Below are 57,671 nucleotides of genomic sequence, written 5' to 3'. Positions count from 1 at the left end.
CTAAGCTTTACGCGAGCACCTTCAACATGCTGATTTAAACCACCACCTACGTAACGCTCTAAATCGGTTGAGGTAAAGTCGTGTTGGCCTATACGTTTTGCACGTACGCAAAATGTTTTACCGGCGATTGTGTGGCCAATTAATTCAAAGGTTTTTTGATAAATTTCGTCCAAAGTACTAAATTCGACTTCGGTCACTTCAATAAATTGCACTATACCTGGAATGCGTTGCAAACCATCTATAAAGTCTAACCGAGTTTGCGCATCAGTTAATTTGGTAACAACTGAAATGTTATCCCAGTTGTTTCTTACTTGTACTTTTTCGTCAATACGACGCAATACAATTTTAATGTTATTTTCTAACACTTTAGTAAAGCGTTTACGAACCGAGCGGCTTTTGATAGCTATTTCGGGGTGTAGTTTGACGATAAATTTAAGCATAGTTCACTCTTAGACTGCGGGAATTCGCGCTCCCAGGCATTTGGCGCGCGATTATAGCAAAAATTTTAACGTCTAGGAAACAGCCAATAAATGAAGCGTTATGCTACTGCAGGTGCTTGCTGTGCAAGTGCCGTGTACTTTTCGCGAAGTTGGTTCATCTGTACGCTGCTTTTTTCTGTACTGTAAGCCCTAAATAAAGCCAATACTTTTAAAATACCATAATAAATATCTTGCTCAGCCAACGAACCACTGGGTCTTCGTGCTTTTATGTAAGGGGTCCAAAAGCTAACGGTTAATTTAAGTGTGTGTGCTAATTCGGTCACGTCTTGTTCGTCAATGGCGATCATGCCTTTATCTCGCAATCCCAAAATAACGTTACGAACTTGCTCTAGTAACTCAAGCTGAAAATCAATATACGCTTGTTTTAAGTCTGTATCTCTAGAGAGGATATCGCCAAGGTTGTCGTAAAAAAAGTGAAAACGCCACATAAGTTCAAATAGCGAGTCGAGATAAGCAGTTAAATGACTAAATGCATCGTCGTCTTTATCAATAGGCTTAAAATGTGTACTTAAATGATCACGGTAAAGCGCAAAAATATGGCGAATAATGTCTTCTTTATTTTTAAAATGATAATAAAGATTACCCGGGCTCATCCCTAAGCTCGATGCAATATGATTAGTTGTTATTGCACGCTCACCATTTTCATTAAACAACGAAATACTGGTGTGTATTATTTTTTCCTTGGTATTCATATGCTAATACTCAAATAGTCTACTGGCTACATTACACTCAAATTTGGATAGGCAGTATAAACAAAATTAACAATTAAAACACTCCCCTTACAACTAGATCATGTTGACCTTAATGGATTGAAAGTTATTCAACATAAAAGACGACTTAACCACAGCGCCAAGTTTGAAAGCAAAAAAGCGAGCTATAAATAACGTCATGCCTTTACGGCATATTCTCACCCTAAATAATCGCTAAAATAATACCCACTAGCTGCACCTGCTACTGGGCTGCTTTGTACTGTAAACACTGTTAAACTACGCTAAAATTATAATTTGTGAACCTTATGAACGTTACTGCAATTTACCCCGGCACTTTTGACCCACTCACTAATGGCCACACAGACCTTATACAGCGCGCTGCTAAAATGTTTGATACTGTTTTGGTTGCCGTTGCTAATAACCCAAGTAAACAGCCATGTTTTAACCTTGAAGAGCGTGTGGCGCTAGCAAACACAATATTAAGCCACCTAGATAACGTAAAAGTTATTGGTTTTTCTGGATTACTGGCCGATTTAGCACGTGATCACAATGCTCACGTACTTATTCGCGGTATAAGAGCAGTGTCTGACTTTGATTATGAATTTCAATTAGCAAACATGAATCGCCGCCTAAACCCCGATCTTGAAAGTGTATTTTTAACACCTGCTGAAAAAAATTCTTTTATTTCATCTACTTTAGTTAAAGAAGTAGCGCGTCATCAGGGTGATGTAAGCGAATTTGTAGACCCTATTATTGTAAAGGCACTTAAAGATAAAGTAGGCTGTAGTACTAATTAAGCCTAGTGAAATGCTTTACCAAAGCAAAAAATTTAGAGGTATGTAGCCTCTAGCGATACATTAACCACGTGTGGTTAGTTTTTTAGTTAACCACACCAGTTTTAATAAATCTTTATTTGTAACAATTACAACGGCCATTGTTATATCAACAAGCGGCATTACTGACCCGTAAACTCCCCATAGCCACCAATAACCGCAATATGGGTTTACTATAAAATCAACATGCATTGCCAAAAAAAGCGTTGCGTTAACAGATAACCCCCCTACCAAGTAGTAAAAGCTAACAGGGATCACTCTCCCTAGGCTGAAACGCCAAATAATAATAGCCGCGATAGTAACCGCATCAAAAATAAATAACTGTAAATGCCTAAGTGGTGTATACATATCTATGTATAAACATAAGGTGTAAGAAACCATCATAATGAATGACAGGTAAGTTCGGCTATTATCGGTTTTATTAATAGCCGCAGACAAGTTATATAAAAAAGTGAAAACAAATAGCCACGTTATAAAAATACCAAAAGGTTCAGATATTGAAACCATCATCCAAAAGTAATCTTCCAAAAAACTACTCATTGCATAGCTGCCGTTGTTTTACGACTCAACACACTATTTTTTAATTTAACCAAACCTAAAATATCTTTATTGATAATGAGTACTAAAGCCATGATTAATTCGTCAAAAGGCATCAATAGACAGTATACCCCCCATAACCACCAAAATTTGTAATTCTGATTGATTCCATTATCGATATGCATGGCCAAAAAAAGCGATGCGTTAATGCATAGCCCTAAAATTAAATAGTAAAAAGCAATGGGAGGTACTTTGACAAAGTAAAACCGCCAAATAAAAATAACGGCAATGGTAACTACATCAAAAGCTAACACCTGAAGATGAGCAGAGTATTGGCTTATATCTATATATAAACTCAAAATATAAGAAATCATCATAATTGATGAAAGTTGAGTTCGACTATTATCAGGTTTATTAATAGCCGCAGACAAATTGTATAAAAAGGTAAAAACAAATAGCCACGCAATAAAAATACCATAAAGCTCACCGATAGAGACCATAAACCAGAAGAAGTCTTCCAATCTATTCCCCATTACATAACTGCCGGTGTTTTACGATTTAGCACACTGTTTTCTAATTTAACCAAGCCTAAAATATCTTTATTAATAATTAGTACAACAGCCATTATGAAATCAACAATGAGTGTTGAAATACCGTAAACCATCCACAACCACCAATATCCACAATTTGGATTTATAATACTATCAATATGCATGGCCATAAAAAGCGATGCATTAATACACAGCCCTACAATTAAATAATAAAAGCCAATAGGGATAACTTTACCAAAGCACTTCCGCCAGATAAAAATAACGGCAATGGTGACAACATCAAAAACAAATAATTGAAGATAAGGCGCTGGTGTATAGGCGTCTATGTACAAACTCAACGTATAAGAAACCATCATAATGAATGACAGTTGAGTACGGCTATTATCAGGTTTATTAATCGCTGCAGACAGGTTATATAAAAAAGTAAAAACAAATAACCACGTAATAATTATACCTATGAGCTCACTTATTGCAGCGAGACTCCACATAAAGTCTACCAAACTACACTTTCCTTATTTCACCGGCTTTATTTTATGATTTAGTACAGTATTTTTTAATTTAACCAACCCTAAAATATCTTTATTAACAATAAGTACTACTGCCATTATGAAATCAACAATAAGTGTTGAAAAGCCATAAAACATCCACAACCACCAAAATTCGTAATTTAAGTTTACTATTATATCAATATGCATGGCCATAAAAAGCGATGCGTTAATACACAACCCCACAATTAAATAATAAAAACCAACAGGGATAGCTTTACCTAAGCAAAGCCGCCAAATAAAAATAACGGCAATAGTGACCACATCAAAGGCAAATAATTGTAGGTACAGTAATGATGTATACATGTCAATGTACAAACTCAACGTATAAGAAACCATCATAATGAATGACAGTTGAGTGCGGCTATTATCAGGTTTATTAATAGCCGCACTCAGGTTATATAAAAATGTAAAAACAAATAACCACGTAATAAGTATACCTAAAAGCTCGCTGATTTGAGCGAGACTCCAAAATAAGTCCTCCAAAAATCTACCCATTACCTAGCCACTGGTGTTTTACGATTCAACACAACATTTTTCAATTTAACCAACCCTAAAATATCTTTATTAACAATAAGTACTAAAGCCATTATGAAATCAACAATAGGTGCTGAAAAGCTATAAAGCATCCATAACCACCAAAATTCATGTGTTGGATTTACTATAGTATCGATATGCATGGCCATAAAAAGCGATGCGTTAATGCACAGCCCTACAATTAAATAATAAAAACCAACAGGGATAACTTTACCTAAGCACAGCTGCCAGAAAAAAATAACGGCAATTGTTACAACATCAAAAGCAAATAATTTTAGAAATAGGAATGATGTATACATGTCAATGTACAAACTCAACGTATAAGAAACCATCATAATGAATGACAGTTGAGTGCGGCTATTGTCACTTTTATTAATGGCCGCAGACAGGTTATATAAAAATGCAAAAACAAATAAACATGTAATAGGTATACCTAATAGATTGCTAATTGCAGCGAGACTCCAAAAAAAGTCTTCCAAACCCCCCCCCATTACCTAGCCACCGGTGCTTTTCGATTAAACACAACATTTTTCAATTTAACCAAACCCAAGAAGTCTTTTTTAATGAAGAAAACGGCAACCATGGCAAAGTCGTTAAAGTTAACTAGCCAAGAATAAACTATTGTAAAAAGCCAAGGCTCGTAGTTATTAAAAACCACGGTATCCAAATGCATTCCTAAAAATAAGATGGCATTCACTGAGAGCCCCACTAGTAAATAAACGAATATAAACCTCTCTCTAATAAATAAATTAAGTATTACAAGGGCAAAAATAGTGGCTATATCAAAATAAAAAAAATCGAGGTACAGTACTGTTTGAATATCTATAAAAAGGCTTGAGAGATATGAAACAGTCATCACTAGCGATAACCAAACACGCTTTTTGTCAGGCTTATTAATGCTAGAAACGAATGAGTACAAAAAAGCCATTAAAAAACCCCACTGCACCAATGCCCCAATATAAAAACTTACATCTGGACTTAATACTAGGTCATCTAACATGGCAATCGCTTACATAGTAAGAGCCGACAGTTCTGGCCGGTAAGTACATATTTAATTGGATGGGTTTGTATATGCTTAAAACCAAGTAGGACAAAAAAGACATTAAAAAATACCCCATTGTACTAATGCGCTAATGTACGAAGATAGTTGGAGCTGTATTTAAAGCTATTCATGATTTAGTTGTTTACCAAATTTAAGGAGTATGCTTTTATTTTTCAGTCTAAAGCTAAGACACACGTTCCTTAATATCTTTTAAAGCGTAGTAGTTGAAAATACTCATAGGAGGTATAGTAACCGCCCTTATATTTATGCTTTCACGTTTGTTCAGCGTAAAAATAAAAATGAATTTTAAGCTAGGGCACTTTTGAATTAGCACTGGGGTTTAAAAGTTTACCGATTTTATTTTTAAGTTTATGCAGCCCTAAAATATCTCTATCAACTATTAAAGCTACAATCATAGTAAAATCTATAAGATTCACAGTATAAATATATACCTCCCAAAACCACCAATACTGGGTATTTTCATAAATTTCGCTATCAACATGCATTAATAAAAATAAGATTGTGTTGATGCTTAAACCTAATACTAAATATAAAAATGATGAGGTGGTTTTTTTTACTATTTTGTAAACTAAAATAAGTGCAAAAATTGTAGCAATGTCATACAAGGCAAAATTTAAGTAAAGTGAGTTTTTAAGAGAAAGCCATGTAAGGAAATAATCTGATAAAGTGTATGAACACATCATTACAAAAGAGCTAAATAAAAGGGTGGTGCCTTTTTTTAAACCAATTGTATAAATAAACACATTAAAAAAAAAGGCCATTAAAAAACCCCACATAAAAAATGCGGAGAGAGAAAATAACCCAAATAAATCGTGTAAAAACATCTAACGCCTTAAATTATTACTTTGGTCTTGTGAAGCCAGGCTTCAAAATACCAGCACGGTTTAGGTCAGCACTTGCCGCACTTAAACCTTCTTGCGAGAAACTTACTGTATCAGATTGTAGGGTTTTAGTGCTAGTAGTTTGTTCAGCCGCAGGCTGTAATTGTTGTGTTTTGTTGTATGCTTGCATTTGCACTTGGCTATTAGCTGAAATTTGCATGTAATTGATCCTTATAAAAGTTTAAATTTAATTGGCGTAAAATTAAATCACACCATTGTGTAGGTATATGCACTACTCATGGTGGTAGTTGCTATTTATAACTACATAACTAATAGCAAGCTATGTACCAACTTTTATTTAAATTTTATTTTTAAGTAAATTACTAGGAATTGACACAATCAAAACACCTCCGACCAGATGTGCTAAGGCATAAAAAAACGCACAGGGGTAACCGTACGTTTTTTGTATCCAGGGAGTTTAAGCCACGAATTTACACGGGATCGCCGCTTTATTACTTGGCTTTAAAATATATTCCATTGCTACTTCGTCGCAGTTTTCTTTACGAAGGCACAATTCACAATCTTTCATTACTTTTTCAGGCAGGCTGTCTTTACTGCAAAAAGCAAAATCTTGTTTTTCAAAAAAGTCTGGCACGCGAGTAAGTACAATTACGCGATTAAGTGCCAATTTTTTGGCTTTTATTAGCAAATGGTCAACTAATTGCCGCCCTTGCCCAGTCACCGCACTTTGCGGGTCAATACCCAAAGAGCGTATCTCTGCAAGGCCTGTATCGTATATATACAGCGATGCACAACCCGACACTTTGCCGTCTATTTCGGTTACAGCAAATTCATTAATTGAATGCACCATATCACTTTTTGCACGCGGCAAATTTTCGCCGACGGTTGCCCAATGTTGAATAAGCTTTGCAATCGATTCAACGTCATCTAGGTTGGCATCACGAACCGTTATCTGCTGTTTTTTTTTGGCGGCTTTAATTGCGCTAGTGACTTGCTCAATAGAGGTACCGCCAATTGCTTGACGCGCCTTAATACAGGCGTCTATTTCAAGTACCGGATAAACGTCGTCTTCAAATACATCATTTACTGATTTATATTGCTCAAGTGAGAGCTCCTCAAGCGTTTTATCCTCACTTATTGCGAGCTGTACTAACACCCCCACAATATGATGGCCTTCTCTAAAAGGTACCCCTTTAGCCACTAAGTAATCAGCCAACTCGGTTGCATTTGCATGGCCACCTTTTGCCGCAGCCAATGTACGCTCACCTTTTACTTTTACGCCTTTAATACACGCTTGTGCCATATGAATACACGCAAGCCATGTTGGCATCGCATCAAAAATGCCTTCTTTGTCTTCTTGCATATCTTTATTGTATGCAAGTGGTAATGCTTTAAGAGTCATCATCATGGCGCTAAAAGCACCAAATACACGGCCTGTTTTACCACGAATAAGCTCAAGTGCATCTGGGTTCTTTTTTTGCGGCATTAAAGACGAGCCAGATGTTACATTATCAGCAAGTTCAATAAAGCCCGCTTCACCTGAGTTATAAAAAATTAAATCTTCAGACATACGTGATAAATGAATCATTGAAATTGAAGCGCAACTTAATAGCTCAACAACAAAGTCACGGTCAGATACACCATCAAGGCTGTTTTTAGTTGCACCTGTAAAGCCTAAGCCTTGTGCAAGTGTTTGGCGGTCAATTGGATAAGCAGTGCCAGCCAACGCGCCACTGCCTAGCGGACAATAGTTCATACGGGCTTTAGCGTCTTGCAAACGGCTTTCGTCGCGTTCTAGCATTTCAACATATGCCATACACCAGTGGCTAAATAATACAGGTTGTGCGCGTTGTAAATGAGTATAACCAGGTAAAATAGTCCCCAGTTCACGTTCGGCTAACGCAACAAATTCTGCTTTTAATTGCGCAATGGCTTTTAAAATATGATCGGCAGTATCACGGCACCATAATCTAAAGTCGGTGGCTACTTGGTCATTTCGACTTCGGCCTGTGTGTAACTTTTTAGCTAGATCACCCACTTTCTCAATTAGAGCCGCTTCAACATGTGAATGAATATCTTCAGCACCTGAGGTAGCTACAGCGGTTGGATCTGCTTTTACCTCTTCGAGTAACTCGTATAATGCCGATACTAACTCTTTGTGCTCATCGCTTGATAACACGTTAACTTGTTCAAGTGCGCCAGCCCATGCCACAGAGCCAATAATATCTTGCTCTGCTAATTGGTAGTCAAATGGAAGAGAGTCGTTAAATTGCTTAAACGCCTCGTCTGGACCCGTAGAAAAACGTCCGCCCCATAATGCCATGAAATATCTCCAAACCCTGTAATGCCCCTTTTACAAGGGGCGTAAAATTTACTTTTTAGACAACGCCGAAATTCTGCTTGAAAGCGAGAACAAACGAATAAAGCCTTCAGCATGTGATTGGTCATACACATCATCTTCGCCAAAGGTTGCAAAGTCTTCGCTGTATAGGCTGTTAGGTGATTTTTTCTGAACCGCAGTCACTTGGCCTTTATAAAGCTTAAGTACCACTTCGCCCGTTGCTAGTGTAGACAGCGCTTCTGCACCGGCTAAAATAGAATCTTTAAGTGGCGTAAACCAACGTCCGTCGTACACTAAGTGCGAAAATTCGCCGCCTAATACTTCTTTCCACTTACGGCTTGATTTATCAAGTACCAGCTCGTCTATTGCTTGAAGCGCCGCCATGATCACAGTACCACCAGGGGTTTCGTAACAACCGCGAGATTTCATACCGACTAAACGGTTTTCTACTATATCTACACGGCCAACACCATGCGGTGATGCAATGTCGTTTAATTTAACTAAACAATCATAAGGTTTAAGCTCTTCGCCATTTACAGCAACCACTTCACCTTCAACTACTTTTAATGTTACAAGTTCGGCTTTATCTGGGGCTTGCTCTGGAGAGTTTGTCCAGGTCCATACTTGATCGCTAGGCTCACACCATGGATCTTCAAGCTCGCCACCTTCGTGCGAAATATGCCATGCGTTTGCATCACGGCTGTAAATTTTTGTTGCAGAGGCAGAGCACGGAATATCACGCTCGGCTAAGTAATCTAATAGTGATTCACGGCTTGATAAGTCCCACTCACGCCATGGCGCAATAACTTTTAGCTCAGGTGCAAGCGCTGCAAAACACGACTCAAAACGTACTTGGTCGTTACCTTTACCCGTACAACCATGTGAAAGTGCATCAGCCCCTACTTTACGTGCAATCTCTACTTGCGCCTTAGCAATAATTGGGCGCGCCATAGACGTACCAAGTAAATACGTACCTTCGTAAATAGAACCCGTTTTAAGCGTTGGGTAAATGTAGTCACTTACCATTTCGTCTTTTAAGTCAACTACGTAACACTCAGATGCGCCCGAAGCAATCGCTTTTGCCTCTACACCTTCAAGCTCTTCTGCGCCTTGGCCTACATCGGCAACAAACGCGATTACTTCACAACCGTAGTTTTCTTTTAACCATGGCACGATAGCCGATGTATCTAGACCACCTGAATAGGCTAAAACGACTTTTTTAATTGAACTCATAGGTGTTCCTTAACAAAATTTGGATTTAGTAATGTAACTAGCAGAGCATTTTGCGCATGCATGCGATTTTCTGCTTGTTGAATAATTTTAGATGCTGGGCCATCCATTACCTCAGAGGTAATTTCAAACTCACGGTGTGCCGGTTGGCAATGTAATACCGTAGTCGCCCCTGTTTGATCTAGCAATGCTTGGTTTAGCTGATAAGGCATGTATTTTTCTTTAACTTGCTCAAGCGGGGTATCGTCCCCCATTGAAACCCATGTATCGGCGTAAACAACGTTTGCGCCAACCGCCGCTTCTACACGGTCACTTACCATGACAGATGCACCATTCATTGCTGCGATTTGCTCAGCCTTTTTAAGAATTTGCGAATCAGGCGAACACCCTTTTGGCGTTACCGCTACAAAATCGGTGCCCAGTGTTGCCGCTAATAGCATTAATGAATGGGTAACGTTATTACCCTCACCAAGGTAAGCCACTTTAAGTTCGCTCACATCGCCATGTACTTCTTGAAGTGTTAAAAAGTCAGCCAATGCTTGGCACGGGTGGTACAAGTCACATAAGCTATTAACAACAGGCACAGAGGAGTATTCACCTAACGTTGTTAATGTGCTGTGCTGATTAACACGCGCTACAATACCATCTGCCCATGTAGAAATATTTAGTGCAAAATCTTTTACCGATTCGCGAGCGCCCATAGCGCCATTTTGCTGATCTAAATAAACAGCGTGGCCACCTAAACGATTAATACCAATATCAAACGATAAACGTGTACGTAAGCTTTGCTTTTCAAATAGTGTAACAACTGACTTACCCGCTAGTACTTGGCTGTATTTCTCGGGATTTGCTTTTAAATCACGCGCTAGCTTTAATAAATTAAGTACGCCTTGTTGGTCTAATTCTAGACCCGTTAAAAAATTCTCTAACATGGTAACCCTATGGTGTAATCTTTGTTCCGACATGCTCGCCTTGCAGCAAAGCAGTTAAATTTTCTGGCTTTTGCCAGCTGGAAATATACACACCGCGTCGTAAGTGTAGGGCAGCGTGAAGACTGGTCTTAACTTTGACCTCCATCCCGCCCACAATTACTCCCTCTGCAATTAAAGTCTCAATGTGATTTGTGTCAAGGTGATGTAACGGCTGCTTATTAGCGTCAAGTACGGCCTCTACATCGGTCATAAAAATAAATTCTGCATTTAAATTATTGGCGATAGCTGCCGCCGCCTCGTCAGCATTTACGTTGTACCAAAGCCCTTGTTCATCAAATCCTATTGAGCTAACAATAGGTAGGCGCCCGACGTTTAGTAAATCGTTAATAATAGAGTCATCGTTGCTTTCGCACTTACCTACTAAACACAATGCTTTGAGCTTTTGCGATGCGGTTACGCCTGCTTCATAAAGGCTTAAGCCAACAGGCTTGTGGCCAGCAGAAATAGCTTGAGCCATTAGCTGCTTGTTTGCACAACCTGCAAGTGCACCAACTATATGCGGCATTTGTTCAGCAGGGCTAATACGTAAACCTTGATGTTTAGCACTAACAAAACCTGCCTCTTTTAACCATGTATCGACTAATGCCCCACCACCATGCACAATTACAAAGTTATGGTTTGGCTGATTAGATAACACTTCAAATAACGCGTGAGCTGCATTTTCAGTATTAAGTACAGCACCGCCAAGCTTAATAACCCACGTTTTTTTACTCATTACAACGCTCCTTTTAAGCCTGTGGTATGGTTTAAACCCATAGATAAATTAATACATTGCAGAGCTTGCCCCGCTGCACCTTTAAGTAGGTTATCGATTGCCGCAACAACAATTAATTGCGAGCCTTGCTGCTGCCATCCAATATCAACGTATGGCTGCTTTGCAACCCCTTTGATTGATGGAATTTTATTGCCTAACAAACGAATTAAAGGCTCTTTTGAAAGCACATCATAAGCCGTTGCTACTTGCTCACTTGTCACCTCAGGTTTTAGTTGCACGTAAATCGTTTCTAAAATACCGCGAGCAAAGTTACCTAAATGAGGTGTAAATAAAACCTTATGGCCCAGGTGCTGTTCTATTTCTGGTCCGTGACGGTGGTTAAATAAACCATATGGCGCTAGCGATACTTCACAAAAATGAGTACCTACACTGGCTTTACGCCCTGCGCCGGTAACACCCGATACTGCATTAATAATAATAGGTTGTTCGCTCAGTAAGCCTGCGAGCTGTAGTGGCTTTAACGCATTCAGTGCCGCTGTAGGGTAACAACCCGCAACAGCCACTAACTTTGCATTTGCAATTGCATTGCTATTCCACTCTGCTAAACCGTATGCAGATTCATTTAGCAGCTCAGGGTGCTTATGTTCAAAGCCATAATAAGTAACGTAATCGTCATTACTTGCTAGGCGGTAACCACCCGATAGGTCAAACACCTTTTTGCCCATCGCTAAAAATTGCGGCGCTAAATCTACACTGACTTTATGGTCGGTACACAGGCATACGTAATCTGCATTCGCGTTAATATCGTCAAACGCTGATTTTGTAAGAGGAAGTAAAGGAATATCAAGTAAGCCTAAGTGTTCTGGGTATAAATCACTCAGTAATTTATGTTTGTCTAGGCTACCTTCAGATACATAACAACCTGATAAAGTTAAATTTGGGTGTTTAGCAATAAAGCTTGCTAGTTCTGCGCCGCTGTAACCACTTGCGCCAATAATCACTACATTCATTATTTACTCGTTATCTTAAAATTTATTACTACTTACTTATGTGTTCGCTTACACTAGCTTAGGTGCTAATTAAGTCTTATTTATTAATGAATTTTGATTATCGTCGCATTATCTTCATGGTGTTACTTAATATATTTATGCTTAAAAAGTGAATTGATATTCATCATAAATACTTTTATATTGTTATGCAATTAAATTGAATAATTATTTTGGGAATTTTTATGTCTCTGCCTTCGTTTATTTCTATGTATCAGCAATTAATTGCAGCCCCTTCTATTAGTGCGATTGAAGACAGCCAATGTATGAGCAATAAAAGTGTTATCGAGTTACTTGCACAATGGTGTGAAACTCTTGGCTTTACGTGTGAAATAATAGAACTTGAAGGTAAAAAAGGGCGTTATAACTTATTAGCAAAACGCGGCGTTGGCGATGGCGGTTTAATGCTTGCTGGGCATACCGATACAGTACCGTTTGATGATAGCCGCTGGAATCACAACCCATTTAAATTAACCGAACTCAATAACAAACTCTATGGCTTAGGCAGCATTGATATGAAAGGATTTTTTGCTTTTGTGCTGCAAGCTGTAAGCGAGTTGGATGAAAAACAACAAACACAGCCTATTTTAATACTTGCTACCGCCGATGAAGAAACCACCATGGCAGGTGCTCAACAAATTTGTCAGCACCCAAATTTAAAACCAGCGCGCTGTATTATTGGTGAACCCACTGATATGACACCGGTATTTACACATAAAGGCCATATGAGTACAGCTATAAGGGTCGTTGGTCGCTCTGGGCATAGCTCCGATCCCGAACGTGGTCTAAACGCCATTGAAGTTATGCATAAAGTGACTTCAAAATTACTGACCTTGAAAGAGCAATTAAAGAATAAGTATTCACTAAATCACTTTGAAATACCTTACCCTACTTTAAATTTAGGTAATATTCATGGTGGCGACAACGCAAATAGAATATGTGGTTGTTGTGAAATGCATATTGATATGCGCCCACTGCCAGGGCTTAGCGTGCAAGAGTTGCAAGCTTTGCTTCTTGATGCAACAAAAGAGATTAACGAACAATATCCTAACTCAGTGAGTGTATTTGACCTGCACGACCCAATACCGGCATTTACAGGCCATACCGACAGTGCGCTAGTTCAACTAGCAGAAAAAATAGCAGGCCAAAAAGCCATTGCTGTTAATTACTGTACAGAAGCCCCGTTTATTCAACAATTAGGCTGTGAAACCATTGTTATGGGGCCGGGTTCAATTAACCAAGCGCATCAACCTGACGAATTTTTAGCAATGGAAAAAATAAAGCCTTCACAGCACATCATTAGCAATATTATAAAAGCCTGTTGCTTTTGACTAAGCAAAAAAAAGACGCGAAATAGCGTCTTTTCTATAAATGCGGCATTTACTATTTCATGTATTTGCTTAAATACTTTTTAAATACAGGGTCTGTTTTAGCAAGCTCTTTTTGCTCAGCTAATATCTCTTTTAAAATCACACCCGAGGTAAGCGGGTTAGCCAGTACAACCCTAAACACAACCGTAGGTTGATTATCGTATTGAGCTGGGGTCAAACGAGTGCGCGACACAAATGAACGACCTGACTCACGCTGACGTTTTTGCATACTGGCTGTAAAACGATTTAGTGAGGCAAAAATATCAATCCGTGTTTTTTCATCTGCCTCAGCAATCGCTTGTTTTATTTGTTTTGGCACATAGCGATAAGTAAGCAAGCACAGTTCAGGTTCTGAAATAAGCTCGAAATCTTCATCTGCTTTTATTAAATCAGCAAAGTATTTTGCTTTTTTAATGCTTCTATCGATTAGCATTTCATAGCCTTTACGGCCAATAACACGTAAGCAAGCATGCACTAACATAGCCATACCAGGGCGACTACCTTCGAGTGTGTGACTACCTAAATCTTTAGAGCCCTTACGCAATATATATTCAGCATGGTGCTCTATTGCATCGGTTGCTGCTGGGTCTTTAAATAACACCAAACCAGCCCCCATAGGTACATACATTTGTTTGTGGGCATCAATTGTTATTGAGTCCGCTCGCTCAATACCATTGAGTAAAGGACGATAAGTGTTAGATAATAACGTTGCCCCCCCCCATGCTGCATCAACATGAAAATGACAGTTAATTTCTTGCGCTAAATCAGCCATTTCATTAAGCGGATCAATATTACCGGTTTCAGTTGTACCAGCAACACCAATAATTGCCATTACTTTAATGCCTTTAGACTCTAGCTCGCGAGCTTTATCTCGCATGGCAGTTACATCGACTTTATTGTCATCCGTTGTTTTTATACCAATTAAGTTGTCGCGCCCTAGCCCTAATAAATCAACCGATTTCCCTAGTGAGTAATGGCCTCGCTCTGAAATTAAAACCGCGAGCCCTTTATACCCATAATGAAGCATACCAGCCACTAGCCCTTGGGCTGCAATACCTGTGAACTCGCCATCTGGTTTTAATAAACGATTTCGAGCAATCCAAAGCGCAGTAATATTTGCAACCGTGCCACCTGAGCAAAATGCGCCAAGTGAGGTTTTAGCGCTGTGCATCCATTTAGAGTAGAACGCATCATTTTGGCCATAGGCTAAATGATGCATCATGCCAAGTACTTGGCGCTCTAAGGGGGTAAATGCCTTGGATGTCTCTATTTTTACTAAATTTTGATTTAGTCCCACCATCAATTTTGATAGAGGTAATAAAAAATGTGGCAGTGCAGAGGTCATATGGCCAATAAAACTTGGTGCAGCAGTATGCACAGAATGCGCAACAAGCTGCTCCATTATGTCTTGAGCATAAGCAGATACAAATGTTGGATCTTCCGGGATCACCGCAGATTGAAAGTCTTTTTCAATTTCATGTAAGGGTTTTTCAATTGCCGCTATATTTTCGTTCAAAAAACCTGCTAAATTACTCGATATCTCAAGCTCTATTTTGCTTAAAGTTGAGTCAGGCGCTTCAGGTACAGTAAATATACGCTTAAGGCTTTCTTTAGAGGCGACGGCACAACGCTTTTGATCCATCTTAATACCTAGTGTGTGTGTTGCTAAAACACCTGTTTAACTAGTGAAAACGCCCAAATATGACGATAAGTTAAGCAATAGTGTTTCTAAATAATTGCGCTAACTGTACTGCAATATAAGTAAAATGTCTCGTTAAAAGCCTTAAAAGCAACAACACGCATGACAAAAAAGTGTTAATTTAATTAAAATTTTATTTAATTGAATAAATACTAATTTTTTATTGGGCAATTTTGTATTTTAAGTATAATAAAAAAAACAACAAAAAAGGGACAGACATGCTTAAGGGAAGAGTAAAAGTGAGCTGGTTAGTAGCCGGTTTTGCTTTATTTTTAGTCAGTTTAGTTGTCTATATCTATTACACCTACCAAACAACCCGCGCTGAAATTATGGAGTCTGTCGATGCTCGTCTACTTAATGCCGCAGCCACTGTAAAGCATATACTAGGTGATGATTACCTAAATACCATGAATCAAAACGGCCAAATTAATTTTATTGATTATGAAGTCAAAAGCAGGCAGCTTTCAGAGTTTGCACAAGCACTGGATGTTGAATATGTATATGCGATGATATTAAAAAACAACCGCGTATACTTTACTGCATCTAGCTATACTCAAGACGATATGAGCAATGGCAAAATAACGCAATATTTAGATATATACCCAGAAGCAACCAATCTCAACATAAGCGCTTTTTACTCCACAGAACCAGTATTTGAAGTTTCAGCGGATCAGTGGGGGCATTTTAAAACGATATTTATTCCTTACGTAGATACTCGAACAGGTACCACTTACCTTACCGGCGCCGATATAACGATTAACGACCTAAACCAAAAGCTGAGTGAAAGCGTTTCTAAAGCAGCTGCTATGGCAAGCTTTTTCTTTTTTATAGCAGCGCTTGTTGCCGCTATTTATGTTTATTTACTCAAGCGTTCATTAGCAACTGACTCCAGTACCGGCTTTGATAACCACATTGCTTTGGAATATTTTCTCAAAAAAAGTAATAACCACCATATGCAACTAGCCGTTGTATGGGTGAACGAAATTGAGGATATAAATAGTTTTTACGGCACTGAAATTGGCGACCGAGTAATGAAAAATCTACTTATGCATTTTAAAAGCCGTTGCTCTACTCACTGTCATTTATATCGCTTAGCAACGAATAAACTGGTACTGCTTTCCCCCAAAGAAACACCTTATGAAGAACTTAACGACTTAATTGAAACCTATAATGCCAATACGCCTTTATTAACCGACCCATTCATATACATCACTTTATGTGCGGGCATTGCAACTGGCAATAAGTCACTATTACTTGAAAATGCTCATATTGCTGCCCTGCAAGCAAAACAAGGCAGACATACGGTTATTAATTATTCAAAAGCCCTACATGATGTCAAAACTCAATATCAATACAATGTAGAAATGGCTAAAGAAGTTCACGATGCGTTTGATAACAACCGAATTGTGCCCTACTTTCAACCAATAATAGATACCAAAAGTAATCAGGTAGTGCAGTATGAATGCTTGGCTCGGATGGTGACCGCAAGTGGAGAGATTTTAAAACCCGATGCGTTTTTAGATGTAGTTACTCGCTCTAGAATGGACGGGTTATTAACCCGCACTATATTTTCGCAGTGTATTAGTCGCTTTAGAAAGACTAATATTTGCTGGAGCTTAAATATAACAGCGCAAGATATGTTAGACCCAAGTTTAAACGAATATATTACTAACGAACTTAAACGTTATCCACACCCAAGCAATATCACTTTAGAGTTAATCGAAACGCAAGCCATTGCTAATTATTCAGAAGTGAAAGCCTTTATTTCTATGGTAAAAAGTAAAGGGGTAAAAGTCATTATTGATGATTTTGGAAGTGGCTATTCAAATATTTCAAATGTGCTTAAGCTAGAAGTAGATGGAATTAAATTAGATGGTGGATTGATAAAAAAAATAATAAACGATAAAGACATTTACTTATTTATTAAGCATATAGCAGCATTTGCTAACCAATTAGATTTACAGCTCATTGCTGAATCTGTAGAAAACGCAGCCATAGTTAATGCGCTACAAAAAGCAAATGTGACGCTTATGCAAGGTAATTACTTTGCTTATCCCGCGCCACAATTCGCTATATCTGAAGATACTAATTTAGCCAGCTGAGTAAACTGTAACGACTAAATATTCTAGCCATACTTAGGTTAAATTAATAATAAGCCGATGACTTTGCTGACCGCTAGCCCAATACTTACGCTCAAACGGAGTGATTGCATCATCTGACTCATAAAGTGTCACTTCGCAGTGATTACCTGTAAGCGCAAGCGCTCTGGCAAACTCCTTTACATAAATATCCCAATTACTGCGAACCTCTAATTGCCCACCCAATTTAACAATAAACGGAAAAATAGCCGCACCATGCCATCTGCGCTGAATATGCTTTGATTTAGGCCATGGATTTGGGTAAAGCAAATAATGATGCGTAGGCTGCCAATTAGCAGCCACTGCTAAACGCCAAAAATCGTTTAAATCGGCTTGCACTAAGATATACTGCCCGCTATCAGTTTGCTTGTATTCTACGTCGTGCTTATCAAGTCGATGAGATGATTTATCAATACCAATCACCAACGCATCGGGGTGCCGTTTAGCTAAGTTCGCGCTACTTTCCCCCACACCACAGCATGAGTCTAAAATAAGTGGTCCATCAAATGCCCGCACCTTTTCATTAACCTCATCAAATGCCGCTTGCGTGTGTGCAGCAATGGGCTTTTTAAACTCGGCGCTTAAATGCTTATTTACTACTTCATCAAGCTTTTCATGAATACCAGCCTGATTAGATACAATACTTCGAGAATTTGCATCACTCATTAATGTCTTAGCCCCACACCTTTTCTGATTAATGTAAGCGCAACAGAAAATAACACTGTAATGAACACTAAAATAACACCCAATGCGACCGTTAAATCAACATCCGACACACCTAAAAATCCATACCTAAATGCGTTAACCATATAAATGATTGGGTTTATTTGCGATACGTTCTGCCAAAACTCAGGTAGTAACGTAATTGAATAAAATACACCACCTAGATACGTTAGCGGAGTAAGTATAAATGTGGGAATAATACTAATATCATCAAAACTATTAGCGTAAATAGCATTAATCAAACCACCTAATGCAAACACCGCAGAAGTTAAGATAACTGTTGCCATTATTACAAAAATATTATGTATTTGAATATCAACAAACAGTAGCGACACGCAGGTAACAATAAAGCCTACCATCATACCGCGCGTCATACCGCCTCCCATGTAGCCTAATACAATTATATAATTAGGCACCGGAGCAACGAGCAACTCTTCAATACTTTTTTGAAACTTGGTTGAATAAAAACTAGAGGCGACATTAGAGTATGAATTAGTTATAACCGACATCATAATTAAGCCGGGTACAATAAACTCCATGTAACTAAATCCGCCCATTTCACCAATACGCGAGCCAATTAAGTTACCAAAAATAACAAAATACAAACTCATTGTAATAGCTGGTGGTACTAAGGTTTGCACCCAAATACGTAAAAAACGAATACACTCTTTAATCCATATACTTTTTAAGGCTACGCCATATTTTAACATTTATTCGCCCCGCCCTTGCTCTAGTAATCCTACAAATAACTCTTCTAATCTATTGGCTTTGTTACGCATACTCAATACTGTATTACCTTGTGCTGTGAGCTCAGTAAATACCGCATTTAATCCTTGCGATTTTGCCACTTCAACCTCAATGGTATGATCGTCCGTCATAGTGTAGGTATACCCAGGTAATGTGACGGGCTTTGCTGGCATTTTTAAATCAAGCACAAAGGTTTCTTTATCAAGCTTTGCTAATAACGCTTTTATGGTGGTATTTTCTACGATGCGCCCACTATCGATAATAGCGATGTTTTTACACAGTAACTCTGCTTCTTCAAGATAGTGCGTGGTTAAAATAATTGTGACGCCTTGCTCATTAATTTTGCGTAAAAACTCCCACATAGAGCGGCGTAGCTCTATATCTACTCCCGCTGTTGGCTCATCTAAAATCAGCAGCTTTGGCTCGTGCATCAGTGCGCGTGCAATCATTAAACGGCGCTTCATCCCACCTGACAAAGTGCGCGCTTGTTTATCTTTTTTCTCAAGTAACCCAAGCTGAGCTAAATATTTATCTGCACGCTTATGTGCTTCACTGCGCGGCACACCGTAATAACCCGCTTGATTTACTAATATTTGGGTCAACGTTTCAAACTGGCTGAAGTTGAATTCTTGTGGCACTAAGCCTAAATGCGCCTTGGCAGCTTCAAGATGGGTATCGATATCGCAACCAAATACCTCCACTTTACCTTCAGTTTTATTAACCAAGGACGAAATAACACCAATGGTTGTTGACTTACCTGCGCCATTAGGCCCAAGCAACGCAAAAAAATCGCCTTCTTCTACTTGTAAGTCAACACCTTTAACAGCCTCTACGCCGTTTTTGTATACCTTGGTAAGGCCTTCGATATTTAATGCAATACTTTGCTTACTCATTACTTACCCTCACCATAGCCCCAACGTTTTGTTAGAGCATGCTCAATGTTTAAATGATCTAAAATTCGCGCCACCATAAAATCAACTAAGTCTTCTATGCTTTGCGGTTTATGATAAAAGCCAGGCGCTGCGGGCATAATGGTTACACCCAATCGCGATAGCTTTAGCATATTCTCTAAATGGATCTCGCTAAAAGGCGTTTCGCGCGGCACTAAAATAAGCTGGCCACGTTCTTTAATCACCACATCAGCCGCACGCTCTAGTAAATTATCAGATGCGCCTACCGCAATCGCTGATACCGATCCTGCACTGCATGGACAAACAACCATTTTTTTCGGCGCGGCAGAGCCAGAAGCTACAGGGCTAAACCAGTTATCTTTACCAAACACTTGTAATTGCAGTGGTTTTGCATCAAATAGCGCATTTAATTGCTCAGTGGCTTTATCTTCATTTGCAGAGAGCTTTATGTTTGACTCAGTATCAAGCACAACTCGAGCCGCACTCGAAATAAGTACATACACTTGATACTGCTGCTCAAGCAGTACTTCAAGCAATTTTAATCCATATGGCGCACCAGAGGCACCGCTAAACGCTAAGGTTATTTTATCTTTAAATTGCAAATTATTCTCCGCTGTATTTATCAGCCAATCCATCAACAAGCTGCTGATGGAGGCCATTAAAACCGCCATTACTCATGATTAAAATGTGTTGATTAGGCTGCACATTTTCAAGCACCCTATTAATAATCGACTGTGTGCTGTTAAAGCATTGCATACCCGCTTTTTGGGCTTGTTCTTTGAGCGACCAACCTAAGTTTTCGGGTTCAAACAAAAGCACCTCATCAGCCTCAGCCAATGAAGCGAGTAACGTGTGTTGATGCACACCCATTTTCATGGTGTTTGAGCGGGGCTCTAAAATAGCAATAATTTTTTCATCGCCAACTTTAGCGCGTAAACCCGCTAAGGTTGTTGTAATCGCTGTTGGGTGATGAGCAAAATCGTCATACACCTTAATACTATTTATGTCGGCTTTGAGTTCCATGCGCCTTTTTGGGCTTATAAACTCGGCAAGTGCATCAATACTGTGACTCACAGCAATTCCCACATGGCGCGCAGCTGCAATTGCCATAATCGCATTTTTTACATTATGTTCGCCAATTGCGCCCCAATTAACCGTACCTTGCAGCTCATTATTCAAAAGTACATCAAACTCGCTGCCATCGGCTTTAATTAGTTTATAGCCCCAATCGCCATCTAACGTTTCGCTTTCACTCCATAGACCTTGCGATATAACGTCTTCAAGCGCTTTGTCTTGTTTTGGCCAAATGACTTTACCGCTGTAAGGTAGTGTACGCATTAAGTGGTGAAATTGTTTTTTAATTGCGTTCAAATCATCAAAAATATCTGCGTGATCAAATTCAAGATTATTTAAAATTAGCGTACGCGGTAAATAGTGAACAAACTTACTACGCTTATCAAAAAAGGCGGTATCGTACTCATCGGCTTCAATTACAAAAAATGGGGTTTCGCCCACTTTAGCCGACACACCAAAGTTTTGTACTACGCCGCCGATTAAAAAGCCAGGCTTAAGGCCCGCATATTCGAGTATCCACGCAAGCATACTGGCTGTGGTGGTTTTACCATGCGTACCAGCTACCGCAAGTACCCAAGAGTTTTGCAATAAGTTATGCTTTAACCACTCAGGGCCTGAGGTATAAGGTAAGCTGTTATCTAACACATATTCAACACATGGGTTACCTCGGCTCATGGCATTACCAATCACCACCATATCGGGTTTTGGCTCCAATTGAGATACGTCGTAACCTTGAGTGAGCTCAATACCAAGATCTTCAAGCTGGGTGCTCATAGGTGGGTAAACGTTTTGGTCTGAACCTGTCACTTGATGACCAAGTGACTTAGCAATGGCTGCAATACCGCCCATAAACGTACCGCAAATGCCCAAAATATGAATATGCATATACTTTCCTTAAACCGTATGCTCACTTTGCAGCTGTGCAAAGTTTAATGGCGCTATAATGCCAAATTTCGCGCATAGTTACCATTATATGTAGGTATTTTACTAATGCTTAAAGTCATTATCACAAACAAAAAAGCCTTCTAAATTAGAAGGCTTTTTTGCAAAGTAAATTAATCTACATACTTAAAAAAACGATTAAACCTAAGCCTAAAACTAATCGGTAAATGACAAAAGGTAACATTCCCATTCGTTCAATCACTTTTAAAAATAAATAAATACACGCATAAGCAGATAAAAAGGACAGTACCACCCCTAGTAACAATGTGCCCCATTCAACAACGTGGTCGCCCAATGCGAGCTCTACTGTGTAATAAAGCCCCATCATTGATATAACAGGAATGGCGAGTAAAAACGAAAAGCGCGCTGCGCTTTGCTTATTCATGCCTAGCATTAAACCCGCTGTCATTGTAATACCTGAACGAGAGGTACCCGGGATCATAGCAACGGCTTGCGCCAAGCCAATCATTAAAGCCGACTTCCAATTAAGTTGATAAATTGTTTTAACTTGTTTTCCTTTGGCATCAGCGTACCAGAGCAGCAAACCAAAAATAATGGTGGTGGCAGCAATGACCCATGCACTTCGAAGGTATAACTCAACAAAATCCTTAAGTAACAAACCAAATACTGCAGCAGGTATTGTCCCTAAAATAATCCACCAGCCGAGTTTACTGTCGTCTGTTTTACCTTGTGCGCCAAACGATTTAAACCACGCACTGAGAATATCAGCCACTTCTTTACGAAAATAAATAACAACCGCTATTAAAGTGCCCACATGCACTGCAACATCAAAAGCGAGTCCTTGATCTTCCCAGCCTAAAATTTGCGAGGGTAAAATTAAATGAGCCGAGCTAGATATGGGTAAAAACTCAGTAAAACCTTGAATTAGCGCTAAAATTATTATTTCTAAAATACTCATGGGTTAGAAAACTCCACCTTCCATAGTTTTTGTTGAGGGTTATTATATTCATTCCATAATTGAGCAATTGTTTGCTTAGCTACAGGGTGATAAAAACCGGGGGCAACCTCACTGAGAGGCTGTAGTACGAATGCATTTTTAGTGATTTCATCGCGCGGCAATTGCGCAGGGCTGTCACAAATAACATCGTCGTAAAACAATAAATCTAAATCAAGGGTTCGTGGGCTGAACTTTTTATCATTAGGTGTACGACCATTATCGCGCTCTATTTCTTTTAGTAACGCACACACTTCAGCTAGCGGCCTATTTGTTTTTGCCCCAACGACCGAATTATAAAAGTTATTACCTACGAAACCTACGGCTTCGCTTTCAAAAACAGACGAATGCTCTATATTTTTAAAATGCGTTTTAAGCGCTTTTAAGGCACTTTGCATATAGTGCACTTTGTTAATATTTGACCCAAGACTAATAAATATTTGCGCCATTTAAACGCTTGCCTTATTGCGAGTTATTTCTACTCCAACAGTTTGTGCTTGAGGCACTGCTGCAGGTTTACTCACTCTAATTTTCACTTGAGTTGTATTGAATTCCGTTAAAATAATATCAGCCAATTGCTCAACAAGTGTTTCAAGTAACTCAACAGGCTTAGCAGTACTATGTGCAATGACGCGTTCGCTTACTTTTGCGTAATCAAGTGCTAAATTAATGTCATCATTTGCGGCAGCGGGTTTAATATCACTTAGCATTTCAATATCAAAATAAAGGCTCTGTTTACTTTCTTTTTCAAAGTCGTACACTCCAATAATCGTGTCGACGTGCAATTGAGATATAAATACCTTATCCATTGATACTCCAAAAGACCAACAACTGTTCTAACTACATAAACTAATTAAAAATTAATATTGTATATGCTTTAATCAGTGTTTAAATATGTAAAAATACCTTCTACAATAACAAAATAACGCGTTGAGCTAAAATTGATAGAAGTATAATACTTTTAACGATAAATTTTGCCGCCAATAATAGCCCAAAAACGATGTTAATTGCATTAAATGTAACGGGTATAACGATAAAAAAATAAGGAACTATGTGTTAGCCATTTTGATGTTTGTTTTAGCGTACCTACTTGGGTCGATTTCGTCGGCTATTTTAGTGTCGCGCCTATTTAAACTCCAAGATCCCCGCACACATGGCTCAAATAACCCAGGCGCAACTAATGTTTACCGCTTAGGTGGCGCTTTTCCTGCTGTTTTAGTTCTTGTTTTTGATATTTTAAAAGGCACAATTCCAGTGTGGGGGGCCTATTTTTTACAACTTGAGCCTTTAGTTCTGGGCGTTGTTGCCGTCGGCGCCTGTTTAGGGCACATGTACCCCGTGTTTTTTAATTTTAAAGGAGGCAAGGCCGTTGCAACCGCATTTGGTGCTTTACTTCCAATAGGTTTATCCCTGGCAGGGTTATTAATTGCTACTTGGCTAATTATAGTTGCGGTAAGTCGCTACTCTTCACTTGCCGCCCTCGTTACCGTTTTACTCGCACCGCTTTATACGTGGTTAATCAAGCCCCTATATACATTGCCAGTGGTTTTTATCACGGTGCTCATTATTTTTCGCCACAGAACAAATATAGTTAGGTTATTTGCGGGCGAAGAACCAAAAGTGGGGGCTAAAAACGCCCCCACCGATAAAAATAAACCAACATAACCCGTTAAATTAAATGGGCTCGAGGCTGTCTATTGGCCAACGTGGCTTGGTTTTCATATCGAGAGTTGCAAACTGACCTGCTTTTAAACGCTGCATTCCGGCATAAGCAATCATTGCGCCGTTATCTGTACAAAACTCTGTACGCGGATAATAAACCTCACCTTTCATCCCTTGCATTACGCGCTCAAGCTGAAGCCTAAGCTGAGTATTTGCGCTTACTCCACCTGCAATGACTAAACGTTTGATGCCTGTTTGCTTAAGCGCTCGCTTACATTTAATAACTAACGTATCAATAACGGCGGTTTGAAATGCATGAGCTATGTCAGCTTTAGTTTGCTCGTCTTCGTCATTTTCACGAATGGTAATCGACGCCGCAGTTTTTAAGCCACTAAAGCTAAAATCAAGGCCTGGCTTGTCAGTCATTGGACGAGGAAAGATAAATCGCTTTGGCACACCCTGCTCTGCTAATTTAGCCAAGCGAGGGCCTCCTGGGTAATCAAGACCTAATAATTTAGCTGTTTTGTCAAACGCTTCACCTGCAGCATCATCAACAGACTCGCCCAGTACTTCGTATTGACCAATGCCTTCAACTTTTACCATCATGGTATGGCCACCAGAAACAAGTAACGCAATGAACGGAAATTCAGGTACGTTTTCTTCAAGCATAGGAGCAAGTAAGTGACCCTCCATATGATGTACCGCTACAGCAGGAATATCCCAGCCATAAGCCAAAGAGCGGCCAATTGAAGTACCCACTAACAACGCCCCAACCAAGCCGGGGCCAGCGGTATAAGCAATACCATCTAAATCTTCAGGGCCACAACCCGCTTGAGCAAACGCGGCATCAATAAGAGGTAGAGTTTTACGCACATGATCGCGTGACGCAAGCTCAGGAACCACACCACCGTAGTCAGCATGCACTTTTACTTGGCTGTATAATTGATGAGCTAATAAACCTTTTTCATCATCATAAATTGCAATACCAGTCTCATCACATGACGATTCAATGCCTAAAATTCGCATTGTACTTCTCCCGCTTTTTTATCACTACTTAATCAAAGTTCAAGTTACTTAATTTGTTTATAACGTCAAACCAATATTTGTTTGACCATCAACAACAGCAAATTTTTTCAGCGCTTTTACACTATCTGAAGTAATACGCCCCATATTTTCAACAAAATCAATAAGCTCAGCTAACACTTCAATTTCATACTGCATCAAAGGGTGTTCCCTAACAGCGGTATTGTCTGCAATTTCACCGTCTACTGTCATTTGGTATTCAATAAAGCGCGCAACGGTTGCTTGCGAAATTTTACTAACGCTTACAAATTCTTTATCGTCTTGTGCCATTAAGCCATGCATCAAGCTCAGTAATGACGTTGCCGCATCAATAGCCGGGTATGTACCAAACATATCAAAATCAGCCAGCTCTGGAACATTAGGTTCCACTTTTTCAACTTGCTTTTCTAAATCAATCTTACTTTTTGGTAGCAAGATTTTTTCCCAACAAACATTAAGCGCATTACGAAGTAACGTTTCATCACCAAACCCCGTAGCTTCACTAAATAAACCGTAATTTGGCAACATACGTTCAATTAGCGCACTTGCTAATACCGCTTTTTGTAAATAGTTTAGCTCTCTAATACGCTGAAAATTATTTGCTTTAGTCATTCTTTAACGTCTCACATGACCAACAAAAATCAAATGTTGATCCATTATGCTCATTACAGTTAGGACATACCCAATCTGGAGCGGATTGTTTTACTTGCTGATAGTTTACCAATATTTGTCGCGCATGGCGCTCTTTTATCGCATAAACCTGCACTCTAACTTGTGCCTGATCGAAAGGAATTTCTCCAAGTGCGCCTTGAAGCATTTCTCCTGCAACTTTACACTCTATCCCGCCTGCTTGAATTAACCCCTTAACAATATTAGCCTCTAAGGTGTTGGCTACTTGGTAAATTGTTATCCAATTAAATGCACTATCTGTTGTGTTTTTATGAGTTTGCAATATCGACCTCGATTATTTTGTGTGTACAATACTTTAAGGTATTGAGAACGTTATTAAACAATATTCAAAAAAGGCGCAAGCATGACACTTACAACCCCGGGTCTACTTTTTCCAGCGATATCTTTATTACTTCTTGCTTATACAAACCGATTTTTAGTGCTTGCGCAATTAATCAGAGAATTAAATGCCAGAGAAGGCGAGTCAATTCGACCTGTCGTTGTTGCGCAAATTACCAATTTAAGAAAACGTATAAAACTAATAAGAACGATGCAAGTTTACGGTGTAGGCTCCTTTTTATTGTGTACTTTGTCTATGTTCGCTCTTTTTATTGAGTTTAATACCACGGGTATTATTTTGTTTGGCGTAAGCCTAACCTGCTTAAGTTTATCTTTATTAACGTCTTTATTTGAAATTCATATTTCATGTGATGCAATAGAAATTGAGCTTCAAAATATTGAAAACAAACCATTGAGTAACAGAGCAAACAAAAACTTTGACAATAAAACAAGCTAAAAGACTAAAATTCGTGCAAATATTTTAATTATTGCTTAATCAATGCCCTACTTTGTGGCATACTTTTTCATTAATTAGCATAATAAAGTTATCTAATATTTTATTTATAGATTTATACCTGCTTTTTATTTTAACTTTGCCAGATAGGGATGTTAGGTGAATACTAAACTATTAGCCTTTAGTCTAAAGGTTAATACTTTTTAACATTTTTACACTTTTATTATTGTGAAAACAGATATATTGTGTGATCTTTCGGTTGTAAATTTACATATATTTTTTAATAGTTTAGACAGGTAAAACAAACAGAATATTGATGTATCATTACATCACAACTTACTTATAAAAAGGGACTATAAAGTGAGATTTGAGCAATTAGAACAATTTGTAGCACTTGGTGTGTTACGTCACTTCAGACAGGCCGCAGAAAAAACGCAAATTAGTACTTCTGCGCTTACCCGTAGTATTCAAACCCTAGAAGATGAAATGGGCTATGAGCTAGTTACGCGCTCAACCCGCTCAGTAAAACTGACTCCTGAAGGCGAACTTTTTCTTGATTACGCCAAAAATACACTTAGCGAATTAGAAAACACCAAAAAGCGCCTGTTTCAATCTGTTCATGGCAATGCCGATGAAAAACTTATTATTGGTTACACAAATAAGGCGAGTAATATTGTGCCTATCTCATGTGGGCAATTTTTAGCGCAGTACCCACATGTAAAAATTGAAATGCAATTACAAGAACAGCATGAATTAACGCGTAAGCTTCAAGAAGGTGAAATAGACATTAGTGTTTATTCTCAAGCTATAAATAGTATTGGTAGCGATATTCATCTGCCTGATCAGCTTATTTTATTTGTATCTAAACATCACCCGCTTGCCCAAAAAAGTGACATAAGCAAACACGAACTTGACTCCTATTCAGCCTTTGGCTGTTTCTCTCAGTCAAAACAAGTTCAAACCATGCTAAATGAAGCCATTGATTCTTTAAATAAATCATCAACTATTAAAATGGGCAGTATTGAACAGGTTATATCGGGCATTACTAAATCAGATAGTTTTGCAATCGCCAGTATTGAACATGCAAACACAGTGGCAGAGCACACCGACCTGGTTCAGTTAAAAACAAATAAAGACCTAAGCCATGAGCAGTTAGTTGTTCAAACAAATCAACAAACAGCTGTTACTGAACACTTGGCACATTTACTTTCACTCATAAAAAAAGCAGCCACAACAATTAATTAATCCATTGTTATTTTTGAAATAGGTGCAGCACAAAACAATAGCTTTTTACTCTTTTTCGGCTAAACTGGCGCACCTTCAAAAAAAGAACCACATAAATGATCAACTTTTCAACCGATGGTGCGTTTTATAACGATATTGAAAACCGCGGTTATACAGTTATACCCAATGCCATAAACAAAGAACTAATAGCTGATTTAATGGCTGATTGTTATCGTATAAATCCGCACTTTAGCCTTGCTGGTATTGGTCGTTTAAATCATTTACAAATTGACGATAATATTCGAAAAGATAAAACTTATTGGTTTGATGGGTCATCCCAAGCACAATTAACCTACCTAGCTGTTATGGAGAGTATTCGCACAACGCTCAATCGCACTTTTTTTATGGGGCTATTTGATTATGAATGTCACTATGCAAAATACACTCAGGGTGACTTTTATAAAAAGCATGTCGATGCCTTTAAAGGACGCTCAAATAGAGTATTTACCAGCGTTTTTTATTTAAATACACCAGGCGAGGGCGGTGAACTTGTAATTTATAAGCCAAAAAGCAAAGATATTGAAATGACTATTGCGCCAGAGGCAGGAACGTTAGTTTTATTTGAAAGCGAGCGCTTTGTCCACGAAGTATTACCAGCTGTAGATAATCGGTATTCAATTGCTGGCTGGTTTAGAAAAAACGCATCAATTAGCGGAATTATTGATCCACCTCGTTAATATAACTAAATGTTAATGGGGTACGAGAATAGTAAACCAGCAAAAATAGCCATACCAACATAATGGTTGTTTAAAAATGCTTTAAAGCATGCGTCTCTATCTCGCCTTAAAATTAACACGTGTTGATAAATAAGCAACGTAACTGCAATTAGTAGCCCGCCCCAAAACGGCATACCTAAATGATTAATCGAACCTATATAAGTTATAAGTGCGATAAATAAAGCATTTAGTATAAAAATGATATGGCGGTCGAAGCGACCAAATAAAATAGCGGTCGATTTAACACCAATTTTTACATCATCATCTCTATCAACCATGGCATACATAGTATCGTACGCAACCGTCCAACATACATTAGCAGTAAACAGCAACCAAGCCTGTATGGGTAATGCATCAATAGATGCCATATAAACCATCGGAATTGCCCAACCAAATGCGGCCCCAAGCACGACTTGCGGCAATTGGGTATAGCGCTTCATAAACGGATAGCAAAACGCGAGCGCAAGCGCACCAAAAGACAATAAAATGGTGTTAACATTCAGCATTAAAACCAAAATAAACGCTACAAAGATCAGTAATAAAAATAAACTTAGTGCTTCTGCGCTTGCTACCGTACCAGATGCTAGAGGACGTTGAGCTGTGCGTTTTACAGAGCCATCTACTTTTCTATCTGCAAAATCATTTATCACACAGCCTGCACTGCGCATTACTACAACACCCAAAGTAAACACTATAAAATTAATTAAGCTCGGCGTACCGCTATTGGCAAGCCATAAAGCCCAATATGTTGGCCATAAAAGCAATAAAGTACCTATTGGCTTATCAACACGCATAAGCTGTAAATAATAAGAAAAGTGCTTAGCTTTTAAACCTGCTAATTTCATAAGTAAAGATACGCTCCAGGTAAAAATACTTCCGCCACCAAAAATTGATACTCACTTAACGAAAACACACTGCGGCGACCTAATAATGTTTGTATTGGCAAATTTTGCTGTGCCACTAAATTTTGTATTGAATGTTTGTTATCGAAACGGGCTATTTCAATATTTTGACGAACAAGCTCGGGCTGTTGAAAAATAACATCGCCTAAGGGACGCTCTCCCATATTATGAAGCGAGTTGTGAGTTTGGTTATTCGGCAGCCAACTTTGAGCGTAAACCATGGGGTGATTATCGCATAATAAAAGCACTTCTCTGTTTAACGCCGATGACGTTTTGCAGTCTAGTAATTGCTGCTGTTCATGGTTTAAATTAAATGTCTGTTCGCTGAGTACTTTTACACTAAAAGAAGTTGCTTTACTTTTTAGTTTAGCGGTTAAAGAGCGCGGCTCAAAAAGCCATTCTCGCTCTGTAGGTGTAAAGTCATCGGTTTGTATAGCCGATAGCCAGTTAGCTGATAAAGATAAAGGAAAAGTTGCCACAATAACTCAATAAAATATAATCCAAGTAAATGATAACATTGCCTAAGCATTTGAAAAAGAGCCTATTCACTAACCCAAGTAACTAATATAAATAATTGCTTGGCGCTGTTTATTACCTATTATTAAGTATAAACTATTTACAACATGTTTTCGGAAACGCTTTAAATATGAAAAAAATAGTATACGTGGGTCTTTTTACATTAATTATGAGTTTAGTGAGCCTGAGTGCCCGAGCAGAGTCAACGGTTGGTTACTTTGGTTTTGAACCTGACATAATCACTAATTATATTGGCGCATCAAGTAAAAAAATGGGTTATGTGCGCGTTACCGTTGACTTAATGCTAAGTGATAATTCAGACATCGCTGTTGTTGAGCATCACACCCCTTTATTAAGAGACGCTATTGTAGAAATTTTATCGAAAGAGCCTGAAGAAAAAATAAAGTCATTAACTGGTCGCGAAGAAATTCGCGCAAAATGCATAGAAAAATTAAAAAGCCTGTTAAAAGAAGAAACAGGCCAGGAAATTATTCGTGAAGTGTTATTTACTAAGTATTTGTACCACTAAGTTCAACCACCTTTAGGCTCATTAGTAAATAGTTGGGCGGTATAGGCAAACGCCATTCCGCTCACAAGTCCACCTAAGTGTGCCCAATTAGCCATTCCAAAAAACAGCACATCAGCAAAGCCAAGCACTAACCAAACAAGCATAAAACCTACAATTGAGGTACTCACTAATGCCGGTTTATGCGGGTTTAAAAAACTATGAATCCAACAATAACCTAGCAAGCCGTATACCACGCCACTTAAACCGCCAAAATTAGGCCCAACAATTAAATATTGCGCCCAGCTACTGATTAAAGCAGTAACAAAAAACAGCCCTATTAGACTCAATTTTCCACATTGCTTTTCAATATTGTCTCCAAGCGATACCCACCATATTAAATTAAACACTATGTGGATTGCGCTAAAGTGAACCAAGGCCGGCGTTAACCAAGTTATAGGAGACGAAGGATCAAATTGTAATGCAGAATAAATACTCTCAAACCCACCCAATAAAAACGCAACATAAATAACAATACTAAATACACTGACTGACTGATTAAGCCAACTCAGCGCTTTAAATCGCGCTATGAGATTTAGCGATTGCCCTTGATACTTTAGGGGCGATTGCGTACTACCTACATGCCAAGAAGCTTGCTGATATCGTGGATGAGAGGGATTTTGAGTAAACTCAACCCAAAGCGGTTGTACTTTATGAAAATGCTCTTCAGATACACTAATAACAACATGGCTACCATCGGTTGAATGTAGGCGCCCATCTAAACCTTGGCTTTTTAAATAATCTATAAAGCCTTGTGCGGCACGCGGGTTATTTAAACTGCCAAGTTCTATCATCGTTCTACTTTCTCGCTGTAGGCTGCTTCCCAAGCTGTAAAACCGCCATCCATGCTATATACATCCTCAAAACCTTGCTCAACTAAATAACTTGCAGCACCTTGCGAGCTCATACCGTGGTAACACACAATTATAATGGGCTGATCGAACTCTTTTTCCATCATAAACTGTGCAATATTGGCATTTGATAATGCCTCAGAGCCTGGGATATGGCCCGTTTGATACGAGTTAGGATCGCGTATATCTGCAATTACTACGTCTTCTTTGTCTAATAACTCATGCGTTTGCGCAATCGATATATGTTTAAATGCCATTGAACTCTCTTTAATAAATAAAATAAAAAAGGCGGCCATAGCCGCCCTTCTTGTAATTTTTTATGGAATTAATCCCAATTTAAAATTACTTTTCCTGACTGACCTGAAATCATCATATCAAAGCCAGCTTGGAAGTCATCTACAGAATACTGATGCGTTATGATTGGGCTTAAATTAAGACCTGACTGAATCAAACTTGCCATTTTGTACCAGGTTTCAAACATTTCGCGACCATAAATACCTTTAATCACTAAACCTTTAAAAATAACTTGGTTCCAATCTACCGCCATATCTGATGGCGGGATACCTAACATGGCAATTTTACCACCGTGGTTCATGTTATTAAGCATTGAATTGAATGCGCTTGGCACGCCTGACATTTCAAGGCCAATATCAAAGCCTTCTGTCATGCCTAAATCGGTCATAACCTCTTCAAGCTTTTCGTTGGCAACATTTACCGCGCGAGTTGCGCCCATTTTACGAGCAAGCTCTAAGCGATATTCATTTACATCAGTAATTACAACATGACGCGCGCCTACATGTTTAGCAACGGCTGCAGCCATAATACCAATTGGACCAGCGCCTGTAATAAGGACATCTTCACCCACTAAATCAAACGAAAGCGCTGTGTGTACCGCATTGCCAAACGGGTCAAAAATAGACGCTAGTTCATCTGAAATGTTATCTGGAATTTTAAACGCGTTAAATGCAGGGATCACCAAGTATTCAGCAAACGCACCTTCGCGGTTAACACCAACACCTGTGGTATTACGACATAAATGAACACGCCCAGCACGGCAGTTTCGACAATGCCCACAGGTAATATGACCTTCGCCAGAGACGCGGTCACCAACAGCAAAACCACGAACTTCTTGTCCCATATCAACTACTTCACCAACGTATTCGTGGCCAACTACCATAGGCGTAGGAATCGTTTTACTTGCCCACTCGTCCCATTTATAAATATGAACGTCAGTTCCACAAATAGCCGTTTTGCGAATTTTAATAAGCAGATCGTTGTGGCCAACTTCTGGTTTTGGCGCATCTGTCATCCAAATGCCCGGCTCTGCTTTTAATTTAGATAATGCTTTCATGAATTACACTCAACAAAAAACCGAAAAGACTTCGGTTTATTAAAAATTAAATAACGCCCATTTCTTTACCAATACGAGTAAAGGCAGCGATCGCTGTATCAAGCTGCTCGATACTGTGCGCTGCTGAAATTTGCGTACGAATGCGAGCTTGCCCTTTTGGTACTACTGGGAATGAAAAGCCAGTCACATAAATGCCTTCTGCAAGTAATTTGTCTGCCATAAGTGATGCCACTTTAGCGTCGCCTAACATAACGGGGATAATGGCATGGTCTTTACCTGCGCAGGTAAAACCCGCCGCTTCCATTTGTTCACGGAAGTACTTAGCATTTGACCAAAGCTTAGCCCGAAGTTCGCCGCCATTTTCAAGCATTTCTAGCACTTTAATTGATGCTGTAACAATCGAAGGAGCTAGTGAATTAGAAAACAAGTATGGACGAGAGCGCTGGCGTAGCCATTCAACAATTTCTTTTTTACCTGAGGTGTAACCACCTGATGCGCCGCCAAGTGCTTTACCTAATGTACCAGTAATAATATCTACTCGGTCAAGTACATTACAATACTCTGGTGTACCTTTACCGTTTTCGCCAACAAAACCAACTGCGTGAGAGTCATCAACCATAACAAGAGCATCGTATTTATCGGCCAAATCGCACACGGCTTCTAAATTACAAATTACGCCGTCCATAGAAAACACGCCGTCGGTTGCAATTAATTTAGTTTTAGCACCCGCTTCGTCTGCAGCAATAAGTTGCTTTTCAAGATCGCTCATGTCGTTATTCGCATAGCGAAAACGCTTAGCTTTACATAAACGAACGCCATCAATAATTGACGCATGGTTTAATGAATCAGAGATAATGGCATCTTCTGCGCCTAAAATCGTTTCGAATAGGCCAGTATTAGCATCAAAGCATGACGAATATAAAATGGTGTCTTCGGTTTCTAAAAATGCACTAATTTTTTGTTCCAGTGTTTTATGAATATCTTGCGTACCACAAATAAAGCGCACAGAGGCCACACCAAAACCATGCTTACTTAAGCCATTTTGGGCAGCTTCAATTAGCTCTGGGCTATTAGCTAAACCTAAGTAATTGTTAGCACAGAAGTTAATAACACTACCTGAGGCAACTTCTATTTGAGCTTGTTGCTGAGACTTAATAATACGTTCGTTTTTGTACAAACCTTCTGATTTTACGTCTTCAATTTGCTGTTGTAGCTGGCTAAAAAAAGCAGATGTTCTCATCTGTGTTCTCCATTTAATTGAACGGGTAAACAACAACATTTTAGTTACTGTTTAAGATGGGGGGTATTGTAAAAGTTTAGCGAAGAAAATGCACGGTTTGCAGTTCGTCGCAAAGTGGCTGACTGGCAGGAATTCCTGCCAGTTTACAGCCAATTAGGGTAGGGTTATTTACCTGCTTAAAAGTGCAGTTAACTCATTGATTGAATCAATAACTAAATCAGCATGTTGAGGTGCATCGCTCGGTAAATTTTTACCAGACCTTACTAATACTTTTACGCCAATACAGGCGTTACTGGCCGCTTGCATATCACTAAGCTTGTCGCCCACCATAATACTTTTTTCTGTGTCGATGCTATGGGTATCAATACCCTCAAGCAACATACCCGGTGCGGGCTTTCTGCAATTACACTGTTTTAAATACTCAGGTAATGCCTTTTTTGGGTGGTGAGGACAAAAGTATACATCGGCCACTTCGATGTCATGCGCACTAAATTGGTTTTTCATCCAACCTGTAAGCATTAGGAAATCGTGTTGTGTGTAATATCCTCGCCCAATCCCCGATTGGTTGGTCACTATGATTATTTTATAGCCTGCATCGTAAAATGCTTTACAGGTACTAAATACACCGTCAATAAATTCAAAATCTTCACTTTTATATACATAACCATGATCAATATTAACGACTCCATCACGGTCTAAAAAAAGGGCTTTATTTTGTTGTAGGCTCATTTTAATGACTCTTTTTTTACAACATGGTCAAACATTGCCTTTACGCTTTCTACGCTTATCTGGCTCATTAAATCATCGCCTTTAACGCGGGTCCCCCACGGTACTTGCTGCGCCGTTTTACCGGTTTGATTAAGTAAGTTTTGATGATAAACCTCAACGACGTAGTTTTGGTATAAATAGGGGCCTGTGCGTGCAGGGTTTGAATGCGCATATAAACCAATAACAGGCGTGCCAACGGTTACTGCCATATGAGCAGGCCCAGTATCGGGGGCAAGTACTAAATCAGCTCTTTTTAATACACATAACAGCTCTTTAAGCTTAGTTTTGCCAACTAAATTTAAAATAGGGCTGTTGCAATGTTTAATAATATTATTCGCTAAGTTTACTTCAAGCTCGGTAGGCCCGCCGGTTAAAGCAACATTAAAACCTTGCGCATGCGCGTGGTCAGCTAGTGCAGCATAGCGTTCAGGCAACCAATTGCGCTGAGCTTTACTAGCCGCTGGCGAGATAACAAATAGCTTGTTAGCTAAATACTCTTGCCCTAATAACTCGTCTGCTCTGCTTTGATCTTGTGTGCTGTAAGGCATTTGCCATGAAGGCGTGTAATCATCGACACCTATTGCATTAGCAAAACCTTTAAAGCCCTCTAATACATGCGACTCTTTTTGCGCTGCTATGCGTTTATTTATAAATAAGCTGTGTAGCTCTTTTGAGCGCGCCCAATCAAATCCTATTTTTACTTTTGCAGGTATACAGCGTGCTACAAAGCCTGCTCTTAATGCCACCTGCATATTAAGAAGTACGTCAAACTGCTTACCTTTAAAGGTGTTTTTTAATTTCTTAAGCGCAGCGTTACCTTCTTTTTTATCAAAAATTACCAGCTCTACGCCTGGTAAATCAGCAAGTAACATAGCCTCTACTTTACCCATTACCCAGGTTATTTTTGCATTAGGGTGCGCTTTTTGAATTGCTTGAACAGCACTAACCGCATGGCAAACATCACCAATAGCAGAGAGTCTTAAAATACAAATAGAGGAGTAATTAGGCACTTGAGTCACGCATTCCGTTAGGCTTTAAATAATAGGTTAAGATCTTAAATTATACTCGCGTTAATGCAAGTACTTATCCTGCGCCATAAAACACGTTAATATAGGCGCATTATTGAATTATTTTAACAAGCTATGTTTAATACACTAAAGCAAGGCAAGCACACTATTTTAAGCCATCCAGATTATTTAAACCTTGTTGATATAAACTGGTTTGATGCAACTTATTGGCAACAGCAAAATAAAATAGTGGGTGCTAAAAAAGGCCGTGCTACGGCATGGTTTTTTAAACACGATAACTTAACCGCTGTGCTCAGGCATTATTGGCGCGGTGGATTAGTTGGTAAGGTATTAAGCGATCAATACCTTTACCCTGGCCTTGAAAATACGCGCGTTTACAAAGAATTTAGCTTAATGATAAAGCTTATTGAACTTGGCCTAAATGTGCCTAAGCCCATTGCAGCTAAAGTATTTCACAATGGTTTGATTTACCGCGGCGATATAATTACACAAGCGGTAAGCGGCGCTAAAAGCCTGCTCGACATTTTAATTGAGCGCCCTTTAAATAATGATGAGCTTGAAAATATAGCCAGCACTCTTGCGTCATTTCATATTAAAGGGGTGTACCACGCTGATTTAAATATCAATAATATTTTATTTAATGAAGACGGCGACGTATATGTTATCGACTTTGACCGGGGTGAAATTAAGCTGCCAAACGCACAATGGCAGCAAGCTAATATGGCTCGCCTTGCACGTTCATTTTTAAAAGAACAAGGCCGGAACAATAGCTTTTATTGGCAAAGTAACGACTGGAAAACTTTGCATACTATTTATAAGCAAAAGCTATCTGCTTAGCGCTAAATACTGCTGAGAAACTTGCTCAGCACTCACTTTTTGCAAAATATCGGCGCTTTCCACGCTCGGCTTATTTGCTAAAACGTGTTTTATTTTAGCCGCTAGCTCTTCGCTATTTCCTAGAGGTACTAAGTAATTAACCAGCTCGCCTGTTAATATTTCACTCGGCCCGAAGGTACAATCAGTACTCACTACAGGTGTACCCACTGCTAACGCTTCAATTAACACTGTTGGCAACCCCTCAAAGTCAGAGCTTAAAACTAATGCCTGCGCGTGTTTAATCCAATTATACGGGTTTTGTTCAAACCCGGGGACAACTAATCGCTCTGCAATGCCATACTCTTTTGCAAGCTTAAACGCTTTTGCTGGCTTATTACACAAAAGCACTAATTTGTATTTTTTATCAAGTTTGGCAAATGCTGCAAATAAAATATCGTGGCGCTTTTGCTTAGCTAAGCGACCAACATGAATTAAATAAGGAGACTGCGGGATAGCCGTATTAATTTCATCTGATTGGCGTTTTATTTCAGATAAGTTAAATGGATTATAAATAGTAGTTATTGCGCTTGGCGTAATTAAATCGCCTTCGATGATTTCTTGCTCTACCCCTTTGGATACACAAACTAGTGACTTACCATTTAGGTTTTGTTTTGATTTTTTAAGATAGCGATAAGAAAACGGGCCTAATTTTTTTTGCCTAGCCAGCTCTGCGTTGACTGAGTTATGTACAACAAAATGTACATTTTTAACTGCACTTTTAGCAAGTAAATTATTACTTCTATCAAGGTTTGAAAGCACTAAATCTATCGCGCCTATGTCTTGTTGTTTATTGCTAAACCAGGCTTCTAACATTACAACGCTTTTATTTATGTTCCAAAAACGGTCTACTTTTGAAGCCCTATCAGAAAATAAACTATCGACCTTAACGCATTCAGGAATATCGTATTCAATGGAGCTTGCAAGTGATAATAAAGTAACATGATGCTCAAGTTCAACAAGCTGCGCAGCCAAAGTAAGCATCACTTTTTCTGCGCCACCGCCAACAAGAGAGTCAATTACTATCACAATGTTCATGCATGGCTTCCTACGAGCATATTTTTTACAGCACTGGTAATTACGCTATAGCTTTGAGGGTTCTCTAATTTATGGTATTTAATTAAGAGAGATTTGTAGCGACTGTCTTCTATTGCGTGTTCAATTTTAGAGACTATATCATCAGCATTAAGGCTTGCTTTAATAACTACACCTGTATTAACACAATTTTCTAGGCGAGCGTGTTGATCCTTTGAAATAGCGCAAGCTATTACAGGGGTTTGCAATGCAATGGCCTGCAACAAAGTATCACCAGCACTTAATAAAGCCAGCTTAGCCTGACTCAACAAGGCTAAAAAATCCGTTCCCTCTAAACTTGTTAAACAAATAATCTCGCTTGTTTTTGGTATTCTTTTTGTATAATTAGAACCAAACACGACCACTGTTTTTAAACCCGTTTTTTTTCCCGCTTTAAGCGCGGTCTCGAAGTAGGTGTCTGCACAATTTAAATTATTAAATGTATGTCCACCAGAGCCTGCATTTACTAATAAGTAGTTATTCTCTTCAAGCCCATATTTGTTCAAAACTTGCTTTTTTTGCTCAACTGAAGCGTGTGCAACGAAAGGGCCAACATTATACGGGTGAGCAAGGGGAAACATATCTAGCTTTGTATTTTCCACCCAACTTAAAGGCGCAATGCAATAATCTGGCTGTACAACCCAATGCGCATCAATTAAATTTGCACGGTTTAGCTTTAACCCTTTTGCGCGCTTTTTTTCATGTTGAGAGATAAAAACAACTTTAGCGCCAACCTCTTTTGCCGCTTTCATGTGTGCTGCGCGCCCAGCACAATCAAATACAACTACGTCTGGTTTGTATGCAGTAATAAAGTCGCACACTAATGTAACTTCTTTGGTTGCTGAAGTCTCAAGTAAGGTGGTATCAAAGGGGCAATTATCAGCGTAGGCTGTATACTTATTTAAAATAAAATGAATATCAAGCATCCCAGCAAATTCGGCGAGTAACCCATTAGCCAACGACAACGAGCGCATATATTCACCAATTCCTTCTGGTGACGATACTGGAATAAATAAAAGTCGTTTGTTGCTCATTGCATTCTCAATTTCCTATTTGATCTTTAGTATATCAATCAGGCCTTTGTTACGATAGATAGGTTACATTTTTATACATTTAATTGACCCTATAAATTTGAATATTTACTGCAATAACATACTTAGATTGGTAAACTTGCCAACAATCTTAATCACAAGGACCTGAACTTTGCGACACAGAATTTTTATTCTTTCAACATTATTTAGTGCTATCAGTTTATCTGTTAATGCTGAACCATGGGTTAAACCAGATGACTACGGACTAAAAGCTGATATACAACAGCTAGCCGACGCCGGTATTATTTTAGCGCCGGTAACAACATACCCGTTAATGTGGAAGAGCTTTATTAATGATGTTAACAGTATGCCCATCGAGCAATTATCTCCAAGCTTGCAAGACGCATTACTGCGTGTTAAGCATCGTTATAAATCTGAAAACGCAAGTTCACATAGTGTGCAATTATCAGCTTATGCAGCCACAGATCCAATACATACAACGAGCTTTGGCGCTACAAACACTCAAGAATCTGAATTAAGCGCAGCATACGCTTACCTTGGGGATAATTTTGCAGCAAAGATTGCTATTAACTACCGAAACGATGGCAAAAAGTGTCTAATTGAAGGTAAAACAACTGATGATATAGCCTTAGATGATCAAGCGCTTGAAGATTGTAACGACACTTCATTTGACGATAGCTATTTAGCATACCGCTTAGGTAATTGGATTTTTAGAGCCGGCGCCGTAGAGCAATTTTGGGGACCTGGTGTTGATAACAGTTTAATTATATCAGGTAATGCCAAGCCACTACCTGCTCTGAGTGTAACGCGTGAGCAAAGCACTGCGTTTGAAACCCCATGGTTAAGCTGGATAGGGCAATGGAGCTTTACAGCTCAAATGGCAAAACTCGAATCAACCCGCGTAATTCCTGATGCATTACTTTGGAGCAGCCGTTTAAATATTCGCCCAGTTCAACAGTTGGAAATAGCGGTAAGCTGGTCTGCACAATGGGCTGGCGAAGGACAACCTGGCTCTGCAGGTGATTTTATTGATGTAATTACCGGGCAAACCCAGTGTGTAGATGGCAATGAAAGCTGCGATAGCTCATTAGAGTCTAAAATTGGTAACCAGCTAGCAGGTATTGACGTTCGTTGGGCTGATACATTATTTAGCCACCCATACGCTATTTATGCCAGCACCATAGGTGAAGATGCCAGCTCACAATTTAAACCAGCCGATAGAGCTTACTTATTTGGTGTGCAAACGACCCAACGCATTTATGATCAAAATGTATTAGTGAATGTAGAATACATAGATACAGGTGTTTCGTGCGCAGCGGAATCAACCAATGAAAACTGTTATTACGAACACACTGATTACAAATCAGGTTACCGCTACCACGGCAGAACTATAGGTTCAACGTTTGATAATGACGCACAATCTGTAGTATTAACATTATTAGGTCAACTTTCGAATGGTGATGACTGGCAGGTAAAATTACGTAGCGTGGATTACAATAGTGATAATAGTGATAAAGCCCCTGATAATCCTGATATAGGTAATACAATTACTAAGACGGGTTATAACTCAAAACAGCTTGAACTTCGTTACAGAAAAATCACCATGGGTGGGCGTTTAACACTAGGTGCTTTTGCATCTCAAAATGACGATGCGGAAAATGACACATCTGCCTTTGCTAAATACGAATATAACTTTTAGCCAGTATTTTAAATACACTTTATTCAGGCTTTAAAAAAGGGGATGAGAGCAACGCTTTCATCCCCTTTTTTATACGCAAAATATACTTACTGCTTTATTTTGCTAATCACTTTTGATGTAGAACAACCATCTAAAAATGTTAGCACTTCTACTTTTCCGCCATGGCGCAGTACATGATCGGCCCCTGCTATTTGCTCTACAGTATAATCGCCACCTTTTACTAAAATGTCAGGGCTTATTTGCTCAATTAATTTAGCGGGTGTATCGTTTTCCTCAGCGCTGCCAAAGGGGATTACCCAATCAACAGAGGCAAGTGCACTTAATACCATTGCGCGCTCATCAAGTGGATTTATTGGGCGCTCAGGGCCTTTTAAACGGGTAATAGATTCATCATTATTTAACCCTACAACGAGTCTATCTCCGCGCGCTTTAGCTTGTGCTAAATAGCGCACATGGCCTGCATGTAAAATATCAAAACAACCATTGGTAAATACAATGGTTTCGCCGTTTTGTTTTGCAAACTCAATATGCTGTAGCACATCATCAAATGGGGTTTGGTAGTGCTCGCCATTTGTGTGTAAGTACTGGCCTAACTTTTGACTTAGCTCTTCTGGTGACACTGTGGCTGCACCCAATTTACTTACCACAATGCCTGCAGCTAAATTAGCAATTTCTACTGCATCTTTAGGGGGCATACCTGCTCCAAGCATTACAGCTAAAGTTGCAATTACGGTATCACCTGCGCCAGTTACATCGCTTACTTCTAGCTGCTGAGCTGCAAAGTCGTGCTTTTCATCGGCATTAATTAACGACATACCTTGCTCTGAGCGTGTAAGTAGCATGGCTTTAATACCATTTTTACTAATAAGCTCACGAGCACTTTGCGCTAAAATCTCTTCAGAGCCTGTTTTACCGCCTGCTAAATTAAACTCATGTAAGTTAGGCGTAATGTAGTCTGCGCCCTCGTATAAGTGTAAGTCTGGCGATTTAGGATCGATAAGTACGGTTTTACCCGCCGCTTTTGCAATACTCACCATCTCTTTAATTAAGCTGAGCGAGCCTTTACTGTAATCAGAAAACACCACAAAATCGTATTCATCAAGCACCAGCTCTAAGCGATTTAATAACAGCTGGCTATGCTGCTCGCTAAAGGTTTCTTCTAAATCAAGGCGTACAAGTTGTTGATGGCGGCTAATAACACGCATTTTAGAAATAGTCGGTAAATCACATACACTCACAAGTTGTGAACTTATTTTTTCACCTTTTAAAATTGTTTCTAAAATTTGCCCGCTTTCATCTTCCCCAATTAAGCCAAGTAGCCCTACTTTGGCATCAAGCCTAGCAATGTTTTTAGCAACATTGGCAGCGCCACCGGCTTTGTCTTCAAACTTGCTTACTTTTACTACAGGTACTGGCGCTTCTGGCGAAATACGCCCAGTGTCACCGTACCAGTAGCGATCGAGCATTACATCGCCCACCACTAAAATACGCGCTTTAGATAAGTTTTTTAATAGCGATAAATCCATTACTGCTGCTCCGCAACAACCATATCTATGGCTTCACATAACCAGTGGCCAATAAACATATGCGCTTCTTGAATACGTGCTGTTTCATCGTTTTTGATAATAATTGGCAGCTTGGCAATGTTTTTTACTTTTCCGCCATCACGACCTGTTAATGCAACAGTATACGCGCCAATTTTATTAGCAGCTTCAAGTGCTAAATTAATATTTGCACTGGTACCTGAGGTTGTTAAACCAATCACTAAATCTTCTGGTTTACACAGCGCCTGAACTTGGCGCTCAAACACGGTATCAAAATGGTAGTCGTTACTGTGCGCAGTAAGAATTGACGTATCAGTTGTGAGCGCCATAGACGCAAGCGGTCCTCGCTCTAATTTATAACGTACTACAAATTCGGCCGCTAAATGCTGAGCATCCGCTGCACTTCCGCCGTTACCAAACCAAATAACCTTACCACCAGCTTGTAATGCACTATGGCATGCTTCTAATAACTGCATAGACTCTTGATGATAAGCCTCCATCGTTTCAAATAAGGCTTGATGACGGTTTAAACTTTCAACGTAGCTTGTTGCCACAGAATCGATAATTGACATGAAAAATTCCTCTAGGAACTGAAATGGCAGGAAAAAATGAAATCCATTATTCCACAGTTTTATTTAGTTGTGTGTATTTTATAGGAATATAGCTGAACTGGAACATAATTTAGTGCTTCACATGTTCAGAAATTATCACTTTCGCGTTAAACTAAGGGCACTTACCTCAATAAAAGTTCAGTATGGCACGCATTTTTTACTCATTCGCTTTAATTTTAATTAGCCCGCTGATTGTATTTTACTTATATGTATTAAGAGGTAAAAAAAACAAAGGCTACCGCGCACACTTTAAAGAGCGCTTTGGCTTTGTGAGCAAAAGCTTATTTACAAGCAAAAGCAAACCGTTAGTTGTGCACTGCGCCTCTGTAGGTGAAGTACTTGCAGCTGCACCACTTATTAAAGCGCTGCAAAAACAACACCCCCAGCTTAATATACTTATTACCTGCAATACCCCTACAGGGCGCGAGCAAATAATTAATCAGTTTAAAAATACCGTGGCGTGTAGTTATTTACCTATGGACTTTGCGTTTTCGACCGCCCGATTTTTAAAACGTATTAACCCACAAGCACTATGCATATTAGAAACCGAGCTTTGGCCAAACTTAATGGCAATAAGCCATAAAAAGAACATTCCGGTACTGGTACTTAATGCACGCTTGAGCGAAAAATCGCAACAAGGGTATCAAAAGGTTACCAAGTTAACGCAAATAATTATGCGTTCAATCACGGTACTTGCAAGTCACAATAAAAAAGATGCCGAGCGGTTTATTGAGCTAGGTTTACCCCCCTCAAAAAGCCATGTTACAGGCTCAATAAAGTTCGACATTACGCCAAGCGACGAACAACTGACTAAAGTGGCAAATCTTAAATTCGTGTATAAAACTCAAGAGCGTTTTGTATGGGTGGCAGGCTCGACTCACCCACTTGAGCACGAAATGATATTAAACGCCCATCAGCAACTATTAAAAAAGTACCCAAATGCACTTTTAATCATTGCCCCGCGACACCCTGAACAGTTTGATAAAGTAGCCGACACGTTAGCTCAAAGCCCACTTAGCTTTAGTCGTCGCAGCAACAATAACTATCAAAACGAACACGTACTATTGGCCGATACACTTGGCGAACTGCAATGTTTATATGGCGCTGGTAATGTAAGTTATGTAGGAGGTAGTTTAATTCGCCGCGGCGGGCATAACCCACTTGAATCTGCAGCTTTTTCAGTTGGTGTTATAACTGGCCCATATACGTATAACTTTGATCATATCTACCCTGAACTTATAAAGTTAAAGGGGGCTGTGGTTGTTGAAAACACTGATGAGCTTGCTACACAGTTAATTAATTTAAGCCAAAACACTAAAGCCTGCCAAACTTTAGGGAATAAAGCGCAGCAGTGCGTATTAAAAAACCAAGGCGCCATTAAAAAAACATTAACCATAATTAATCAGTATTTAGAGCCATAAGCATGACCAATTTAGCTATTACTCAAACCCGTGAGTGGGTATCGTCGGTTATTGTAAAATATAACTTTTGCCCATTTGCCCGCAAAGAAGTTGAGAACAACTGCATTCATTATGTGCTTAGCCCAGCAGTAAAAATTGATGATGCGGTAATGGATATGCTTGAGCAATGTACTCAGCTTGATCAAAATCCAGAGCGCGAAACTACATTAATATTGTTTGATAACGGCTTTAGTGATTTTGAAGACTTTTTAGATTTAGTTGATTTAGCCAATGCGCTACTGGTTGCACAGGGCTTTGAAGGTAAATATCAAATTGCTAATTTCCACCCTGACTACGTATTTGCCGACAGCGATGAAGATGATGCCGCAAATTACACAAACCGAGCTCCTTACCCTACACTACATTTAATACGCGAACTAAGTATGAGCGAAGCGCTTGAAGGCTATGACGAGCCAGAATCTATCCCTGAGCACAATATTAAACTTGCAAGGCGAAAAGGCATCGACTTTTGGCAGCAGCTTTTAGAAGGCATAAAAAAACCGAGCGCATAAACGCTCGGTTTTTAAGTATCAAATTCAATATTATTTTTTAACCCAGCTGCCATTTACTTCAACATAATGACCACTTTGGGTTTTTTCGATTGTTTTAGCCGCTGCGAGTGCTTCTACTTGGGCGAGCGATAAATTGTTCTTTTTAGCTAGTTTTAAATACTGAGCTTTACGCTTTGCGTTAATTTCTTCAACAACAGCTTTAGCTTCGCTATTTTGTACTACTAAGCCTAAATAACCCGAACTGTTCTCACCCACTAAGCCTTGGTTTTTAGCGTCATCTAAACTAATCGCCCACGCCGAAAACGACAAACATACCGCACTTACTAGAGTGGCAATACTTAATTTATTTTTTATAGTCATCATTTAGCTCCTAAAATAATTCGCTGTCGTCACTGAACAGGGTATCGAGTTCTTTATCTACTTTTACTCGAATTTCGTGATCTACTTTTACATTTAGATTGATAGTTATTGGCTCTTTCGCTGCCACCTCTACTCTGTGTGTACATGCGCTTAGTGCGCTAATAGCAGCAAGGGCAATGATTGCCTTAATGCTTAACAAATTTTTCATCATTAGTTTCCTTTTTGAGAATATTGCTGCTCAACTTTTTGTGTTATTTCGTCACTTAATCTTAGCGCTCTAAGTAGCGTAAACACGTTTTCTTCGTGGTTATAGTTAAAATTAACTTGCTGCTGTTGTGGCGCATTAAAGCCTTGTAAGTTAACACCTAAATTTAACCAACCATCACTTTTAAGTGCCACTGTACTATTAAGTTTTTGTATATCAAGGTTTTTAAGTAAGCCCAGTACAGGTTGTAATTCTTGTTGCTGTTGCATAACAGAGTCAAACGCTTCGTTATTGTTAATAATAAGCTTACCTTCACCTTGGTTTAATAAGCTGCCGTTTGTAACCTCTACGCCACTGTCACTAAAATGAAGGGGCAGCCACCCTTTTAATCGGCCCGTTAAGGTAATTCCCGACTTGTCATCAAGGGTAATAAGCTTACTCGCATCAATATCTTTAAAAGTAACATTAGCTGTTTGCTGCGATTTTAAAAGCGTGTATTTATCTAATTCAAATACCCCATCAAACACATTACCGCTTATATCAAATGCTTGCGCGCTATTGTTAACCACTTTTATTTTGCCATTAATATTATTAACTACTGCGCCAGCTCTTAATTCATTGAGGTTAAAGGTAGTTGGCTCAACATTAAGCTGCCCTGAATCATATTGCCCACTAAGTTGCGCACTAAACTGGTTAGCTAAGTAATCGTTATAAAGCGCACTGGTATCATCAATAGTTAAATTAAAATTAGCTTTTTGTAAGTTAACATCGCCACTAATACGCCCACCAAACTCGCCTTGAGTGAGTTGAGCTAACGGCTCAAATTGGCTAACAATTGAATTTAGCAAAAGTACATTTTGCTGCGGGACTATTACTTCAAACGGGTGTTCTACTTTAGAAATATGGTGATTAGCCACCAGCTCTATACCGTTTACAAATACATGATGAGACGCTTTAAGCGCTCGGCTTTGAATGCCCTTTGAATCCACGTTTATATTTTCTAAATCAATGCTCGAGCTTGTCAGTGTACTTATTTGAGTATTCGCTGCTAAATGAGCAAATAACTCACCCACGCCTAAGTTTGCCTTTGCACTGAGGGTATTGTTGATACCAGTGAGCTTATACTCATCGTATTGAGCGCTTTTAAACTCACTTTTTAAAACCACGCTTGCATCGAGCTTTTCACTCATACTTGCCACTAGTTTACCTGTGTAAGTGTTAATAGTAGTGCCATAAGCAACGGCTTTGTCAAAGCTAAAGGTAGTACTTACTTTACCTACGGGCTTAAACTCAATAAGTTGAGTAACTGTAAAATCCCCTTTGGCTTTAATATTATTAGCCTCAGCCGGTAAAAATTCAGGCAAAGCGGTAAGCGCAATATCGTAATTGCCACTTAGTTGTGTGTTTTCAAGCTGCGTATTAAGCACTACAGCCTTTATATCGTCAGTGTGTAGCTGCGCTTTAAGCTGCGTGCGCGCACTTTGCAACGGTGTAGCAGTATTAACGAACGTATCTGTAAAGGTTATGTCTATCTCTTGCTCTGTTTGCTCATCGCTTGTAAGCGTTATTAACGGCAAGGTTAAGTTATTATCTACTAGGCTTATTGGTTTAGGTAAAGCCCAGTGCCAATTAAGGGGAAGTTGCTTAACTGCAAAGGCCTTGTAATCACCTTCAGGAATAAGAGATTGGCAATTATTACTAAGCATTACGTTATTTTTAAGCTTGCTTGGGTCAAGTGAAAGCTTTTGGGTATTTAAATTATACGCAGTGCTTAGCACCCCTTTAGTAATATTACTAATGTCGCAGTTTTTGAATTTATAGTCATACCGCGCCTGCAAACTCCCAGTGGAGCTTCCCTCTATCCCATTAAAGCCAAATGCTTGCGATGTATTAAAGCTAAGGCCACTAAATAACGTGTTATCGGTTTTAAGTAATTGTTTAAGCAATTCATCACTAACTTTAAGCTGCCCTTGTACCTTATTATTGTAAAGCGTTGCGCTGGCACTTAAAGCACCACTTACTACAAACTGGTTAAGCTTAGGCTCGTTAATACTTAAAATTAAAGGCTGATTTAAAAACTCACTGTTTATACTTAGTTGCTCAACTGTAATTGTTGGCCTTTTTTCGGGCAGGGCTAAATCTAAAATTGTTGCGGGACTACTTGCTTTATCACTTTGAGGAAGTGGATTTATATTAAGCGCCGCATGTTTAATTTCAACATGGCGAGTATTTGCGGTAATACCTGTAACAACAAGCTCTTGATTTTGGTAACTCAAGCACGCTTTTTGTACATGCACATTTAGCTTGCTGGTAAGCGAAAAGTCTAAACAACTTAAAGTAACACCCGCTTTGTCAAGTTGAGGCGCTACAGCCCATTGTAATAGTGGCAAACGAAATACATAGCCAAGCAAAACTACACTTAGCAATACAGTACCCATAATTAAACCAACGCGCTTTAACATACTATCCTTATAAGCTTTTATTAATACCTTACAAACTATCGCAATTTTAAATCTACGCAATCAAAAAAGGCTGCACAGGCAGCCTTTTTTATTTTACAGCTAGATTATGAATCTAGCTTGTATAGGGAGTGATTGTGATCACTAGCCTACATTTTTACGTGCATTGCGGAACATACGCATCCACGGGCTATCCTCTTTCCACTCATCTGGGTGCCAAGAGTTAGCTACAGCGCGAAATACACGCTCAGGGTGCGGCATCATTACTGTTGCACGGCCATCAGTAGAAGTAATACCCGTAATGCCTTCTGGTGAACCATTCGGGTTAGCCGGGTATTGCGTTGTCGGGTTACCGTAGTTATCTACAAATTTAACCGCGACAGTGCCGCTTTCAAGCGCAACTTGAGTGGCAGCATCATTTGCAAACTCAGCATGGCCTTCACCATGAGATACAGCAATTGGCATACGCGACCCAGCCATACCACTGAAGAACACAGACGGATTCTCTTGTATTTCTACTAAGCTAAAGCGTGCTTCAAAACGCTCAGACTTATTAGTGACAAAACGAGGCCAATGCTCAGTACCTGGAATTAACTCTTTAAGCGTTGATAACATTTGGCAACCATTACACACACCTAAACTAAAGGTGTCTTCACGGTGGAAGAAATTTTGGAACTGATCGCGTGCCATATCGTTAAACAATATAGACTTAGCCCAACCTTCACCGGCGCCTAATACGTCACCGAAAGAGAAACCACCACATGCCACTAAGCCTTTAAACTGCTCAAGGGTTAAACGCCCTTCGAGGATATCGCTCATGTGTACATCAACAGCAGCAAAACCAGCACGGTTAAACGCAGCAGCCATTTCTAGGTGCGAGTTAACGCCTTGCTCACGTAAAATAGCCATTTGTGGTTTAGCACCTGTCGCAATGTATGGCGCAGCTATATCTTCGTTTAAGTCAAAGTTAAGTTTTACGTTTAAGCCTGGATCTTTTGCATCAAACTTGGCATCAAACTCTTGTTTAGCACAATCAGGATTATCACGACGTGCTTGCATTTGGTACGTTGTTTCGGCCCAAATAGTACGCAATTCAGTACGAGTATGATTAAGTACCGTTTGTTCGCCGCGGTTAAATACAATGCTATCGTCGCTATTAAGCGAGCCAATCACGTGACTAATTGCAGATACACCGTGTTGTTCAAACACTGCATTTACGGCCTCTAAGTCGCTGTTAGCCACTTGAATTACTGCACCAAGCTCTTCGTTATAAAGTGCTTCTAAGTCTGAGCCAGTTAAACCCGCTAAATCAACGGTTACACCTGTGTGCCCTGTAAATGCCATTTCAGCTACGGTAGTAAATAAACCACCGTCTGAACGGTCATGATAAGCAAGTAGTTTGCTATCTGCTACAAGTGCTTGCATAGCATTATAAAAGCCTTTAAGTAACTCAGGGCTATCTACATCAGGTGTAACATCACCAAGCTGCTTGTAAACCTGTGCAAGACTTGATGCACCCATGCGGTTTTTGCCAGCACCTAAATCAACTAAAATAAGCGATGTGTCGCCTTTATCAGTGCGTAACTGTGGCGTTACTGTTTTACGTACATCATCAACACGGCCAAAGGCTGTAATAATAAGCGATAACGGCGACGTTACTGATTGCTCAGCACTATCGTCTTCGTTTTTCCATGTCGTTTTCATCGACATAGAATCTTTACCTACAGGTATAGTTAAACCAAGTGCAGGGCAAAGCTCTTCGCCAACCGCTTTTACGGCTTCGTAAAGGCCTGCGTCTTCACCTGGGTGACCCGCTGCGGCCATCCAGTTAGCAGATAGCTTAATGTTCTCAAGGCTGCCAATGTTTGCACAGGCAATATTAGTTAACGATTCAGCCACCGCTAAACGCGCCGAAGCACCGTAATTTAATAGTGCCGCCGGAGTACGCTCCCCCAGTGACATGGCTTCACCGTGATAAGTATCGTACGTTGCCGCGGTCACTGCACAGTTAGCAACAGGGATTTGCCAAGGGCCAACCATTTGATCCCGTGCAACTAAACCGGTAACTGAGCGGTCGCCAATGGTAATTAAGAACGTTTTTTCTGCAATGGTAGGTAAGCGTAATAAGCGCTGCGCAGCATCTGCTACGTCAATAGCGTTTGCATCTATGGCAGTACCAGTTACTTGCTGAGATGTTACATTGCGGTGCATTTTAGGCGCTTTACCTAATAATACATCTAGCGGTAAATCAACAGGGCTGTTATCAAAGTGGCTGTCTGCTACGGTTAAATGACGCTCTTCTGTGGCTTCACCAATTACTGCGTACTGTGCGCGTTCGCGCTTACAAATGGCTTCAAAACGGTCAAAGTCTTCAACAGCTACAGCAAGTACATAGCGCTCTTGCGATTCATTACACCAAATTTCATGAGGTGCCATGCCTGGCTCATCGTTAGGAATATCGCGTAGTTGGAATTTACCACCACGGCCACCATCGTTTACCAGTTCAGGAAACGCATTTGATAAACCACCAGCGCCTACATCATGAATAAATGCTATTGGGTTTTCGTCGCCTAACTGCCAACATTTGTCGATGACTTCTTGACAACGACGTTCCATTTCTGGGTTTTCACGTTGGACTGAAGCAAAGTCTAAGTCTTCGTTTGATTGGCCCGATGCCATGCTTGATGCTGCACCACCGCCTAAACCAATGTTCATAGCAGGGCCGCCTAGCGCAATTAGTTTTGCGCCTACAGGAATATCGCCTTTTTGAACATGATCAGAACGAATATTTCCTAAGCCACCGGCAAGCATAATTGGTTTGTGGTAACCACGTACCTCTTCCCCATTGTGGCTTGTTACTTTTTCTTCGTACGTGCGGAAATAACCTAATAAATTAGGACGACCAAACTCATTATTAAATGCAGCACCGCCCAGTGGGCCATCCATCATAATATCAAGGGCATTGACTATACGACCAGGCTTACCAAAGTCGCTTTCCCACGGTTGCTCGTAACCTGGTATACGTAAGTTAGAAACCGTAAAGCCAACTAAACCTGCTTTTGGCTTAGAACCACGCCCTGTTGCACCTTCGTCACGAATTTCACCACCTGAACCGGTAGCCGCGCCAGAGAAAGGAGCTATTGCTGTTGGATGGTTATGGGTTTCAACTTTCATTAATATTTCAATGTCTTCTTGATGATACGCATATTCACCTTGCGCATTCGGGAAGAAGCGACCCGCTTTTGAGCCTTTCATTACGGCTGCGTTATCTTTATAAGCAGACAATACATTTTCAGGGTTGTGCTCAAAAGTATTTTTGATCATTTTAAACAGCGATTTTGGCTGTTCAATGCCATCAATTGTCCAATCAGCATTAAATATTTTATGACGACAATGCTCTGAGTTTGCTTGTGCAAACATAAACAATTCTATGTCGTTAGGATTACGACCTAGCTTTTTAAAGTTCTCTACTAAGTAGTCTATTTCGTCATCGGCAAGAGCAAAACCTTGATCAACATTTGCTACAGCTAACGCTTCGCGACCACCACCTAAAATATCAACTGATGACATTTCACGAGGAGAATCATTACGGAATAACTGCGCTGCTGCTTCAAGCTCAGTGTGTGTAGCTTCGGTCATACGGTCGTGTAATAACGCCGTTACTTGTCCAAGTTGCTCTGCACTTAGCTCACCTTCTATATAATAAGCAATACCGCGCTCTACACGGTGGACCTGTTTAAGGCCACAGTTATGCGCTATATCGGTTGCTTTAGATGCCCAAGGCGAAATGGTACCAGGGCGAGGTGTAACAAGTACTAATGTGCCAGCTGGGGTATGCTCGGCAATAGTTGGACCGTAAGTTAATAGCTTTTCAAGCTTGGTCTGCTCATCAACACTCAAAGGCGATGTTAAATCGGCAAAATGAGCATATTCGGCATATACGTTAGTGACTGGAAGTTGCGATTGCTGGCAACGCGCTAAAATTTTATTAACTCTGAACTCTGACAGTGCTGGTGCACCACGAAGGATCAACATAGATAATTTCATCCGGGGTTAGGGATTGAACGATATTTTAGGCACGCATTATAGTCCAATTAGTCATCATATTTAACTCCAAATTACGCTTTTCATAAAATTAACTTCTTACGCTTTATTTATTCTCTTCCCTACTAATAAAATAAATAGGAAAGTGACGAAATGATTAAGTTTTGTTATAACGGGTGTTAGCGTGTTAAAGGGGCACTCAATGTTCAAAGAAAAGCTAATAACAATCATTACTTTAGTTATGCTGTTGTGTGCATGTAATATGCAAGAACAGCCAACTCAACTCGCCCAAATTAAAGAGCAAAACAAAATACGTGTGGGCACGTTGGCAAGTGCGAGTAATTATTATCAAGCAGTGCAAGGCGAGCAAGGCTTTGAATATGAGCTTTCTCAAGCGTTTGCCGATTACTTAGGTGTTGAACTGGAAATAGTCCCTTTTTTTAATTTATCTGATATGTTTGAGCGCTTAGAAAGTGGTGACTTAGACCTAATTGCCTCAGGCCTTACATACAATAAAACGCGCGCACAGCAATACCGCTATGGCCCTACCTACAGAACAATAAGCCAAAAATTAGTATATAAACAAGGTCGTGTTCGTCCTCGTAAATTTGACGATTTAGAAGGTAACTTTACGGTTATAGCCAAAAGCAGTCACTCTCTTACTCTACAAAAAGCGCAAAAAAACAACCCATCACTCACCTGGACCGAGAGTGAAGAGTTTGATGAAGAGGAACTACTTCAAGCTGTTATAGATGGTGAAATAGACTATACCCTAGCCGATTCGCATACATTATCGCTTTTTAGGCGCTATCATCCTAATTTAAGTATTGGCTTTTCAGTCAGCCGTAATGATCCAATAGCGTGGATACTTCGCAAGTCAAAAGATGACTCTTTATACGCCTTACTCGTGCCATTTTTTGGTGAAGTAAAACAAAACAACCAACTTTATGTACTCGAAGAAAAATATTTTGGTCATGTACGCCAGTTTAACTATGTGAATACATTAGCTTACATAGAAGCAATAAAAGAAACGCTCCCTACATATCAACCATGGTTTGAGCAATACGCAGGGGATCTTGACTGGCGTTTACTCGCAGCATTAAGTTACCAAGAGTCGATGTGGAACCCTCGCGCTAAATCCCCAACGGGGGTTCGTGGTATTATGATGCTTACACGCAGTACAGCTAAACAAGTTGGTGTAACTAATCGCCTTGAGCCAGAACAAAACATTCGTGGTGGTGCTCAGTATCTAAGTAAATTAATAACCCGTATTCCTGATAGAATACCTCAGCCAGACAGAACTTGGCTTGCTTTAGCTGCTTATAATGTTGGTTGGGGTCATGTAAATGACGCGCGTATTATCACCCAGCAACAAGGGGCAAGCCCTGATAAATGGGCCGACGTGAAAAAGCGTTTACCGTTATTGATCAAAAAACGTTATTACCGTAAAACACGCTATGGCTATGCTCGTGGTGACGTTGCAGTTCATTATGTTGATAATATTCGCAGATACTACGACGCACTGGTATGGCTTGATGAAAACAATGCAATGACAGAAGAAAATACCACTACAGAGCATAATAGCGACAGCAGTATAAAACAAAATGAATCGCCATAGCGGTTCAATGAATTAGTAGTAAATTTAGTATTTATAAAAGATTACAACTCTAAAGCAGTGAGTAACTAAAATATCTGTTTACTTGTCATGAAATGATCACTAATGTGTGATAATTGTATATCTTAACATTTTCAAAGATATGCCTTGTGCCTTTCTCACTCTCACGCATTAGGAGAACACATGCTAAAACGTAGACGCACGCAAAAATTAAAAAGAAACGTTATTTATTCAACGGCAACACGTCGTCGTATCATGTTACGTGGTTTACATAAAAAAATAATATGGCGTCGCAGAATGTTTGCAATGCAACAAATGGAAGCATCAGACACCCTACCTGTAGGCAATTGATAACGTATTTTTAAGCTTCACGAGCAGCTTTTTTGGCTGCTTTAATTTGTGCTCTTCTTCGTTTAAAAAATTCAGAAATAGTGTTTCCGCATTCATCAGCTAATACCCCTTTAACAACTTCAACTTGATGGTTAAGCCTTGGTTCTTGCAGTAAGTTCATAATAGAACCTGCTGAGCCGGTTTTTGCATCTGTGGCGCCGAAGACTAAACGCTTTATTCTGCTATGTACTAACAGACCTGCACACATTGAGCATGGCTCAAGTGTTACATATAAGGTGCAATCAATTAACCGATAGTTATTTAGCACTTTACCGGCTTCTCTCACAGCAATCATTTCAGCATGAGCTGAAGGGTCATTATCTGTAATAGAACGATTGTATCCAGCCGCTATAAGTTGATTATCTTTTACTAAAACAGCACCAACGGGAATTTCGTTAAGCAACTCTGCTTGTTTTGCATATAAAAGCGCTTGCTCCATCCAATAAGCGTCGTCAAATGGCTTGTTCATTATTTCTTCTTCAATTGCCTTTTATGCTTTAATTATACCTAGTTAAAACCCTAAAGCGTGTCATTGATTACTTTATTGCAAAAATAAAACACTATTTAGCTGTTAATAATGGCTCACTGCCGCTGATTTACGTTATAATCTCACGCTTTTTTTATTTAGCTCACAACACGGGTAGCGAATGAAATTTCCTGGACGCCGCAGGCATAAACATTATTTTCCAGTGGAAGCCAAAGATCCACTAACTAATCAACTTAACGCAACAGATAGATTACAACGTAGCTATATTACGGGTATCGATCAAATCGTTGTTGATATCGAAGCAAAAGTTGATCAAGCTTTCCTTGATGAGTTTCAACTACGCAGAGGCATGTCACAGGTTATAGACAGTGACATAACAAATTCTCTGTACGACCGTTTAAAATTAAACGACATGGTTGATTATGAGTTTGCAGGTGGAACAATTGGTAACACAATGCACAACTACTCTGTGCTTGCCGATGATCGCTCTGTTTTATTAGGTGTAATGAGCGAAAACATTAAAATAGGAAGCTACGCATATCGCTTTTTATGTAATACCTCAAGCCGTGTAGATTTAGATTATTTACAGCCTGTTGACGGACCGATTGGCCGTTGCTTTACCCTAATTGATGAAACGGGCGAACGCACCTTTGCAATCAGTGCGGGTTTAATGAATTACCTACGCCCAGAATCAATAGATAAATCGTTAATAGAAAACTCATCGGCTTTAGTCATTAGTGCATACCTTATGCGTACACAAGATGACGAAACCATGACAGATGCAACTATGCAAGCTGTTAAATATGCTAATGATGCTGGCGTTCCTGTTGTTCTAACACTAGGCACTAAGTTTTTAATAGAGCAAGATCCTGCATGGTGGGCAAACTTTGTTGAAAAGCATGTAGACATTCTTGCTATGAACGAAGAAGAAGGCTTTGCTATTACAGGATTTGAAGACCCGCTTTTAGCTGCAGACAAAGCATTAGACTGGGTGGACCTTGTTATATGTACCGCAGGTGAGAAAGGGTTATTTATGGCAGGCCACGTTGATGACAGCTTTAAACGTGAAACTGAATATCCACTACTGCCAGGCGCTATTGCAGACTTTAACCGTTATGAATTTTCACGCGCTATGCGTAAAGCTGATTGCGAAAAACCTATAAGAGCTTACAGCCACACGGCCCCTTTTATGGGCGGACCTGACTCAATCAAAAATACAAATGGTGCAGGCGATTGCGCCCTAGCTGCTGTACTACATGATTTATCAGCAAATGTTTATCACAAACTTAATGTGGCAAACTCAGCGAAGCACGATCAACAAGCCATTACATATTCATCTCTTGCACAAATTAGTAAATATGCAAACAGAGCAAGTTATGAGGTACTTGTGCAACACTCGCCGAGGTTATCGCGTGGTTTGCCTGAGCGTGAAGATTGTTTAGAGCAAGTTTATTGGGAGCAATAAGCTCCCTATACCTTTCTAAAAAATAGAAATATCGAGCTTTTTAGATAGCAGCTCTAATGCTGCTATCCCCGCGACTGAGTTACCAAACGAGTTTAATCCTGGCGAATAAACTGCAACAGTAAATTTATTCGGTAATACCGCAAGAATAGTACCTGAAACCCCTGACTTCCCGGGCATACCCACTCTATATCCAAAATCGCCTGCAGCATCATACAGACCACTGGTAAATAATAATGAATTAAGCTGTTTATTTTGACGACTACTTAAAACACGCTTACCAGAGAGTTGATCAATGCCTTTATTTGCCAAAAAATTATATGCCTTAGCTAGTTCAACACAATTAAGCTCAATAGAGCAAAAATTAAAGTATGACCAAAGCACATCATCAACTTCATTCTCAAAATTACCAAATGATTTCATTAAATGTGCCATAGCAGCATTACGGTGCCTAAATTCATACTCAGAGTTAGCCACTTTTTTATCAATCACAATACCGCGGTTACCTGATAGCAACCTGAATGTTTCGAGCATAGAATGCATAGGTGCAGACAAACGGCTATAAAGCGCATCACAGGTAACAATAGCACCAGCATTTATAAATGGGTTACGCGGTATGCCTTTTTCAAATTCAAGCTGAGTAAGCGAGTTGAAAGCAGTACCTGAAGGCTCTTTACCTACTCTACTCCAAAGTTCATCACCATAACGCTGTAACGCCATAGTTAATGTCATCACTTTAGATACAGATTGAATAGTAAAGCGCTGCGAACAATCACCTGCGCAAATTATGTCACCCTCAGTAGTATATATAGCAATAGAAAACTGCTCAGGATCAACTTCAGCAAGTGCAGGAATATAATCGGCTACTTTTCCCTTAGACAATAAAGGGGCGACTTCTTGAGTGATTTCATTTAATACACGTTGGTAATCTGTAGTAGGCAATTAACACCTCAAATAGGTTTAGGTAAATGAAAATATTACCATGTCTCAGATTAAACGAGCTAGTTTAGTTGAATGAAAAATATTTATTAAATTTTGGGGATAAAAGCAGACGCTAACCTCGTTAGTGAGGCACGGGTTGACGTTTTAAGTTAGTGCGTTTACGCAAAAAACCCGTTACATTAATGTAACGGGTTTCTCTTAATTAAATCCTAGTAATGTCGTGGTGCCCACAGCGGTGGAGAGTCACATAGCAAATGGGATAATATCGTTGGCCGGGGCTCGCCTTCGAGCTGTTTTGTTTCACTACTGAGTTCGGCATGAGCTCTTGGCTATTTTACTAAACCCCAGACAGTAAAAAACCCGTCACATTACTGTAACGGGTGTCTCTTAATTAAATCCTGGTAATGTCCTACTTTCACATAGCAAATGCTACACTATCATCGGCGCTGTTTCGTTTCACTACTGAGTTCGGCA

The 57,671-nt window shown here is 39.5% G+C and carries 60 protein-coding genes (1 of these 60 running past the window's edge); 15 read left to right on the top strand and 45 right to left on the bottom strand.

Annotated features, from left to right (window positions below; translation table 11 throughout):
- On the bottom strand, positions 1-440 hold the 5' portion of the coding sequence (thiI, locus tag KZZ04_RS14250; protein WP_219423021.1) for a tRNA uracil 4-sulfurtransferase ThiI. 1,018 nt of this gene lie to the left of the window's left edge; 440 of the gene's 1,458 nt are visible here — the first part of the coding sequence; it begins with the start codon at positions 438-440; the stop codon falls past the left edge of the window.
- Between the two features lie 98 nt (positions 441-538).
- The gene (locus KZZ04_RS14245; RefSeq protein ID WP_006791540.1) at positions 539-1,192 is read right to left on the bottom strand and encodes a TetR/AcrR family transcriptional regulator; all 654 of its coding nucleotides are present in this window, start codon (positions 1,190-1,192) and stop codon (positions 539-541) included.
- 323 nt (positions 1,193-1,515) lie between these two features.
- Here KZZ04_RS14245 and coaD point away from each other — a divergent pair, with 323 nt between their 5' ends.
- On the top strand, positions 1,516-2,007 hold the full coding sequence (coaD, locus tag KZZ04_RS14240) for a pantetheine-phosphate adenylyltransferase (protein ID WP_058404961.1): 492 nt from the start codon (positions 1,516-1,518) through the stop codon (positions 2,005-2,007).
- Positions 2,008-2,067: 60 nt separating this feature from the next.
- Here coaD and KZZ04_RS14235 read toward each other — a convergent pair whose 3' ends face one another.
- From KZZ04_RS14235 to argC, 13 genes are all read right to left on the bottom strand, one after another.
- The gene (locus KZZ04_RS14235) at positions 2,068-2,583 is read right to left on the bottom strand and encodes a hypothetical protein (RefSeq protein WP_219423020.1); all 516 of its coding nucleotides are present in this window, start codon (positions 2,581-2,583) and stop codon (positions 2,068-2,070) included.
- On the bottom strand, positions 2,580-3,113 hold the full coding sequence (locus KZZ04_RS14230) for a hypothetical protein (RefSeq protein ID WP_219423019.1): 534 nt from the start codon (positions 3,111-3,113) through the stop codon (positions 2,580-2,582). Before KZZ04_RS14230 ends, KZZ04_RS14235 begins: the two co-directional genes overlap by 4 nt.
- Positions 3,113-3,619, bottom strand: coding sequence for a hypothetical protein (locus KZZ04_RS14225; protein WP_219423039.1), 507 nt, complete (start codon positions 3,617-3,619; stop codon positions 3,113-3,115). The genes KZZ04_RS14230 and KZZ04_RS14225 overlap by 1 nt, the downstream gene beginning before the upstream one ends.
- 24 nt (positions 3,620-3,643) lie before the next feature.
- The gene (locus tag KZZ04_RS14220) at positions 3,644-4,174 is read right to left on the bottom strand and encodes a hypothetical protein (protein WP_219423018.1); all 531 of its coding nucleotides are present in this window, start codon (positions 4,172-4,174) and stop codon (positions 3,644-3,646) included.
- Positions 4,174-4,704, bottom strand: a complete 531-nt coding sequence (locus KZZ04_RS14215; protein ID WP_219423017.1) for a hypothetical protein — start codon at positions 4,702-4,704, stop codon at positions 4,174-4,176. The genes KZZ04_RS14220 and KZZ04_RS14215 overlap by 1 nt, the downstream gene beginning before the upstream one ends.
- Complete coding sequence (locus KZZ04_RS14210) at positions 4,704-5,213, bottom strand: hypothetical protein (RefSeq protein ID WP_219423016.1); 510 nt, start codon at positions 5,211-5,213, stop codon at positions 4,704-4,706. The genes KZZ04_RS14215 and KZZ04_RS14210 overlap by 1 nt, the downstream gene beginning before the upstream one ends.
- A gap of 353 nt (positions 5,214-5,566) precedes the next feature.
- A complete protein-coding gene (locus tag KZZ04_RS14205) occupies positions 5,567-6,100 on the bottom strand; it encodes a hypothetical protein (RefSeq protein WP_219423015.1) in 534 nt (177 codons plus the stop codon).
- A 16-nt stretch (positions 6,101-6,116) separates the two neighbouring features.
- Positions 6,117-6,317, bottom strand: coding sequence for a hypothetical protein (locus tag KZZ04_RS14200; RefSeq protein ID WP_219423014.1), 201 nt, complete (start codon positions 6,315-6,317; stop codon positions 6,117-6,119).
- A gap of 258 nt (positions 6,318-6,575) precedes the next feature.
- Positions 6,576-8,441: an argininosuccinate lyase gene (gene argH / locus KZZ04_RS14195; RefSeq protein WP_058404952.1), complete on the bottom strand. Its 1,866-nt coding sequence runs from the start codon at positions 8,439-8,441 to the stop codon at positions 6,576-6,578.
- Positions 8,442-8,489: 48 nt separating this feature from the next.
- On the bottom strand, positions 8,490-9,692 hold the full coding sequence (locus KZZ04_RS14190; RefSeq protein ID WP_058404951.1) for an argininosuccinate synthase: 1,203 nt from the start codon (positions 9,690-9,692) through the stop codon (positions 8,490-8,492).
- A complete protein-coding gene (locus KZZ04_RS14185; RefSeq protein WP_219423013.1) occupies positions 9,689-10,621 on the bottom strand; it encodes an ornithine carbamoyltransferase in 933 nt (310 codons plus the stop codon). The genes KZZ04_RS14190 and KZZ04_RS14185 overlap by 4 nt, the downstream gene beginning before the upstream one ends.
- Positions 10,622-10,628: 7 nt before the next feature.
- On the bottom strand, positions 10,629-11,396 hold the full coding sequence (gene argB, locus KZZ04_RS14180) for an acetylglutamate kinase (RefSeq protein WP_219423012.1): 768 nt from the start codon (positions 11,394-11,396) through the stop codon (positions 10,629-10,631).
- Positions 11,396-12,406: an N-acetyl-gamma-glutamyl-phosphate reductase gene (gene argC, locus KZZ04_RS14175; RefSeq protein ID WP_219423011.1), complete on the bottom strand. Its 1,011-nt coding sequence runs from the start codon at positions 12,404-12,406 to the stop codon at positions 11,396-11,398. Before argC ends, argB begins: the two co-directional genes overlap by 1 nt.
- Before the next feature lie 221 nt (positions 12,407-12,627).
- Here argC and argE point away from each other — a divergent pair, with 221 nt between their 5' ends.
- Positions 12,628-13,773: an acetylornithine deacetylase gene (gene argE, locus KZZ04_RS14170; protein WP_219423010.1), complete on the top strand. Its 1,146-nt coding sequence runs from the start codon at positions 12,628-12,630 to the stop codon at positions 13,771-13,773.
- Positions 13,774-13,825: 52 nt separating this feature from the next.
- Here argE and panP read toward each other — a convergent pair whose 3' ends face one another.
- Complete coding sequence (panP, locus tag KZZ04_RS14165) at positions 13,826-15,454, bottom strand: pyridoxal-dependent aspartate 1-decarboxylase PanP (protein WP_219423009.1); 1,629 nt, start codon at positions 15,452-15,454, stop codon at positions 13,826-13,828.
- A 275-nt stretch (positions 15,455-15,729) separates the two neighbouring features.
- Between panP and KZZ04_RS14160 the strand changes: the two genes are divergently transcribed.
- Positions 15,730-17,613: an EAL domain-containing protein gene (locus tag KZZ04_RS14160; protein ID WP_219423008.1), complete on the top strand. Its 1,884-nt coding sequence runs from the start codon at positions 15,730-15,732 to the stop codon at positions 17,611-17,613.
- 33 nt (positions 17,614-17,646) lie between these two features.
- Here KZZ04_RS14160 and KZZ04_RS14155 read toward each other — a convergent pair whose 3' ends face one another.
- The 8 genes from KZZ04_RS14155 to folB all read right to left on the bottom strand — a co-directional run bounded on the left by KZZ04_RS14155 (position 17,647) and on the right by folB (position 23,810).
- Positions 17,647-18,315 carry a tRNA (guanosine(46)-N(7))-methyltransferase TrmB gene (locus KZZ04_RS14155; RefSeq protein WP_138527533.1) on the bottom strand — a complete coding sequence of 223 codons (669 nt, stop codon included), beginning with the start codon at positions 18,313-18,315 and terminating at the stop codon, positions 17,647-17,649.
- Positions 18,315-19,082 (bottom strand): ABC transporter permease, encoded by a 768-nt coding sequence (locus tag KZZ04_RS14150; protein WP_138527532.1) that lies wholly within the window; start codon positions 19,080-19,082, stop codon positions 18,315-18,317. Before KZZ04_RS14150 ends, KZZ04_RS14155 begins: the two co-directional genes overlap by 1 nt.
- Positions 19,083-20,012: an ABC transporter ATP-binding protein gene (locus tag KZZ04_RS14145; RefSeq protein WP_138527531.1), complete on the bottom strand. Its 930-nt coding sequence runs from the start codon at positions 20,010-20,012 to the stop codon at positions 19,083-19,085.
- Positions 20,012-20,632 carry a flavin prenyltransferase UbiX gene (locus tag KZZ04_RS14140; protein WP_138527530.1) on the bottom strand — a complete coding sequence of 207 codons (621 nt, stop codon included), beginning with the start codon at positions 20,630-20,632 and terminating at the stop codon, positions 20,012-20,014. Before KZZ04_RS14140 ends, KZZ04_RS14145 begins: the two co-directional genes overlap by 1 nt.
- Before the next feature lies 1 nt (position 20,633).
- Positions 20,634-21,989 carry a UDP-N-acetylmuramate:L-alanyl-gamma-D-glutamyl-meso-diaminopimelate ligase gene (mpl, locus tag KZZ04_RS14135; protein WP_138527529.1) on the bottom strand — a complete coding sequence of 452 codons (1,356 nt, stop codon included), beginning with the start codon at positions 21,987-21,989 and terminating at the stop codon, positions 20,634-20,636.
- 175 nt (positions 21,990-22,164) lie between these two features.
- Complete coding sequence (locus tag KZZ04_RS14130) at positions 22,165-22,965, bottom strand: undecaprenyl-diphosphate phosphatase (RefSeq protein ID WP_138527528.1); 801 nt, start codon at positions 22,963-22,965, stop codon at positions 22,165-22,167.
- Positions 22,962-23,450, bottom strand: coding sequence for a 2-amino-4-hydroxy-6-hydroxymethyldihydropteridine diphosphokinase (gene folK, locus KZZ04_RS14125; RefSeq protein WP_138527527.1), 489 nt, complete (start codon positions 23,448-23,450; stop codon positions 22,962-22,964). Before folK ends, KZZ04_RS14130 begins: the two co-directional genes overlap by 4 nt.
- Complete coding sequence (gene folB, locus KZZ04_RS14120) at positions 23,451-23,810, bottom strand: dihydroneopterin aldolase (protein WP_058404938.1); 360 nt, start codon at positions 23,808-23,810, stop codon at positions 23,451-23,453.
- Positions 23,811-24,054: 244 nt separating this feature from the next.
- Here folB and plsY point away from each other — a divergent pair, with 244 nt between their 5' ends.
- On the top strand, positions 24,055-24,666 hold the full coding sequence (gene plsY / locus KZZ04_RS14115) for a glycerol-3-phosphate 1-O-acyltransferase PlsY (protein ID WP_138527526.1): 612 nt from the start codon (positions 24,055-24,057) through the stop codon (positions 24,664-24,666).
- Between the two features lie 9 nt (positions 24,667-24,675).
- Here plsY and tsaD read toward each other — a convergent pair whose 3' ends face one another.
- From tsaD to KZZ04_RS14100, 3 genes are read right to left on the bottom strand one after another with little or no spacing between them, the layout of a single operon-like run.
- Positions 24,676-25,689, bottom strand: coding sequence for a tRNA (adenosine(37)-N6)-threonylcarbamoyltransferase complex transferase subunit TsaD (gene tsaD, locus KZZ04_RS14110; protein WP_058404936.1), 1,014 nt, complete (start codon positions 25,687-25,689; stop codon positions 24,676-24,678).
- Positions 25,690-25,746: 57 nt separating this feature from the next.
- Positions 25,747-26,337 carry a YjaG family protein gene (locus KZZ04_RS14105; protein WP_138527525.1) on the bottom strand — a complete coding sequence of 197 codons (591 nt, stop codon included), beginning with the start codon at positions 26,335-26,337 and terminating at the stop codon, positions 25,747-25,749.
- Positions 26,330-26,677 (bottom strand): DUF2007 domain-containing protein, encoded by a 348-nt coding sequence (locus KZZ04_RS14100; protein WP_219423007.1) that lies wholly within the window; start codon positions 26,675-26,677, stop codon positions 26,330-26,332. The genes KZZ04_RS14105 and KZZ04_RS14100 overlap by 8 nt, the downstream gene beginning before the upstream one ends.
- 81 nt (positions 26,678-26,758) lie before the next feature.
- Between KZZ04_RS14100 and KZZ04_RS14095 the strand changes: the two genes are divergently transcribed.
- From KZZ04_RS14095 to KZZ04_RS14085, 3 genes are all read left to right on the top strand, one after another.
- Positions 26,759-27,190 carry a DUF2721 domain-containing protein gene (locus KZZ04_RS14095; RefSeq protein ID WP_006791572.1) on the top strand — a complete coding sequence of 144 codons (432 nt, stop codon included), beginning with the start codon at positions 26,759-26,761 and terminating at the stop codon, positions 27,188-27,190.
- Positions 27,191-27,547: 357 nt separating this feature from the next.
- Positions 27,548-28,432, top strand: a complete 885-nt coding sequence (locus tag KZZ04_RS14090) for a LysR family transcriptional regulator (protein ID WP_219423006.1) — start codon at positions 27,548-27,550, stop codon at positions 28,430-28,432.
- 95 nt (positions 28,433-28,527) lie between these two features.
- Positions 28,528-29,148, top strand: coding sequence for a 2OG-Fe(II) oxygenase (locus KZZ04_RS14085; RefSeq protein WP_138527522.1), 621 nt, complete (start codon positions 28,528-28,530; stop codon positions 29,146-29,148).
- Between the two features lie 5 nt (positions 29,149-29,153).
- On the opposite strand, the gene ubiA is transcribed toward KZZ04_RS14085, so the two are convergent.
- Together ubiA and KZZ04_RS14075 are read right to left on the bottom strand one after the other, a co-directional pair.
- Positions 29,154-30,032 carry a 4-hydroxybenzoate octaprenyltransferase gene (gene ubiA, locus KZZ04_RS14080; RefSeq protein WP_219423005.1) on the bottom strand — a complete coding sequence of 293 codons (879 nt, stop codon included), beginning with the start codon at positions 30,030-30,032 and terminating at the stop codon, positions 29,154-29,156.
- On the bottom strand, positions 30,029-30,568 hold the full coding sequence (locus tag KZZ04_RS14075) for a chorismate lyase (protein WP_138527520.1): 540 nt from the start codon (positions 30,566-30,568) through the stop codon (positions 30,029-30,031). The genes ubiA and KZZ04_RS14075 overlap by 4 nt, the downstream gene beginning before the upstream one ends.
- 167 nt (positions 30,569-30,735) lie before the next feature.
- Here KZZ04_RS14075 and KZZ04_RS14070 point away from each other — a divergent pair, with 167 nt between their 5' ends.
- Positions 30,736-31,134: a flagellar basal body-associated protein FliL gene (locus KZZ04_RS14070; protein ID WP_058404929.1), complete on the top strand. Its 399-nt coding sequence runs from the start codon at positions 30,736-30,738 to the stop codon at positions 31,132-31,134.
- 2 nt (positions 31,135-31,136) lie between these two features.
- Here the strand turns inward: KZZ04_RS14070 and glpG are convergent, their stop codons facing one another.
- The 6 genes from glpG to KZZ04_RS14040 all read right to left on the bottom strand — a co-directional run bounded on the left by glpG (position 31,137) and on the right by KZZ04_RS14040 (position 36,399).
- The gene (glpG, locus tag KZZ04_RS14065) at positions 31,137-31,964 is read right to left on the bottom strand and encodes a rhomboid family intramembrane serine protease GlpG (RefSeq protein WP_138527519.1); all 828 of its coding nucleotides are present in this window, start codon (positions 31,962-31,964) and stop codon (positions 31,137-31,139) included.
- Complete coding sequence (gene glpE, locus KZZ04_RS14060; RefSeq protein ID WP_138527518.1) at positions 31,961-32,278, bottom strand: thiosulfate sulfurtransferase GlpE; 318 nt, start codon at positions 32,276-32,278, stop codon at positions 31,961-31,963. Before glpE ends, glpG begins: the two co-directional genes overlap by 4 nt.
- 68 nt (positions 32,279-32,346) lie before the next feature.
- The gene (tdh, locus tag KZZ04_RS14055) at positions 32,347-33,372 is read right to left on the bottom strand and encodes an L-threonine 3-dehydrogenase (protein ID WP_058404927.1); all 1,026 of its coding nucleotides are present in this window, start codon (positions 33,370-33,372) and stop codon (positions 32,347-32,349) included.
- Positions 33,373-33,418: 46 nt separating this feature from the next.
- Positions 33,419-34,612: a glycine C-acetyltransferase gene (locus KZZ04_RS14050; protein ID WP_138527517.1), complete on the bottom strand. Its 1,194-nt coding sequence runs from the start codon at positions 34,610-34,612 to the stop codon at positions 33,419-33,421.
- 168 nt (positions 34,613-34,780) lie between these two features.
- Positions 34,781-35,341 carry a D-glycero-beta-D-manno-heptose 1,7-bisphosphate 7-phosphatase gene (gmhB, locus tag KZZ04_RS14045; RefSeq protein WP_219423004.1) on the bottom strand — a complete coding sequence of 187 codons (561 nt, stop codon included), beginning with the start codon at positions 35,339-35,341 and terminating at the stop codon, positions 34,781-34,783.
- A complete protein-coding gene (locus tag KZZ04_RS14040; RefSeq protein WP_138527515.1) occupies positions 35,338-36,399 on the bottom strand; it encodes a glycosyltransferase family 9 protein in 1,062 nt (353 codons plus the stop codon). The genes gmhB and KZZ04_RS14040 overlap by 4 nt, the downstream gene beginning before the upstream one ends.
- A gap of 123 nt (positions 36,400-36,522) precedes the next feature.
- Here KZZ04_RS14040 and KZZ04_RS14035 point away from each other — a divergent pair, with 123 nt between their 5' ends.
- On the top strand, positions 36,523-37,245 hold the full coding sequence (locus KZZ04_RS14035) for a 3-deoxy-D-manno-octulosonic acid kinase (protein WP_138527514.1): 723 nt from the start codon (positions 36,523-36,525) through the stop codon (positions 37,243-37,245).
- On the opposite strand, the gene KZZ04_RS14030 is transcribed toward KZZ04_RS14035, so the two are convergent.
- The gene (locus KZZ04_RS14030; RefSeq protein ID WP_219423003.1) at positions 37,234-38,319 is read right to left on the bottom strand and encodes a glycosyltransferase; all 1,086 of its coding nucleotides are present in this window, start codon (positions 38,317-38,319) and stop codon (positions 37,234-37,236) included. The genes KZZ04_RS14035 and KZZ04_RS14030 overlap by 12 nt on opposite strands.
- On the bottom strand, positions 38,316-39,389 hold the full coding sequence (locus KZZ04_RS14025) for a hypothetical protein (protein ID WP_058404921.1): 1,074 nt from the start codon (positions 39,387-39,389) through the stop codon (positions 38,316-38,318). Before KZZ04_RS14025 ends, KZZ04_RS14030 begins: the two co-directional genes overlap by 4 nt.
- Before the next feature lie 169 nt (positions 39,390-39,558).
- Here KZZ04_RS14025 and KZZ04_RS14020 point away from each other — a divergent pair, with 169 nt between their 5' ends.
- A complete protein-coding gene (locus KZZ04_RS14020; RefSeq protein ID WP_138527512.1) occupies positions 39,559-41,106 on the top strand; it encodes a capsule assembly Wzi family protein in 1,548 nt (515 codons plus the stop codon).
- A gap of 86 nt (positions 41,107-41,192) precedes the next feature.
- On the opposite strand, the gene hldE is transcribed toward KZZ04_RS14020, so the two are convergent.
- Positions 41,193-42,632: a bifunctional D-glycero-beta-D-manno-heptose-7-phosphate kinase/D-glycero-beta-D-manno-heptose 1-phosphate adenylyltransferase HldE gene (gene hldE, locus KZZ04_RS14015; RefSeq protein WP_219423002.1), complete on the bottom strand. Its 1,440-nt coding sequence runs from the start codon at positions 42,630-42,632 to the stop codon at positions 41,193-41,195.
- On the bottom strand, positions 42,632-43,222 hold the full coding sequence (locus KZZ04_RS14010) for an SIS domain-containing protein (protein WP_058404918.1): 591 nt from the start codon (positions 43,220-43,222) through the stop codon (positions 42,632-42,634). Before KZZ04_RS14010 ends, hldE begins: the two co-directional genes overlap by 1 nt.
- A 182-nt stretch (positions 43,223-43,404) precedes the next feature.
- Here KZZ04_RS14010 and waaA point away from each other — a divergent pair, with 182 nt between their 5' ends.
- Together waaA and KZZ04_RS14000 are read left to right on the top strand one after the other, a co-directional pair.
- A complete protein-coding gene (waaA, locus tag KZZ04_RS14005) occupies positions 43,405-44,682 on the top strand; it encodes a lipid IV(A) 3-deoxy-D-manno-octulosonic acid transferase (protein WP_138527511.1) in 1,278 nt (425 codons plus the stop codon).
- A gap of 2 nt (positions 44,683-44,684) precedes the next feature.
- A complete protein-coding gene (locus KZZ04_RS14000) occupies positions 44,685-45,233 on the top strand; it encodes a DUF1415 domain-containing protein (RefSeq protein ID WP_138527510.1) in 549 nt (182 codons plus the stop codon).
- Positions 45,234-45,263: 30 nt separating this feature from the next.
- Here the strand turns inward: KZZ04_RS14000 and KZZ04_RS13995 are convergent, their stop codons facing one another.
- From KZZ04_RS13995 to purL, 4 genes are all read right to left on the bottom strand, one after another.
- Positions 45,264-45,593, bottom strand: a complete 330-nt coding sequence (locus tag KZZ04_RS13995) for a YdbL family protein (RefSeq protein WP_138527569.1) — start codon at positions 45,591-45,593, stop codon at positions 45,264-45,266.
- A gap of 10 nt (positions 45,594-45,603) precedes the next feature.
- Positions 45,604-45,801, bottom strand: a complete 198-nt coding sequence (locus KZZ04_RS13990; RefSeq protein WP_138527568.1) for a YnbE family lipoprotein — start codon at positions 45,799-45,801, stop codon at positions 45,604-45,606.
- A 2-nt stretch (positions 45,802-45,803) separates the two neighbouring features.
- Entirely contained in the window at positions 45,804-48,260 is a 2,457-nt protein-coding gene (locus KZZ04_RS13985; RefSeq protein WP_219423001.1) for a YdbH domain-containing protein, read from the bottom strand.
- Positions 48,261-48,401: 141 nt separating this feature from the next.
- Complete coding sequence (gene purL, locus KZZ04_RS13980) at positions 48,402-52,292, bottom strand: phosphoribosylformylglycinamidine synthase (protein WP_219423000.1); 3,891 nt, start codon at positions 52,290-52,292, stop codon at positions 48,402-48,404.
- A gap of 211 nt (positions 52,293-52,503) precedes the next feature.
- On the opposite strand from purL, the gene mltF reads away from it, so the two are divergent.
- Together mltF and KZZ04_RS13970 are read left to right on the top strand one after the other, a co-directional pair.
- Entirely contained in the window at positions 52,504-53,919 is a 1,416-nt protein-coding gene (gene mltF / locus KZZ04_RS13975) for a membrane-bound lytic murein transglycosylase MltF (RefSeq protein ID WP_138527507.1), read from the top strand.
- A gap of 180 nt (positions 53,920-54,099) precedes the next feature.
- Positions 54,100-54,267, top strand: a complete 168-nt coding sequence (locus tag KZZ04_RS13970; protein WP_171034590.1) for a hypothetical protein — start codon at positions 54,100-54,102, stop codon at positions 54,265-54,267.
- A 10-nt stretch (positions 54,268-54,277) separates the two neighbouring features.
- Here KZZ04_RS13970 and tadA read toward each other — a convergent pair whose 3' ends face one another.
- Entirely contained in the window at positions 54,278-54,775 is a 498-nt protein-coding gene (tadA, locus tag KZZ04_RS13965) for a tRNA adenosine(34) deaminase TadA (protein ID WP_058404912.1), read from the bottom strand.
- A 178-nt stretch (positions 54,776-54,953) separates the two neighbouring features.
- Between tadA and KZZ04_RS13960 the strand changes: the two genes are divergently transcribed.
- Positions 54,954-56,258, top strand: coding sequence for an inosine/guanosine kinase (locus KZZ04_RS13960; protein WP_138527506.1), 1,305 nt, complete (start codon positions 54,954-54,956; stop codon positions 56,256-56,258).
- A gap of 15 nt (positions 56,259-56,273) precedes the next feature.
- Here KZZ04_RS13960 and glsB read toward each other — a convergent pair whose 3' ends face one another.
- Complete coding sequence (glsB, locus tag KZZ04_RS13955; protein WP_138527505.1) at positions 56,274-57,197, bottom strand: glutaminase B; 924 nt, start codon at positions 57,195-57,197, stop codon at positions 56,274-56,276.
- Between the last annotated feature and the right edge of the window lie 474 nt (positions 57,198-57,671).

Origin of the sequence: Pseudoalteromonas sp. CR1, from assembly GCF_019392235.1 — a bacterium.
In the GTDB taxonomy this organism is placed as follows: Bacteria; Pseudomonadota; Gammaproteobacteria; order Enterobacterales; family Alteromonadaceae; genus Pseudoalteromonas.
The sequence above is the reverse complement of the archived record's forward strand: the minus strand, read 5'-3'. Positions and strand labels throughout refer to the sequence as shown.

Excerpts from the sequence above, each read along its gene's own strand:
- KZZ04_RS14245 (WP_006791540.1), bottom strand. The coding sequence starts at position 1,192 with ATGAATACCAAGGAAAAAATAATACACACCAGTATTTCGTTGTTTAAT.
- coaD (WP_058404961.1), top strand. The coding sequence starts at position 1,516 with ATGAACGTTACTGCAATTTACCCCGGCACTTTTGACCCACTCACTAAT.
- KZZ04_RS14235 (WP_219423020.1), bottom strand. The coding sequence starts at position 2,583 with ATGAGTAGTTTTTTGGAAGATTACTTTTGGATGATGGTTTCAATATCT.
- KZZ04_RS14230 (WP_219423019.1), bottom strand. The coding sequence starts at position 3,113 with ATGGGGAATAGATTGGAAGACTTCTTCTGGTTTATGGTCTCTATCGGT.
- KZZ04_RS14225 (WP_219423039.1), bottom strand. The coding sequence starts at position 3,619 with ATGTGGAGTCTCGCTGCAATAAGTGAGCTCATAGGTATAATTATTACG.
- KZZ04_RS14220 (WP_219423018.1), bottom strand. The coding sequence starts at position 4,174 with ATGGGTAGATTTTTGGAGGACTTATTTTGGAGTCTCGCTCAAATCAGC.
- KZZ04_RS14215 (WP_219423017.1), bottom strand. The coding sequence starts at position 4,704 with ATGGGGGGGGGTTTGGAAGACTTTTTTTGGAGTCTCGCTGCAATTAGC.
- KZZ04_RS14210 (WP_219423016.1), bottom strand. The coding sequence starts at position 5,213 with ATGTTAGATGACCTAGTATTAAGTCCAGATGTAAGTTTTTATATTGGG.
- KZZ04_RS14205 (WP_219423015.1), bottom strand. The coding sequence starts at position 6,100 with ATGTTTTTACACGATTTATTTGGGTTATTTTCTCTCTCCGCATTTTTT.
- KZZ04_RS14200 (WP_219423014.1), bottom strand. The coding sequence starts at position 6,317 with ATGCAAATTTCAGCTAATAGCCAAGTGCAAATGCAAGCATACAACAAA.
- argH (WP_058404952.1), bottom strand. The coding sequence starts at position 8,441 with ATGGCATTATGGGGCGGACGTTTTTCTACGGGTCCAGACGAGGCGTTT.
- KZZ04_RS14190 (WP_058404951.1), bottom strand. The coding sequence starts at position 9,692 with ATGAGTTCAATTAAAAAAGTCGTTTTAGCCTATTCAGGTGGTCTAGAT.
- KZZ04_RS14185 (WP_219423013.1), bottom strand. The coding sequence starts at position 10,621 with ATGTTAGAGAATTTTTTAACGGGTCTAGAATTAGACCAACAAGGCGTA.
- argB (WP_219423012.1), bottom strand. The coding sequence starts at position 11,396 with ATGAGTAAAAAAACGTGGGTTATTAAGCTTGGCGGTGCTGTACTTAAT.
- argC (WP_219423011.1), bottom strand. The coding sequence starts at position 12,406 with ATGAATGTAGTGATTATTGGCGCAAGTGGTTACAGCGGCGCAGAACTA.
- argE (WP_219423010.1), top strand. The coding sequence starts at position 12,628 with ATGTCTCTGCCTTCGTTTATTTCTATGTATCAGCAATTAATTGCAGCC.
- panP (WP_219423009.1), bottom strand. The coding sequence starts at position 15,454 with ATGGATCAAAAGCGTTGTGCCGTCGCCTCTAAAGAAAGCCTTAAGCGT.
- KZZ04_RS14160 (WP_219423008.1), top strand. The coding sequence starts at position 15,730 with ATGCTTAAGGGAAGAGTAAAAGTGAGCTGGTTAGTAGCCGGTTTTGCT.
- KZZ04_RS14155 (WP_138527533.1), bottom strand. The coding sequence starts at position 18,315 with ATGAGTGATGCAAATTCTCGAAGTATTGTATCTAATCAGGCTGGTATT.
- KZZ04_RS14150 (WP_138527532.1), bottom strand. The coding sequence starts at position 19,082 with ATGTTAAAATATGGCGTAGCCTTAAAAAGTATATGGATTAAAGAGTGT.
- KZZ04_RS14145 (WP_138527531.1), bottom strand. The coding sequence starts at position 20,012 with ATGAGTAAGCAAAGTATTGCATTAAATATCGAAGGCCTTACCAAGGTA.
- mpl (WP_138527529.1), bottom strand. The coding sequence starts at position 21,989 with ATGCATATTCATATTTTGGGCATTTGCGGTACGTTTATGGGCGGTATT.
- KZZ04_RS14130 (WP_138527528.1), bottom strand. The coding sequence starts at position 22,965 with ATGAGTATTTTAGAAATAATAATTTTAGCGCTAATTCAAGGTTTTACT.
- folK (WP_138527527.1), bottom strand. The coding sequence starts at position 23,450 with ATGGCGCAAATATTTATTAGTCTTGGGTCAAATATTAACAAAGTGCAC.
- folB (WP_058404938.1), bottom strand. The coding sequence starts at position 23,810 with ATGGATAAGGTATTTATATCTCAATTGCACGTCGACACGATTATTGGA.
- tsaD (WP_058404936.1), bottom strand. The coding sequence starts at position 25,689 with ATGCGAATTTTAGGCATTGAATCGTCATGTGATGAGACTGGTATTGCA.
- KZZ04_RS14105 (WP_138527525.1), bottom strand. The coding sequence starts at position 26,337 with ATGACTAAAGCAAATAATTTTCAGCGTATTAGAGAGCTAAACTATTTA.
- KZZ04_RS14095 (WP_006791572.1), top strand. The coding sequence starts at position 26,759 with ATGACACTTACAACCCCGGGTCTACTTTTTCCAGCGATATCTTTATTA.
- KZZ04_RS14085 (WP_138527522.1), top strand. The coding sequence starts at position 28,528 with ATGATCAACTTTTCAACCGATGGTGCGTTTTATAACGATATTGAAAAC.
- ubiA (WP_219423005.1), bottom strand. The coding sequence starts at position 30,032 with ATGAAATTAGCAGGTTTAAAAGCTAAGCACTTTTCTTATTATTTACAG.
- KZZ04_RS14070 (WP_058404929.1), top strand. The coding sequence starts at position 30,736 with ATGAAAAAAATAGTATACGTGGGTCTTTTTACATTAATTATGAGTTTA.
- glpG (WP_138527519.1), bottom strand. The coding sequence starts at position 31,964 with ATGATAGAACTTGGCAGTTTAAATAACCCGCGTGCCGCACAAGGCTTT.
- glpE (WP_138527518.1), bottom strand. The coding sequence starts at position 32,278 with ATGGCATTTAAACATATATCGATTGCGCAAACGCATGAGTTATTAGAC.
- tdh (WP_058404927.1), bottom strand. The coding sequence starts at position 33,372 with ATGAAAGCATTATCTAAATTAAAAGCAGAGCCGGGCATTTGGATGACA.
- KZZ04_RS14050 (WP_138527517.1), bottom strand. The coding sequence starts at position 34,612 with ATGAGAACATCTGCTTTTTTTAGCCAGCTACAACAGCAAATTGAAGAC.
- gmhB (WP_219423004.1), bottom strand. The coding sequence starts at position 35,341 with ATGAGCCTACAACAAAATAAAGCCCTTTTTTTAGACCGTGATGGAGTC.
- KZZ04_RS14035 (WP_138527514.1), top strand. The coding sequence starts at position 36,523 with ATGTTTAATACACTAAAGCAAGGCAAGCACACTATTTTAAGCCATCCA.
- KZZ04_RS14030 (WP_219423003.1), bottom strand. The coding sequence starts at position 38,319 with ATGAACATTGTGATAGTAATTGACTCTCTTGTTGGCGGTGGCGCAGAA.
- KZZ04_RS14025 (WP_058404921.1), bottom strand. The coding sequence starts at position 39,389 with ATGAGCAACAAACGACTTTTATTTATTCCAGTATCGTCACCAGAAGGA.
- hldE (WP_219423002.1), bottom strand. The coding sequence starts at position 42,632 with ATGGATTTATCGCTATTAAAAAACTTATCTAAAGCGCGTATTTTAGTG.
- KZZ04_RS14010 (WP_058404918.1), bottom strand. The coding sequence starts at position 43,222 with ATGTCAATTATCGATTCTGTGGCAACAAGCTACGTTGAAAGTTTAAAC.
- waaA (WP_138527511.1), top strand. The coding sequence starts at position 43,405 with ATGGCACGCATTTTTTACTCATTCGCTTTAATTTTAATTAGCCCGCTG.
- KZZ04_RS14000 (WP_138527510.1), top strand. The coding sequence starts at position 44,685 with ATGACCAATTTAGCTATTACTCAAACCCGTGAGTGGGTATCGTCGGTT.
- KZZ04_RS13995 (WP_138527569.1), bottom strand. The coding sequence starts at position 45,593 with ATGACTATAAAAAATAAATTAAGTATTGCCACTCTAGTAAGTGCGGTA.
- KZZ04_RS13990 (WP_138527568.1), bottom strand. The coding sequence starts at position 45,801 with ATGAAAAATTTGTTAAGCATTAAGGCAATCATTGCCCTTGCTGCTATT.
- KZZ04_RS13985 (WP_219423001.1), bottom strand. The coding sequence starts at position 48,260 with ATGTTAAAGCGCGTTGGTTTAATTATGGGTACTGTATTGCTAAGTGTA.
- purL (WP_219423000.1), bottom strand. The coding sequence starts at position 52,292 with ATGTTGATCCTTCGTGGTGCACCAGCACTGTCAGAGTTCAGAGTTAAT.
- mltF (WP_138527507.1), top strand. The coding sequence starts at position 52,504 with ATGTTCAAAGAAAAGCTAATAACAATCATTACTTTAGTTATGCTGTTG.
- KZZ04_RS13970 (WP_171034590.1), top strand. The coding sequence starts at position 54,100 with ATGCTAAAACGTAGACGCACGCAAAAATTAAAAAGAAACGTTATTTAT.
- tadA (WP_058404912.1), bottom strand. The coding sequence starts at position 54,775 with ATGAACAAGCCATTTGACGACGCTTATTGGATGGAGCAAGCGCTTTTA.
- KZZ04_RS13960 (WP_138527506.1), top strand. The coding sequence starts at position 54,954 with ATGAAATTTCCTGGACGCCGCAGGCATAAACATTATTTTCCAGTGGAA.